The organism is Variovorax sp. GW822-FHT04E09 (assembly GCF_058800845.1).
Genome location: NZ_JBXAMR010000009.1, coordinates 111,797 through 167,079, shown reverse-complemented (window position 1 = coordinate 167,079; position 55,283 = coordinate 111,797). Strand labels below are relative to the sequence as shown.

Here is a 55,283-nt window from a genome sequence, read left to right as displayed (position 1 = left end):
GGCCTTCTGCCAGAGCCTGGGCTGCTACGACCGCGTGGTGACCTACGACGCGCTGGACACCATCGCGGCCGACACCCCGTGCGTGTACATCGACTTCGCCGGCAACGGCGAGCTGCGCACCGCGATCCACGAACGCTTCACGAACCTCAAGTACAGCAGCTCGATCGGCGGCACGCACGTGGAGCAGCTCGCCGCCAAGGGCGCGGGCAAGAGCCTGACCGGCCCGCGCGCCACGCTGTTCTTTGCGCCGGCGCAGATAAAAAAGCGCACCACCGAATGGGGCGCTGACGAGTTCGGCCGGCGCATGGTGGCCGCGTGGCACCGCTTCCTGGCCACGGTGACCGACGCCAGCAACCCCTGGCTGCACACCGAGCACCACCACGGCGGCGAGGCGGTGCAGGCCGCCTACGCGCAGGTGCTGGCGGGCAAGGGCGACCCGCGCACCGGCCATATCCTTTCGCTTTACAAACAAGCGGGCGCTCGCTGACCCGCACGGGGCCCATGTGGCGACAATCGCCGCATGACCCCTTCTTCTGTCGCGCCCGCGAACACCCATCCTTACGAGAGCCTCACGCCCGACGTGGTGCTCGACGCGCTCGCGACACTCGGCCTGCACGGCGACGGCCGCCTCACCGGCCTGAACTCCTATGAAAACCGGGTCTACCAGGTCTACCTGGAAGACCCGAATCCCCATCCCGCGGTGGTGCTCAAGTTCTACCGCCCCGGCCGCTGGAGCGAGGCCGAGATCCTCGAAGAGCACGCCTTCTCGCTCGAACTGGCCGCTGGCGAGGTGCCGGCCGTGCCGCCGCTGGCCTTCGACGGCAAGACGCTGCACCACCACGCCGGCTTTGCCTTCAGCGTGAGCCCCTACCGCGGCGGGCGCGCGCCCGAGCTGGACAACTTCGAGGTGCTCGAATGGGTGGGCCGCTTCCTGGCGCGCATCCACACGGTGGGCAGCGCCAAGCCCTTCGAGGCCCGCCCCGCGCTCGACCTGCAGACCTTCGGGCTGGACTCGCGCGACTGGCTGCTCGAGAACGACAAGATCCCGCTCGACATGCAGCGCGACTGGGAAAAAATCTGCAACGAGGCGCTGGACATGGTTCGCGCCACCGCCCTGGCGCTGCAGCCGCCGGCCTCCGACTTCAAGCCCCGCAAGCTGCGCCTGCACGGCGACGTGCACCCCGGCAACATCCTGTGGACGCCCACCGACCGCCCCGGCGGCGGCCCGCACTTCGTCGACCTGGACGACGCGCGCACGGGCTTCGCGGTGCAAGACCTGTGGATGCTGCTGTCGGGCGACCGCGCGCAGCGCACGGCGCAGCTGTCGGGCCTGCTCGACGGCTACGAGCAGTTCCGCGAATTCGACCGCCGCGAGCTGGCGCTCATCGAGCCGCTGCGCACGCTGCGGCTCATCCACTACAGCGCCTGGCTGGCACGCCGCTGGGAAGACCCGATCTTCCCGATCAACTTCCCGTGGTTCGGCTCCAGCGACTACTGGAAGGGCCAGATCCTCGTGCTGGAAGACCAGTGCGAGCAGATGGCGGAAGAGCCCCTCTACGCGTGATCACTGAGCGGCGTTCGCGGCCAGGCTCTGCGCCACGCCTTCGAGCAGCCGCTCGACCAGCACATTGACCGGCCCGGCGCGCCACACGCCATAGGCCTCCGACTGCACCACCGCGCGGTCGAGCGGGCGGAACACCGCCCCGCGCAGCGCCGAGTGCCGCATCGCCTGCGGCACCAGCGCCACGCCCATGCCCTGCGACACCAGCGACACCACGGCCAGCCAGTGCCGCACCTCGTGGCGCACCTCGGGCAGGAAGCCCGCGTCGGCGCAGATCGACAGGATGCGCTCGTGGTAATCGGGTGAAGCCTCGCGCGAGAACAGCACGAAGGGCTGGTCGCGCAGGTCGGCCGGCGCCAGCACGCGCTTGCGCGCCAGCGCATGGCCCGCGGGCAGGCAGGCCACGAAGGGCTCCGACAGCAGCAGCCGGTGCTGCAGCTCGGCCGGCATGCGGCTGGTGTGGACAAAGCCCAGGTCGAGCCGATCGTGCAGCAGCTCGGCGATCTGCACGCCGGAGTTGAGTTCGCTCAGCGTGATGCGCACCGCTGGATGCCGCGCCTGGAACGCACGCAGCGCGGGCGGCAGGCCGCGGTAGAGCATGGCGCCCACGAAGCCGATGCGCAGCCGGCCCGCCGAGCCGGTGGCCACGTCGCGCGCCTCCAGCGCCGCTTCTTCAGCCTGCAGCAGCACGCGCCGCGCCGACACGCGCAGCGCCTCGCCCGCGGGCGTGAGCCGCACTTCCTTGCTGTTGCGCTCGAACAGGCGCGCGCCCACCGAGTCTTCGAGCTGGCGGATCGCCACCGACAGCGGCGGCTGCGAAATGGCCAGCCGCCGCGCGGCGCGCCCGAAGTGCAGCTCTTCGGCGAGCACGGAGAAGTAGCGCAGGTGCCGCAGTTCCATGAATAGCTAAATCAAATCGTACAAGACCAAATCAATATTAGACACGGATCATTGCCAACTCAACAATGCGGCGAACCAGGAGACGCCCGCATGCCCACACCCGCTGCTTCCGCTGCCACAGCCGCCGCGCACCCGATCCCCGATCGCCACGGCCAGAACCTCTTCACCACCGACACCGAGCTGCACACGCTGCTCGCGCTGTACCTGCCCGAGGCCCTGCGCACCCACATGCGCCCGCACTTCGAGCGCCTGGGCGGCCTGGCGGGCGGCCTGCTGGACGACCTGGCCGGCACCGCCGACCGCAACCCGCCCACGCTGAAGCAGCGCACGCGCACCGGCATCGACGAGCAGAAGGTCATCAAGCACCCGGCCTATGTCGAGATGGAGCGCCTGGCGCTCAGCGAATTCGGCCTGGCCGCCATCTCGCACCGCGACGAGACGCTGGGCTGGGCCGGCAAGATGCCGCCGCTGGTCAAGTACGTGCTGACCTACCTCTTCGTGCAGGCCGAGTTCGGCCTGTGCTGCCCGGTCTCGATGACCGACTCGCTCACGCGCACGCTGAAGAAGTTCGGCGCGCCCGAGCTGGTCGCCAAGTACCTGCCGCGCCTGACCTCGCTCGACTTCGACGAGCTCGCGCAGGGCGCGATGTTCATGACCGAGCAGGCCGCCGGCTCCGACATCGCCGCCACCGCCACCACCGCGCAGCGCCAGGCCGACGGCAGCTGGCGCCTGGCCGGCGACAAGTGGTTCTGCTCCAACCCCGACGCCGGCTTTGCGATGGTGCTGGCGCGCGCCGACGACGCGCCCGCGGGCATGAAGGGCGTGTCGCTGTTCCTGCTCCCGCGCGAACTCGACGACGGCAGCCTCAACCATTACCGCATCATCCGGCTCAAGGACAAGCTGGGCACGCGCTCGATGGCCAGCGGCGAGATCCGCCTCGAAGGCGCGGTGGCCTACCTCGTGGGCGAGGAAGGCCGCGGCTTCCAGCAGATGGCCGACATGGTCAACAACTCGCGCCTGTCCAACGGCGTGCGTTCCGCCGGCCTGATGCGCCGCGCGGTGGCCGAGGCCGAGTACATCGCCTCCGAGCGCCGCGCCTTCGGCCGCGCGCTCGAGCAGATGCCGCTGATGCAGCGCCAGCTCGACAAGCTGCGCGTGCCGTCCGAGCAGGCCCGCACCATGGTCTGCCAGACCGCGCAGGCGCTGGCGCGCTCCGACGCCGGCGAGCCCGATGCGTACGCGCTGCTGCGCATCCTCACGCCGCTCATCAAGTTCCGCGCCTGCCGCGATGCGCGCCAGGTCACGGGCGATGCGATGGAAGTGCGCGGCGGCTGCGGCTACATCGAGGAGTGGAGCGATCCGCGCCTCGTGCGCGACGCGCACCTGGGATCGATCTGGGAAGGCACCAGCAACATCGTGGCGCTGGACGTGATCCGCGCCGTGAAGCGCGAAGGCTCGCTGCCCGTGCTGCGCGCGCACGTCGAGAAGCTCATCAGCGACGCCACCACGCTCACACCGGCCTTTGCCGCCGCGCTGCGCGACACCATGGCGCGCGCCTGCGCCCTGGCCGAGACCGCCGCGCGCGAAGGCGGTGACGTGCTCGCGCGCCAGGCCGCCTCAGCCCTGTACCACTGCACCAGCGCCGCCGCGATGGCCTGGGAGGCCTCGGCCGGCGGCTCCGCCGCGCGCCTGCGCTGGGCCCAGCTGGTGCTGCTGCACCGCGTGCTGCCGCGCGATCCGCTGGCACCCGACGCGCTGCCCGCCGACTGGCACGCCGCGCTCGTGCGCACGGCCGCCTGAGCCCCTTTTTCGAGAACAACGGAGACAAGACCCCATGCGACAACGACTCAGCCTCATCCTCGGCACCGCCTGCGCCGCGCTGCTGCTGGCAGCCACGCCCGCCGCGCACGCCCAGCCCGGCGCCTTCCCGACCAAGCCGATGACGCTGGTCGTGCCCTTCCCGCCCGGCGGCCCGACCGACGCGATGGCGCGCACGCTGGCCGCCGAGCTGCGCGACAAGCTCGGCCAGCCCATGATCGTGGAGAACCGCGCGGGCGCGGGCGGCAACATCGGTGCCGACTACGTGGCGCGCGCCGAGGCCGACGGCCACACGCTGCTGTTCGGCACCTCGGGCCCGCTGGCCATCAACGTGAGCCTGTACCGCAAGATCAGCTACGACCCGACCAGGAGCTTCGCGCCCGTGATCCAGGTCGGCTACCTGCCGAACATCCTGGTGGTGAACCCGGCCCTGCCGGTGAAGAACGTGGCCGAGCTGGTCGCCTACGCCAAGGCCAACCCGGGCAAGCTCAGCTACGCCTCGTCGGGCAACGGCGCCTCGTCGCACCTGGCGGGCGTGCTGTTCAACTCGGTGGCCGGCACCGACCTGCTGCACGTGCCCTACAAGGGCACGGGCCCGGCGCTCAACGACCTGCTGGGCAACCAGGTCAGCATGACCTTCACCGACATCCTCACCGCGCTGCCCTACGTCAAGGCCGGCAAGCTGCGCGCACTCGGCGTGGCCACCTCGGCCCGCTCGCAGGCGCTGCCCGAGGTGCCGACCATCACCGAGCAGCTGCACAAGCCCTACGACGTGAGCGTGTTCTTCGGCATCGTCGCGCCGGCCGGCACGCCGGCCGACCGCGTGACCAAGCTCAACCACGCGTTCGCCGAGGTGCTCAACTCGCCGAAGGTCAAGCAGATGTTCGCCGCGCAGGGCCTGGAAGCCACGGCGGACACCTCGCCGCAGAAGCTCGCGCAGTTCATCGGCAGCGAAACGGCCAAGTGGAAGGACGTGGTGAAGAAGTCCGGCGCGCAGCTCGACTGACCGCCGCGACGCACAAGAAAAACAAGGAGACAAGAAAATGAAAACGCAACGGCTGTCACGCCTGCTCGCCCTCGCCGCGCTGTTCACCGCAGCCGGCGCCGCCACCGCAGAGACCTACCCGCAACGCCCCGTCACGCTGATCGTTCCGTATGCCGCGGGCGGCCCCACCGACCAGCACCTGCGCGCCGTCGCCGACGAGGCCGGCAAGGCCCTGGGCCAGCCCGTGGTGCTCGACAACCGCCCCGGTGCGAGCGGCACCAACGGCGCCGCCGCGCTGGTGCGCGCCGCGCCCGACGGCTACACGCTGGCCGTGCTGCCGGCCTCGGTGTACCGCGAGCCCTTCATCAACAAGGTAGCCTTCGACCCCGCGCGCAGCTTCTCATACGTGGTGATGCTGTCCGACTACACCTTCGGCCTCGCCGTGAAGGCCGACGCACCGTGGAAGACCTGGCAGGACTTCGCGGCCGATGCCGCGCGCCGCCCCGGCAAGCTCAACGTGGGCGCCACCGGCGCGGTGGGAACGCCGCGCATCGTGATAGACGAAGCCGCCGAGATGGCGAAGGTCCAGCTCAACATGGTGCCCTTCAAGGGCGACGCCGAAGTCACCAACGCCATCCTCGGCGGCCACATCGACGCCGCGCCGCTCTCGGGCGTGGCCGTGCCGCACATCGACGCCGGCAAGATGCGCTACCTCGTGATGCTCACGCCGCAGCGCGTCAAGCGCTACCCGCAGGTGCCCACGCTGCGCGAACAGGGCGTGGACGCGGTCATCGATTCGCCCTACGGCATCGCCGGCCCCGCCGGCATGGACCCGGCGCGCGTGAAGACCGTGCACGACGCCTTCCGCAAGGCACTGGCATCGCCCGCCGGCCTGCGCGTGCTGGAGCAGCTGAACCAGCAGGCCAACGCGATGGACCCCGAGCAGTACCGCCGCTACGCGCTGGCGACCACCGCGCGCGAGAAGGAACGCGTGGCGCGCCTGCGCCAACGCGGCCTGCTCGACTGACCACGGAGTGCGCCGCATGCAGGACCCCGCTTTCATCGACGAGCCCGCCGGCGTGCTGTTCGGCCTGCCCATGCCGATGGCCCGCGCCTTCGCGCTGCGCGGCGAGGCCATCGGCGACGAGCGCGCGCGCGTGCGCATGCCCTACAGCGCGGACCACACCAACAGCCGCGGCGACGTGCACGGCGGCGCGATCGCCGTGCTGTTCGACTGCGCGCTCTCCAGCGCCGTGCGTTCGCACGCGCCCACGGCCTTCGGCGTGGTCACCGTCGACATCACGGTGCACTACACCGCGCCCTGCGCCGGCGACGTGATCGCCACCGCCGTGTGCGAGCGGCGCGGGCGCGCGATGTGCTTCGCGCGCGGCGAGGCGCGCAACGCCGACGGCGAGCTGCTCGCGCTGGCCACGGGCACCTTCAAGCTGGTGCCGCGCACCGCTTCTCCTTCTTCCGAATCCACCCCATGACCACCGCCCCTTCTTCGACCGGCGCCCTCGCGGGCATCCGCGTGCTCGACATCTCGCGCATCCTCGGCGGCCCCTACTGCGGCCAGATCCTCGGCGACCACGGCGCCGACGTGCTCAAGGTCGAGCCGCCGCAGGGCGACGACACGCGCACCTGGGGCCCGCCCTTCAAGGAAGGCGTGGCCTCGTACTACCACGGCCTGAACCGCAACAAGCGCGTGCAGCACCTGGACTTCTCGACCGAGGAAGGCCGCGAGGCGCTGCTGGCGCTCGTGGCCGAGGCCGACGTGCTGATCGAGAACTTCAAGACCGGCACGATGGAGCGCTGGGGCATCGGCTACGAGACGCTGTCGCAGCGCTTTCCGCGCCTGGTGTGGTGCCGCGTGTCGGGCTTCGGCGCCGACGGCCCGCTGGGCGCGCTGCCGGGCTACGACGCCGCCGTGCAGGCCATGACCGGCATCATGAGCATCAACGGCGAGGCCGACGGCGGCCCGCTGCGCGTGGGCCTGCCGGTGGTCGACATGGTGACGGGACTCAACGCGGTGATCGGCGTGCTGCTCGCGCTGCAGGAGCGCAACCGCAGCGGACGCGGCCAGTTCGTGGAGGCGGCGCTGTACGACAGCGGCCTCTCGCTGCTGCACCCGCACGCGGCCAACTGGTTCATGGACGGCACGGCGCCGCGCCGCACCGGCAACGCGCACCCCAACATCTACCCCTACGACGCGCTGGCCACGGGCACCGACCCGATCTTCGTGGCCGTGGGCAACGACCGCCAGTTCGCGAGCTTCTGCCGCTGCATCGGCCTGCCCGCGCTGGCCGACGACCCGCTGTACCGCACCGCCGGCGCGCGCTCGGTGAACCGCGAGGGCCTCAAGCAGCAGCTCGAAGCCGCGCTCGCCGCCTTCGACGGCCGCACGCTGGTCGACCAGCTGATGGCCGCCGGCGTGCCCGCCGCGCCCGTACTGCCGGTGGCGGCCGCGCTGCAGCACCCGCACACGCTGCACCGCGAGATGGTGGTGGAGATGGAAGGCGGTTACCGCGGCATCGGCGCGCCCGTGAAGCTCAGCCGCACGCCGGCCAGCTACCGCCATGCGCCGCTGACGCCGGGCGACGCGTTCCTGCCCAACGACGACAACGCCGCGCGCTGACCTGTCGCGCGCTCAGTCGAGCGAGAGCTTGAGCGCGCGGATCAGCGGATGCCAGCGCGCCGACTCGCGCGCCAGCAGCGTTTCGAACTCGGCCGGCGTGCCGCCCACCGGCTCGACGCCGGCCTCGGCGAGGCGGCGCTGCACCACCGGGTTGTGCAGCGCGCTGGCCACCGCACGCTGCAGCCGCGCCACCACCTCGGGCGGCGTGCCCGCCGGCGCCACGAGGCCGTGGAAGATCGCGGCCTCGACCTTCGGCAAACCCAGCTCCGCGAAGGTCGGCACGCCCGGCAGTTGGGCCAGGCGCGCGGGGTTCGCCACCGCGAGCACGCGCAGCCGGCCGCCCTGGATGAAGCGGCGCGCCGTGGCGAGCTCGCCCATCGCGAACGGCAACTGCCCGCCCGCCACCTCGACCAGCGCCGGCCCGGCGCTGCGGTACGGCACATGCACCATCTCCAGCCCGGCCTCGCGCGCCAGCAACGCCATCGCGAGGTGCTGCGCGCTGCCGTTGCCGGCCGACGCAAAACTGAAGCGGCCCGGGAAGGCGCGCGCGTCCTCGATGAAGGCACGCGCATCGCGCACGCCGCTGGCCGGGCCGACCAGCAGCACCATCGGCAGCCGCACCAGCTGCGTGACGGGCGTGAAATCGCGCGACGGGCTGTAGCTCAGGCTGCGGTACAGCGCCGGGTTGAACACCCACATGCCGTTGTCGGCCGACAGCACGGTGTGGCCGTCGGCCGGCGCGCGCGCGGCCTCGAGGGCGGCGAGCGCGGTGTTGCCGCCGGGGCGGTTCTCGATCTGCACCGGCTGGCCCGTGTCGATGGCGAGCTGGGCACCGATGGCGCGCGCGACGACGTCGGCGATCGCGCCCGTCGGGAAGGGCACGATCCAGCGGATCGGCCGCGCGGTGTCGTCGGGCTGCTGCGCCCACGCCGTGCCCGCCATCAGACCCAGCAGCGCGGCCAGCCGCCGCCGTGTCAGGTCCGGCGGGCGCTGCATCACGGGGCGGCCCGGCTGGTCTTCAGGCCCTGCCCCGCGGCCCAGGTCGACACGTCCTCGCGCTTGATGGCCGCGGCCATGAGGCCGGGGAACGCATCGGGCGTGCACGCGAACGAGGGCACGCCCAGCGCCGCGAGCTTGGCGGCCAGGTCGCGGTCGTACGAGGGCGCGCCCTCGTCGCTGAGCGCCAGCAGCGCGATGAACTGCACGCCGGCCTCCACCAGCTGGTGGGCGCGGCGCAGCAGGCCGTCTTCCACGCCGCCTTCGTACAGGTCGGAGATGAGGATCAGGATGGTGTTGCGCGGCTCGCGCACCAGCGTCTGGCAGTAGCCCACGGCGCCGTTGATGTCGGTGCCGCCGCCCAGCTGCACGCCGAACAGCAGGTCGACCGGGTCCTGCAGCTGCTCGGTCATGTCGACCACGGCGGTGTCGAACACCACGAGCTTGGTCGACACCGCCGGCAGGCTCGCCATCACTGCGCCGAAGATGCTCGAGTAGACGACCGACGCGGCCATGGAGCCGCTCTGGTCGATGCACAGGATCACTTCGCGCTGCGGCTGGCGCGCCTTGCGCCCGTAGCCCACCAGCGTCTGCGGCACCACGGTGCGGTACTCGGGCTGCCAATGGCGCAGGTTGGCGCGGATGGTGCGGTGCCAGTCGATCTCCGAATGGCGCGGGCGGCGGTTGCGCTGGCTGCGGTTGAGCGCGCCGCTCACGGCGCTGCGCATCGGCTCCTCGAGCTTCTTCATGAGCTCGTCGACCACCTTGCGCACCACGGCGCGCGCCGTGTCCTTGGTGCCGGCCGGGATCACGCTCGCCAGCGCGACGAGGTTGGCGACCAGGTGCACGTCGGGCTGCGCGTTCTCGAGCATCTCGGGCTGCAGCAGCATCTGGCGCAGGTTGAGCCGCTCCATCGCGTCGCGCTGCATCACCTGCACCACCTGGCTCGGGAAGTACTTGCGGATGTCGCCGAGCCAACGGGCCACGCTGGGCGCCGAATCGCCCCGGCCGCCGCGCTGCCCGCCCTGGCCCAGGCCGCGCCGGCCGTCGGCTTCGTAGAGCGCGGCCAGCGCCTGGTCGATCTCGCGCACGCGGCCTTCGATGGCGCCGCAGCTGGCGTTGGCCTCGCTGCCGAGCACGAGGCGCCAGCGTTGCAGGCGGTCGGTGGGCGGCAGGGTTTGTTCTTCGTCGATGGGTGTTGGATTCGCGCTCATGCCTTCACTCCCAGCAGTTCCCGCAGCAGCGGCAGCGCGAGCACCGCGCGTGATTCGTCCCAGTCGGTGGCGGCCACGGCGGACGGCAAGGTGCCGCCGACGGCGCCGCGCTTGGCGCGTTCGCCGAGCGCGCGCCGGTCGGCGCCCGAGAAGTCCGCGAAGCTGCGCCGCACCAGCGGCAGCACCTGCACGAAGTGCTCCTCGCCGAGCCCCGCGAGCCAGCCATCGACCAGCGACCACACGGCATCGTCGTGCAGCAGCACCATCGCGTTGCGGTTGAGAAAGCCTTCGAGCCAGGCCGCCGCATCGGTCGGCGGTGCGCCGGCCGAGAGGTTGCGCGCGAGTTGCTGCGAAGCGCCGTCGCTGTCGATCTGCGCGTCGTCGAGCAGCAGCCGGCAGCTCACGCCGCGCAGCAGCGGCGCGCCGGTTTCGCCGAAGGCGATGGCACGCAGCGCGTTGCGCCAGGCGGTGGTCGTTTCTTCGCCGTCGCGCAGGCGCACCGCGTCGTGCGCGCCGATGAGGCGGGTGCGCAGCGACTCGGCGGCCTCGGCGTCGAGCGCGCCGCAGGCGATCGGCAGGCCGATGGCGCCGCGCACGATGAGGCTGTCGAGCACGTGCGAGAGCAGCGCGCTGTCGGTCTGGCGCACGCTGCCGTAGCGGAACACGTTGGCCAGCGGCGGCACGGCGCCGATGAGCTGCACGGCGTCGCCGGTGAGCGCGGCGCGGTCTTCGAGCGCGCGGGTCACGGCCTGCACGGCCACGGGCAGGTCGGCCAGCAGCACGGTGTCGACCTGCTCGGCCAGTGCGGTGAGCGAGGTCTCGGCCGCGAGCCCTTCCATCACGCGCGCGCTGGCGGCATGCGCCACGGTGGCGCCGAAGCGGCTGGCCTCGATGACGCGCAGCGCGAACTCGGGCTGCCACTGCAGCTGCCACACCTCGTGGAAGGTGCCGCGGCTCGCACGCTGGCCGGCCGTGACCTCGCCCCACGGCAGGCCGAGCAGGCGCAGGCGGTGCAGCAGGTGGCTGCGCGCCAGGTCGTTGGGCTGGCGCAGGTCGAGGTCGAGCGTCTTCGCGGTGGCCTCGGGCTTGAGGCGCAGGCTTTTCTGCGCCTGTTCGAGGTCGCGCTGCAGCGGCACGGTGGGCACGTCGGCCGGCACCTGGCCCATGCGGTCGCCGACTGTGAGGCGCTCGCGGATGAGCGTGAGCGGCGCCTGCTCGCCCATGCAGATCACGCTGCGCACGGCCTCGTCGAGCTCGGGCAGGCCGGGCGCGGGACGCTCGCGCAGCGCGGCCAGCGTGTCGGCCAGGCGCGTGGCTTCGATGAGGTGGGCGGAAGAACAGTCGAGGTCGTGCTCGCGCAGCAGGCGCGCGACGCGTGCGAGCCAGCCGGTGCTGCGCCCCGCCACCTCGTGCCCCTGCTGCCACAGGTGTTCGTACCAGCCCGGCGAATCGATGCCGGCGCCGTAGCCGCTGGCGCTCGTGAGGTGGCGATAGGTCCACGGCACCCAGGTCGCGAGCACCTTGAGCTTGGGCAGGCCCTTGAGCAGCGCCGCATCGGCCTTGGCGGTGGCCGCGCCCTGCAGCGCGGGCACGTGCCAGGCGCCGCACACGACGGCGATGCGCTGGTGGCCGGCCTTGACGGCCTCGCGGATCGATTGCCGCATGAAGGCTTCGCGCCGCTGCTCGCGTTCCATCGCGCGCACGCCGCGCCGGTCTTCGGGCGTTTCGGCGCGCACGGCCGTCATGGCTTCGGCGATGGCACCGAACAGGTCTTCGCCGTCGCCGCGCTCCTCGACCATGTGGTTCCACCAGCTCTCGCCGTCGGCATAGCCGGCGGCATGGGCGAGCCAGTCGAAGGGGTCGTCGGGCAGCGTGTTGGCGGCCTGTTCTTCCTCGGGGGCTTCGACCGTTTCGGCGACGGGCACCGTGTCGGTCTCGTCATCGCCCAACGGTGTTTCTTCAGGCGCTCGCGCCTTCGCCTCGTCGGCCGCGCGTGCGGCCTGCTCGATCGCCATGCGGTGCGCCTGCGGCAGGTCGATGAAGCGCGTGGGCACGCCGCGCGCGGCGCCCCACTGCAGCGCCTGCCACTCGGGCGAGAAGGTGGCGAAGGGATAGAACGCGGCCAGGCCGGTGTCCTCGCTCGCGTGGATCAGCACCGCGACCGGCGGTTGCAGGTCGGCGTGCGCCAGGAAGGACAGCAGCGGCTCGGCCTCGGGCGGGCCCTCGACGAGGATGCAGTCGGGCTGCAGCGACTCGAAGGCGCGCAACAGGCTGCGCGCACAGCCGGGGCCGTGGTGGCGGATGCCGAAGTAGTGCAGCGGCGAAGGCGCCGCGCTCGTGCTCATGCGCCGGCTCGCGTCAAAGCTGTTCTCGGCAGGCGCGGTACAGGTCCTTCCAGTCGGCCCGTTCCTTCACCACGGTCTCCAGGTATTCCTTCCACACCACCTGGTCCTGCACCGGGTCCTTGATGACCGCGCCGATCAGGCCCGAGGCCACGTCGGCCGAGCGCAACACGCCGTCGCCGAAGTGGCCGGCCAGCGCCATGCCGCTGTTGATGACCGAGATGGCCTCGGCGGTCGAGAGCGTGGAGGTGGGCGACTTGATGCGCGTCTTGCCGTCTTCGGTCTGGCCGTTGCGCAGCTCGCGGAAGATCTGCACCACGCGGCGCACTTCCTGCAGCGCGGGCGGCTCGGCCGGCAGCGCGAGCGCGCGGCCCAGCTCGCCGACGCGCTTGACGACGATCTGCACTTCTTCTGCTTCGCTCGACGGCACGGGCAGCACCACGGTGTTGAAGCGGCGCTTGAGCGCGCTCGACAGTTCGTTCACGCCCTTGTCGCGGTTGTTGGCGGTGGCAATCACCGAGAAGCCGCGCGTGGCCTGCACCTCGGTGCCCAGCTCGGGCACGGGCAGCGTCTTTTCCGACAGCACGGTGATCAGCGAATCCTGCACGTCGGCCGGGATGCGCGTGAGTTCTTCGACGCGCGCGATCTTGCCCAGGCGCATGGCGTGCACCAGCGGACTCGGCACCAGCGCCTTCTCGGACGGGCCGTGGGCCAGCAGCTCGGCGTAGTTCCAGCCGTAGCGCAGCTGCTCTTCGCTGGTGCCGGCCGTGCCCTGGATCAGCATCGTCGAGTCGCCGCTCACTGCGGCGGCCAGGTGCTCCGACACCCACGACTTGGCCGTGCCCGGCACGCCGTACAGCAGCAGCGCGCGGTCGGTGGCGAGCGTGGACACGGCGATTTCCATCAGGCGCGAATTGCCGATGTACTTGGGGCTGACTTCGAAGCCGTTGGCCAACTTGCCGCCCATCAGGTAGGTGAGCACGGCCCAGGGCGAGAGCTTCCAGTTGGCCGGGCGCTGGCGGTCGTCGACCTTCTGGAGCGCTTCGAGTTCTTCGGCGAATTGCTGTTCGGCATGCTGGCGCAGGACATTGCTCATGGACGGCCTTGGGAAGAGGTTGAAAGTGAAGAAGAAGAGGAAGAAGAAGGAAGCGTGGCGACCAGCCGGCGCGCGCGCACGATGCGCGCGGTGTCGGCCAGTGCGTTGGCGAGGCCGGGGCTTTCCTCGGCCGCGCGCGGCAGGTCGGCCAGCAGCGGCAGTGCATCGAGGTGCAGCAGCGCGGCGGCGGTGCCGAGCACTTGGCGCAGCACGTAGTCGTTGACGAGGTCGCCGCGCTCAACGCGCATGCGCAGCGCCTGGGCGATGCGCAGCGACAGCGCGGCCGAGGGCGTGTCGCCGGGTGCGCAGGCCTGGTCGGCAAACGCGACGACGTCCTGCACGCCCTGCCCGGCATCGCCGAGCTGCGTTGCCCAGTGGCGCTCGCGGCGCTCGCGCGGCAGCAGCGCCAGCAGCGGGCCCACGCCGCCGCGGTGGCCGCGCGGGCGGTCGAGCAGCGCGTCGCACCAGTCGAAATCGGGCGCGGCCAGCACGGCCTCGTTCCAGCCGCGCAGCAGCGCGTCGTGCCAGTCGCCCTTGGCGGCCCAGTCGAGCAATGCAGCGGGCGTCAGGCCGGTGCGCGCGGTCCACCAGGCCAGCGGCATCTGGCGCACCAGCTGGTAGAGCCACCACGCGCGCTCGCCGAGGCTGTCGTGCGTGGGGCGCGCGGCGTCGATGGCGTCGTCCTTCCAGCGCGGGTCGGCGGCCTCGGGGGCGTTCAGTTGCCACGTCGCGCCTTGCGATGAGAGCAAGGGCGCGAGGAAGGCTTCGACGCGCCGCACGTGCGCGCTGGCCGGCAGGCGCTGCAGCAGCTCGACCACGGTCTGGCGCACATCGCGCGCGCGGTCTTTCAGCTGGGCTTCAAGCAGCGCTTCGTCGTCGGGGCCGAGGTTCTCGGCCAGTGCGCCGAGCAGCTCGGCGCGCTCCTTGGCGGGCAACTGCGGCAGTTCGGCGGCGAGGCGCTCGCGCGCACCGGCCGGGTCGTCGCGGCGTTGCTCGGCCAGCACGGCACGGCGCTGGTCGATGCTGCCTTCGTCCCAGCGGGTTTGGGTGTCGGCCTGTGCGCTGGCGCCGACGGCGTAGCGCCAGTCGTCGTTGCGCGCGGCCAGCCAGCGCCCGCGCTCGCCGAGCGCGAGGACGACGGCGGGACGCAGTGCGGTGTCGCGGCGGCCGGCATCGAGCGCGGCGGGCAGCAGGCTGGGCGGCAGGCGCCAACCGGCGGTGGCGAGCACGGCCAGCACTTCGTGCTGCAGGCGCTGCGGGCCAGAGGCGAGCGCATCGGCGATCACGGCGAGCAAGGCGGGGTCGCCGAGCGCGGGGCTGGTGTCGTTGGCGGCGGGCGGTGCGTCGTCGGCGGGCAGGCCCGGCGCGACGAAGCCCGCGCGGCGGCCCACGGCCACGGCGCCCGCGACGCGCAGCAGCACGCCCTGCGCAGCGTCGGTGGGTTGTTGCAGCGCCTGGAGCAGCGCGCCGAAATCGCCGGCCATGCCGTCGGCGGCCGGCACGGGTTGGCGTGCCGTGCCGACGAGGGCGGTCTGCAGCAAGGTGTTCCAGTGGCTCATGTGCGCGCTCCGCTCAAGGTCCAGACGGGTGTTCCACCCTCAGCCGCCCACGCGGTGAGTGGCGCGAACTGCTCGCCGTCCCATTCGCCGAAGACGCGCAGCGGCGCGCCGCCCGAATGCGCCAGCAGCTGCCAGGCTTCGGCCGCGGCCAGCTGCATCGGCAGGGCCTGCGACGCGGCGCCCAGGCGCAGCCACCACTGGTCGCCGTGCCGCGCGGGCACGGCATCGGCCCACACCAGAGGCAGCAGCGGCTGCCACGGGTTGGCCGCGATCTGCTGTGCCATGCGTTGCCATTCACCAGCTTCGTCGTCAGTGGCGACCGGCGCTGCGGTCGACGCGGCCTCGGCCGGCAATTCGGCCACCACCGCGCGCTGCGAGGCGTGGCCGGGATAGAAGCACAGCACGGCCGCGCGTTCGCTGCCGCTGACCCAGCCGGTCTCGAAGCCGCGTCCGCCGTGCGAGTAGTCGAGCAGCAGCGCGCGGCGTCCGCTCGCGCGGCCCTGCAGCCACACATGGCGCTCGATCAGTTTGGTGTCACGCTCGTCCAGGCACTGGCCCAGCACGAGCCAGTGGTCGCTCACGCGTTCGCCGTCGGCCAGCAGCGCCTCGCGGTCCTGCGGCCAGCCGAGGGCGGCGCGCAGATCGGCGCGCGTGGCGGGCGAGAGGCTGTCGCGGCGCGGCACCGCATCGACGATCAGTTGCAGCCGGCCCAGCCGGTCGAGCAGCCGCGCGGGCCAGCCTTCGCCGGCGCCGATCAGCTCGGCCGCCTGCGTGATGCGCTGGCCGAGCCCCGGCGCCTGCGCATCGACCATGCGCGCGGCCATGGCGGCCCAGCCCTCGGCCTGCTCGCTGCCGAGCGCGGCCAGGCCGCGCTGGGTCTGGTCGTCGAGCCAGCGCGCGAGCTCCTGCACGCCGGCCTCGATGCGCTTCCAGCGCTGCGCGTCGCGCTTGGCGGCCGCGGCGGGATCGGGTGCGGCGGCCGGTTCGGCGGCGCGGGCTTCTTTCTTCTCGGCCTTCTCGCGGCGCGAGGCGAGCCAGTCGGCCACCCAGGGCGGCGGCGCGCCGGCGGTGAAGCTGGCTTCGCTTTGCGCGCGCAGCAGCAAGAGCGCCAAGCCGTGCTTGCAAGGGAACTTGCGGCTCGGGCAGGAGCAGCGGAACACCGGGCCCGACAGGTCGACCTGCGTCTGGTAGGGCTTGCTGCCGCTGCCCTGGCATTCGCCCCAGACGGCGTCGTCGGAATGCCCGAGCGTGGGCCACTTGGCGGGCGCGAGCAGGCCTTTGGCGGCCTTCGCGGAGGCATCGTCCGGCGCGAGCGCGAGGACGGCTTCGGTACTGAGACTCATGGAAAGGGCAGCCTCGCGCCGGGCCGCGGCGCGGTCAGGGGTGGGAGGGGCGCGACCATCAGGGCGCGATGGGGTTGCCGGGCGTGCCTGCTTCGCCGGCCACGACCGCTGTTTTCGCAGCGGGGGCGCGGTAGGACACGCGTGCCGCCGGCACGGGTGTGGCGGCGATCGGTGGCGACGGCGACATGGGCCGCGTGACGCCGGCCTTGGTGACGCTGACAGGCGCGGTGGCCGTTGCCGAAGCAGGCACCACCACGCCAGGCGTCGCCTGCCCAGGCGCTGCCGGCGCCGTCTCGTACGGGTTGTGCAGCACCACGCTCTTGCCGACGCCCACGCCGGTGCCGATCGGCCCGACGCCGACCCCCACGCCGACGCTGGCCGAGCCGGTGACGGCGCCGTTGTCGTGCAGGGCCACGCCCGCGCCGAGCGGGCCCCAGCCGGTGTTCAGGCCGACGGAGAAATTGCCGTCCTTCGTGGCACCGAGCCCGAGCGAGAGCCCGGGCACCAGCGGAATGCCGATGTGATAGTGCGAACAGCCGCCCACCAGAAGCAACAGCAGCAGCGCCGACGTGGCAGCCGCTGCGCGACGAACGATGCGCGGCCGGGCGTTCACACCAGCAGCGCGTTGACGCGCCTCACGTAGGCCGCGGGGTCGGCCGGCAGACCACCTTCGGCCAGCAGCGCCTGGTCGAACAGGATGTTCGCCAGATCGTCGAAATGCGCAGAGCCTTCGAGCTTCTTCACCAGCGGGTGCTCGGCGTTGACTTCGAGCACGGGCTTGAGGTCGGGCGCGGGCTGGCCGGCCTGCTTGAGCATGCGCGCGAGCTGCGTGCTCATGCCGCCGTCTTCCACCACGAGGCAGGCGGGCGAGTCGACCAGGCGCGTGGTCACGCGCACGTCTTCGGCCTTGTCCTTGAGCGCCTCTTTCAGCTTCTCGAGCAGCGGCTTGAACGACTCGGCGGCTTCCTCGGCGGCCTTCTTCTCGGCTTCGTCCTGCAGCTTGCCCAGGTCGACCGCGCCCTTGGCCACGCTCTGCAGCGGCGTGCCGTCGAACTCGTTGAGGTAGTTCAGCGCCCACTCGTCGACACGGTCGGTCATGAGCAGCACCTCGATGCCCTTCTTCTTGAAGACTTCGAGCTGCGGGCTGTTCTTGGCGGCGGCGAGGTTGTCGGCCGTGATGTAGTAGATGGCGTCCTGGCCTTCCTTCATGCGCGCCTTGTAGTCGGCGAAGCTCACGCTCGCGACGTCGCTCGTGGTGGAGGCAAAGCGCAGCAGCTTGGCGATGCGGTCGCGGTTGCCCATGTCCTCGCCCAGGCCTTCCTTCAGCACCGCGCCGAACTCGGCGTAGAACTTGGCGAACTTGCCCGATTCGTCGGCGTACTCGGCGGCGGCTTCGGCGGCGGGGGTGGTGTTCTTGTCGACGACATCGGTCACGCCTTCGGTCGGCTCGGGGGCGGGCACCGATTCGCCCGAGCCCACGTCGACCTTGCCTTCACCGCTCTCGGGCGCAGTCTTCTGCTTCCTGGCCAGGTCTTCGAGCATCGACAACACGCGCTTGGTGCTGCCTTCGCGGATGGCCTTCACATCGCGGCTTTCCTGCAGCAGCTCGCGGCTCACGTTCAGCGGCAGGTCGGCCGAGTCGATCACGCCCTTCACGAAGCGCAGGTAGTTGGGCAGCAGCGCCTCGGCGTCGTCCATGATGAAGACGCGCTTGACGTACAGCTTGACGCCGGCGCTCTTGTCGCGGTTCCACAGGTCGAACGGGGCCTTGGACGGGATGTACAGCAGCTGCGTGTACTCGGTGCTGCCTTCGACGCGGTTGTGGCTCCAGGCCAGCGGCGCCTCGAAGTCGTGGCTGATGCTCTTGTAGAACTCTTCGTACTGCTCGGCGGTGATGTCCTTCTTGGGGCGGCTCCACAGGGCGTTGGCCTTGTTCACCGTTTCCCACTCGCCGGTTTTCACCATGTCGCCGGGCTGGTCGTTCTCGCCGTCTTTCCACTCTTCCTTTTCCATCAGGATGGGCAGGGAGATGTGGTCGGAGTACTTGCCGACGATCTGCTTGAGCTTCCAGGCATTGAGGTACTCGTCGGCATCGTCGCGCAGGTGCAGCGTGATGCTGGTGCCGCGCGCGGCGCGCGTGATGTCGGCCACCTCGAAGTCGCCGGCGCCGCCGCTCACCCAGCGCACGCCCTGGTCGGCGGGCAGGCCCGCGCGGCGCGACTCGACCGTGATCTTGTCGGCCACGATGAAGCCCGAATAGAAGCCCACGCCGAACTGGCCGATGAGTTGCGCGTCGGCCTTCTGGTCGCCGCTGAGGCGGCTCATGAAGTCTTTGGTACCACTCTTGGCGATGGTGCCCAGGTTGTCGATGGCTTCCTGGCGCGACAGGCCGATGCCCTTGTCGGTGATGGTGAGGGTGCGCGCGGCCTTGTCGAAGGTCAGGCGCACGTCCAGGTCGGGCTGGTCTTCGTACAGCGCGGGGTGGTCGAGCGCCTCGAAGCGCAGCTTGTCGCACGCGTCGGACGCGTTCGAGATCAGCTCGCGCAGGAAGATTTCCTTGTTGGAGTACAGCGCATGCGTGACGAGGTGCAGCAGTTGCGCGACTTCAGCCTGGAACGGGAGTTTGGTATTGGAGGAATCAGCCATGGGAAAGAAAGGGATCGAAGCCAAAAAATTCTAAGGCGAGCCGCCCATGGTGGGCGGCGGCCTTGCCAACTTTATGAACTGGGGTTGTCGCGCCAAAAAACAACGAGCGCAAGGCCGCGCGAACTTTGTCACACGGGTGTCGGCTCAGCGCCGCGCTTTCAGCGAGGTTGGGATTCCACCTCGCGCGTCCAGCGGTCGATGAGCCGCTTGCGCTCGGCCGCCTTGCCGTACTTCTCGAAGTCGTACTTGATGAGCTTCACGCTCTCCATCGACGGAATGCGCGGATCGGGCTTGAAGGTCTTGTTGGCCGGCGACTGCAGGCTGCCGGCCTTGGCGCCGATGGACTGGCCCGCGGGGCTCATGAGCCAGTCGTAGTAGCGCTTGGCGTTCTCCTTGTTGCGCGCGCCCTTCACGAGCGCGATGCCGCCGATCTCGAAGCCCGTGCCTTCGCAGGGCGCGGCGGTTTTCACCGGAAATTTGTCGTGGCGCCAGCGCTCGAAGCCGAAGATGAAGCTCACGCCGATCGCCACCTCGCCCTTGGCCACGTTGGGCGCCTGGGCCTGGCCGCTGCGCGTGTAGCTGGTGACGTTCCTGTGCAGCTTCTTCAGGTAGTCGAACGCGGGCTCCTCGCCCATCTGCTGCACCAGCCCCGCGATGACGGTGTAGGCCGTGCCGCTGGTGGCGGGGTGCGAAATTTCGATCTCGCCCTTGTACTCGGGCTTGATGAGGTCGGCCCAGCACTTGGGCTCGGCGAGCTTCTTTTTCTTCAGCAGCTCGGTGTTGAAGCCGAAGCCCATCGCGCTCGTGTAGAAGCCGCCCACCATGTTCTGCGACATGGCGTACTGGCGCACCGACCAGTCGTGCAGGTCGTTGATGTAGGCCGGGCGGTACGGCTCGAGCAGGCCCTGCTCAGCGGCCTGCAGGAACGGGTCGCCCGTGCCGCCCCACCAGAGGTCGGTCTTGGGGTTGGCGGCTTCGGCGCGCAGCTGCGCACCGATTTCGCCGGTGCCCTTGTGGGCCTGCTGCACCTTGATGCCGGTCTCGCGCGTGAAGGCCGTGGCGGCCGCTTCGCACCAGCCCGCGTCGGTGCTGCACAGCGCGTTGACGGTGCCCTGCGCGGCGGCCTGCGGCGCCCCGAGCAAGAGCGCCGTGCCCAGGCAGGCGGTGGCAAGGGCACGCACGGTGTGCCGGGGAGCGAATGAAGGCATGGGCAGGTCTCCTCGTTGTTCGACGTTGTATGACAGCGCAGGATAGCGCCGGCGTGGGTGCTTGAGGTCAGCGCGCCGCCAGCAGCGGCGGCAGGTGCGCCACCAGCCAGTCGATCACCACACGCGTCTTCAGCGGCAGATAGCGGCTCGGCGTGCGGATCACGTGCAGCGGAAAACCGAAAGGCTCGGGCTCCTCGAACACGCGCACCAGCGTGCCGGCCGCGAGCGCGTCGGCCGCCAGCCAGGCCGGCAGCCGCGCCAGGCCCATGCCGCCGATGGCGGCTTCCAGCAGCACCTCGGCGCTGTCGCAGCGCAGCCGCGAGGGCAGCGCGGCCTCCACCACCGCGTCGCCCTCGCGAAAGCGCCAGGGCGAGACCTGCCCGTCGCGGGCGTAGTACACGGCCTCGTGCGGCGCGACCAGTGCCGCGAGGTCGCGTGGATGGCCGTGCTCGGCCAGGTACGCGGGCGCGGCGCACAGCAGCATCCACTGCACGCCGACCGGCCGCGCCACGAGGCCCGCGCTGTCGTCGAGCTCGCCGCTGCGGATGGCCAGGTCGAGCCCCTCTTCCACGAGATCGACGCGCCGGTCGTTGAAGGCCAGCTCCAGCGACAGCTGCGGATGCTGGCGCGCCAATGCCAGCAGCAGCGGCCCGACCTTGAGCCGCCCCAGCATCGCCGGCATGCTCAGGCGCACGAGGCCGGCGGCCGTGTGGCGCGCGGCGTCGGTGAGCGCCTCGGCCGCCTCCAGCTCGGCCAGCGCGCGGCGGCAGCGCTCGTAGTAGCCGTGCCCTTCCTCGGTGAGGCTCTGGCTGCGCGTGGTGCGCAGGAACAGGCGCGTGTCCAGCCGCGCCTCGAGCCGCGCGATGCTCTTGGCGACGGCCGAACGGGTGACGTGCAGGCGCTGCGCGGCGAGCGCGAAGCTGCCCGCCTCCACCGCCGCGACGAACTCCTCGATGCCTTGCAGGCGTTGGCTCATTGGATACTTTCAAGCACCATTCTTCGGAAAATTATCCACCACCGGATCGTTTTCATCGTCAATAGCATCGAGGCCGATCTTTTCCGATGGAGCCTTTTCCGATGCAAGAACCCGACGTGCTGCGCCGCTGGCAGCTTCCCCGACTGGGCCGCGCCCACCTCGAACAAGCCGAGGCGCCGATGCCCTCGCCCGGCGCGGGCCAGATCCTCGTGCGCGTGGGCGCGGTGGCGCTCAACTACCGCGACCTGCTCATGGTGCGCGACGGCATGGGCATGGCGCTCGACCTGCCCTTCACGCTCGGCTCGGACATGGCAGGCACGGTGATGGCCGTGGGCCCCGGCGTGCGCCGCTTCGCCGTGGGCGACCGCGTGATCAACACCTTCTGGGGCGGCTGGACCGACAGCCACTGGCACGCCGACACCACGCTGCTCGGCGGCCCCGGGCCGGGCATGCTGGCCTCGCACGTGTGCATCGATGCGAACTGGGCCGTGGCCGCGCCCGCCACGCTGAGCCTCGAGGAAGCCAGCACGCTGCCGTGTGCCGGCCTCACGGCGTGGTTCGCGCTGGTGGAGACCGGCGCCCTGCGCGCGGGCGAGACGGTGCTGGTCCACGGCACCGGCGGCGTCGCGCTGTTCGGGCTGCAGCTTGCGCGGCTGCATGGCGCGCAGGCCATCGTGGTGACGGGCAGCGCCGACAAGCAGGCCGCGGCACGCGCGCTCGGCGCCACGCACGTGCTGGCGCGCGACAGCGACTGGCCCGCCGAGGTGCGCCGGCTCACGCACGGACGCGGCGCCGACCACGTGCTCGAACTCTCCAGCGGCCCCGACCTCGACCGCTCGCTGCAGGCCGTGAAGCAGGGCGGGCGCGTGTCGATCATCGGCATGCTCGGCGGCGACACGCTGAGCGCGTCGTTCTACGCGATGGTGCTCGGCCGCGTGACGGTGCAGGGCATCGGCGTCGGCCATCGTCGTGCGCTCGAAGAGCTGGTGCGCGCGGTCGATGCGAATGCTTTGAAGCCGGTGATCGCCGCGCGCTACAGCTTCGATGCGCTGCCCGCCGCGCTCGACCATCTGGAACGCGGCGCGTTCGGCAAGGTCGTCGTGACGATGGCATGACGACGATGTGACGCAGCCCCGCCCTCGCCCGCCCATTTGCAAATGACGCACTGCACAAATCCACAGCATTCGTGAACAGTTGCCGCTAAGCGCGCCGGTTTGCTCGACGCCTCCATTTCCCGTTCCTAGAATGCGGCCCGCGTTCGGCTCCCGCCGTGCGTGCTTTCTCAACTTCAGGATGGAGCGTTATGGAACACAGTACCTACAAAAAGTGGTCTGCAGAATTCATTGGTACTTTCTGGCTCACGCTCGGAGGCTGCGGAAGCGCAGTTCTGGCAGCGGCCTTTCCGGGCGTCGGCATCGGCCTGCTCGGCGTCTCGCTGGCCTTCGGTTTGACGGTGGTCACGGGCGCCTATGCGCTCGGTCCGATCTCGGGCGGCCACTTCAATCCGGCCGTGTCGATCGGCCTCGCAGCCGCGGGCCGCTTCAAGGCCGGGCAGCTGCCGGGCTACATCGTGTCGCAGGTGCTGGGCGCCATCGCGGCGGCCGGCGTGCTGTACCTGATCGCCACCGGCAAGCCGGGCGCGGACATCGGCGGCTTTGCCACCAACGGCTACGGCGAGCACTCGCCCGGCAAGTACGGCATGACGGCCGCACTCATCAGCGAAGTGGTAATGACCGCCGTGTTCCTGATCGTGATCCTGGGTGCCACCGCCAAGCGCGCGGCGGCCGGCTTCGCGGGCATGGCCATCGGCCTGTGCCTGACGCTGATCCACCTGGTGTCGATCCCCGTGACCAACACCTCGGTGAACCCGGCGCGCAGCACCGGCCCGGCGCTGTTCGGCCCGTCGTACGCGGTGTCGGAACTGTGGCTGTTCTGGGTCGCCCCGATCGTGGGCGCGATCATCGGCGCGGTGATCTACCGCGCACTGCTCAGCAGCAACGACGACTGAACTTGTAAGTCCCCGGCAGCGGAATCAGCTTCCGCTGCCCGACTTCACCATCGGCAGTGAAGTCGATTGCCCGATGGGCTCGGTGCCGGTCGGATGCGACGCCGCATAGGCGCCGGCCTGGATGTCGGACACCGGGGTCATCCCGTTGATCGCCGGCGCCGACGTCGACTGCCCAATGGGCTCCGTGCCGCTCGGACGTGCCGCCGCCATCGCGCCGGCCTGCACCTCCGGGTTCTCCGGCGAATTCAACTGCAGCGGGTGGAAGTCCGAACCGTCGGTGGTTTCGGCGGAGGCGTTGACCGTGCCCAGCGCCGCGAACGCGGTGAAGGAAGCAACGGCGAGAAGCTTGAACGAAGTGCGCATGGTGTGTTCTCCTGAGGGCAGGTTGTCTCCGGTCCGGTGCCGTCGCGCGGACCGCGCGCAGCAGGACCTGCAGCCACTCTAGGCAGCCTGACTGAGGCCAGCGTGAGCGAAGAATGAGCCCGGAGTGAGCACCACGCGATGACTACGTCGGCAGCAGCACCCGCGCCCTCAGCCCCGGCCCGTCGTCCCTGTTGCGCAGCTCGATGCGCAGGCCATGCCGCTCGGCCGCCGTGCGCGCGATCGCCAGACCCAGACCGCTGCCGCCCGCCGCCGCGCCGGGCACGCGGAAGAAGCGGTCGAACACGCGCTCCAGTTCGGCCGGCGGAATGCCCGGCCCGTTGTCGAGCACGTCGACCACCGCCTGCCCGTCGACCCGATGCAACCGCACATCGACCACGCCGCCTTCGGGCGCATAGCGCAGCGCGTTGTCGATCAGGTTGTCGAACACGCTGCGCAACTCGATCGCAGGCGCGGCCACCACCGCACCGGTCAAACCTTCGAAGCCCACGTCGATGCGCCGCGCATCGGCCAGCACCATGCGCTGGCCCAGGCTGTCGCGCAGCAGCGCCTCGATGTCGACCCGCTCGCCCGGCGCATCCGACGGCGGTGCGTCCTGCCGCGACAGCTGCAACAGCTGCTCGATGAGGTGCTGCGCGCGCGTCACGCCGGCCTCGAGCTGGTTGAAGCGCTCGGTGGCTTCGCCGGCCGGCACGTGCGCGCGCAGGTTCTCGATCTGCAGGCCGATGGCGGCCATCGGCGTGCGCAGCTCGTGCGCCGCGTCCTGCACGAAGCGCCGCTGCGTGGCGAAGGCGCTGCGCACGCGCGACAGCAGGTGGTTGAAGGCGCCCACCAGCGGCGTGATCTCGTCGGGCACGCGCGCCAGCGACAGCTCGGTGGGGCGGCGCTCGTCCTGCGAGGCCACGTCGCGCGCCACGCCGCGCAGCGAGCGCGAGGCGGCCGACACGATGAGCCACAGCACCAGCAGCGCCGCCGGCAGCAGCAGCGCGATCGGCAGGCCTTCGAGCAGGGCGCGGCGCAGCGCGCGGCGATGGCGGTAGTCCTCGTTCTGCAGCACCTGCACGCGCGGCGCGTCGGCATGCGGCGCGGGCTCGGCAGTGAACACGCGCCAGCGCGAATGCGCGGGACCTTCGGCGTGCACGTCACTGAAGCCGTTGCCCGGTTGCAGCGGCACCGACAGCGCGGGCCACGAGCTCGCGCGCAAGGTGGCGCCGTCGGCGCTCCAGATCTGCACCACGAAGGCGCCGCGCGAGAAGGCCGCCTCGCCGTCCATCGCGCGCGGGGTCTTGGGCGGGTCGTTGCCCGCGTACGACTCGGCCACCAGCCGCATCTGGTCGTCGAGTGCGTTGTGCACGAGGTTGCCGTAGGCCAGGAAAGAGAACCACGCCGTGAGCACCGCCGCCACCACATGCAGCGTGACCAGCCACAGCAGCAGCTGGGTGCGCAGCGAACGCGGGCGCCACCAGCGGCGGGCACCGGTCATGCGGCCACTCGCCAACCGAGCCCACGCACGTTGCGGATGGCGTCGGCGCCGAGCTTGCGGCGCATGCCGTGGATCAGCACGTCGATGGCGTTGCTGGTCACTTCGTCGCCCCAGCCGTAGATGCGGTTCTCGAGCTGCTCGCGCGAGAGGATGGCGCCGGGCCGCTCCAGCAGCGCATGCAGCAGCGCGAACTCGCGCGCGGTGAGCGCCTCGCGCACGCCGTTCACGGCCACCTCGCGGGTCGTGAGGTCCAGCTGCAGCGCGGCGGTGCCGATCAGCGAATGCGCGGCGCCGTCGCGGCGGCGCACCACGGCGCGCATGCGCGCGAGCAGCTCGCGGAACTCGAAGGGCTTGAGCAGGTAGTCGTCGGCGCCGAGGTCGAGGCTGTGGATGCGGTCGTCCAGGCCATCGCGCGCGGTGAGCACCAGCACGGGCGTCGCATCGCCGCGTTCGCGCGCGCGGCGCAGCACCTCGGTGCCGTCCTGGCGGGGCAGGCCCAGGTCGAGCAGCACGCAGGTGTAGCCGCCGTCGCCGAGCGCGCTGTGCGCCAGCTCGCCGTCGCGCACCCAGTCGGCCGACCAGCCCGCGCCCTCGAGCGCCTGCTTCAGGCTGCGCCCGATCATTTCGTCGTCTTCCACCAGCAGCACGCGCATCGCGGCGACTCCTTTGCGCGCAAGGTAGCACGCGACCGGGATGATCGTCAGGGGCCCTGCGCCTCGGCGCAGCGTAGGCGCGAAGACTTAGGCGGGGCTTAGGGCCGCAGGACGCGGACGGCGTGCCGCTCGTTCTCTGTGTCCGTGGCGAAGGCCAGCAGGCGCAGCGCCTCTTCCTCCACGCCGCGCCGGTCGGCCGCCGACCAGCGCGTGAAGGGTTCCAGAACGACGGTGGCCGCCTGCGTCGCGCGTTCGATCTTCCAGGTGCCCGCCACGAAGCCGTCGAGCAGCACCGTGCCGCGCACGATGCCATTGATGGTGAAGACGCGGGCGCGGTGCGCCTCGTCGAGCACGCGGCGGCGGTCGGCGTGCGAGAGCAGCAGGTTGTCCCACTCGGCGACCAGGCGCGGCGGCGCGGGCGTGTCGGGGTCGGGGCGCGGCGCGCGTGGCAGGTCGAAGAGTTCCTGGCCCTGCTCGCCAATGAACACGCGCAGCCGCGGCCTCAATCGATCGGCCACGGCCTTCCAGCCCGTGAGGCCCGACCACGCGCCGGCATCGGCCAGCGTCGCGGGGCCGAAGGCGGCGAGGTAGCGCAGCAGCAGGTCGTCTTGCGTGGCGGCGGCGATCTCGGCGGTGGCATCGCCGAGCCAATCACCGAGCGGCTGCAGCAGCGCGTTCTGGTGCGAATTCCAGCTGCCCGCCGGCGGCAGGTGGACCAGCGGCACGTTGTTGCGGATGAGCGCGGCGAGCGAGGCCGGCGCGTGGTCTTTCCAGCGCATCGCGAGCGCCTGGCCGAGGGCGGTGCCGGTGAGCGGCCCGTCGCCCAGCAGCGCGCGGCCCGCCTTCACCACGGCCGCGCGGTCGATGCCTTCGAGGGCCCGCGCATGCAGGCCCGACAGGCCGCGCTGGTGCACGGGCTCGAGCAACGGCCGCCAGGCCCACGCGTCCGAAGCGGTCATCAGGTGCAGGGTGGCGCGCAGCGTCGACATGCGCACGATGCGGCGGTTCTTCAGCGCGTCGGTCAGCTGCGCGCGGTGAAAGCCTTCGAGCCGACTCCACAGGCCGACGTAGGGCGGGTTGGGCGCCTGCGCCTGCAGCCCGGCCAGCTTTTCGATGGCCTGCGCGACGCTCGCCTTGCGCCGCGCCAGCAGCATCTGCCGCGCGAGCGTGGCCCGGTTCAGCGCGCGACGGCTCAGCACCGCGGCCATGGCCAGGTCGTCAGAATTTTTCGTGCGGCGCCAGGTAGCGCCACTGGCCCACCGGCAGGTTGCCCAGCATCACCTTGCCGATGCGCACGCGCTTCAGGCCCACCACCTTGAGGCCGACCAGCTCGCACATGCGGCGAATCTGACGCTTCTTGCCTTCGGTGAGCACGAAGCGCAACTGCTCGGGGTTCTGCCACTCCACGCGCGCCGGCTTGAGCGCCTGGCCGTCCAGGCTCAGGCCGTGCCGCAGCCGGGCCAGCATGGCGGGCGGAAACACCGCCTGCACGTTGGTGGTGACCGGGTCGTCGTCGTCCAGGCGCACCAGCTGGCCGGTGGGCGCGGGCTGGTCCAGGCCGTGGTAGGCCACGCGCACGAGGTATTCCTTGTCCATCGTCGAGTCTTCGCCGATGAGCTGGCGCGCGATGCGGCCGTCCTGCGTCATCACGAGCAGGCCGGTGGAGTCGATGTCCAGCCGCCCGCACGGCGCCAGGCCGCGCAGCTGCTGCGGGCCGAAGAAGAAGCGCGCGTTGTCTTCCGACCAGCGGTTCTGCGGCGTGAACAGCGTGACCGCCGGCTCGTGGCCGTCCTCGGCCTGCCCGCTGACGTAGCCGATGGGCTTGTTGATGAGGATCGTGACCTGGTTCGCCTGCTGCCCCTTGGCGGCCTTGTCGACCTCGATGCGGTCGTTGGGCGTGACCTTCACGCCCATCTCGGCGGGCTTGCCGTTGACGCGCACCCAGCCCTGCGCGATCCAGTCGTCCGCCTCGCGGCGCGAGCACAGGCCGAGTTCGGCCATGCGTTTGTTGAGGCGCACGGGCGCGTGGGGGGAGGTGGAGGGCTCGGTCATGGGGGGGCGAATCCTAGCAAATGCGCCCTGCGAGTATCTGGCCGTTTGCCATCGGCCGCCTGCCCCGTGGGGCCAAGAACACTTGATCGATGCGTCGCACCGGTGCTATCCTGAATCTAGGCGCAAGTTGATTGCGCCCTTTTTGGGGGATTCCCAAGTGAGCATGCCAAACACACGCAAGTTTCAGTACGCCATCGTCATCGGGCGTTTCCAGCCCGTTCATTTCGGCCACCAGCGACTCATCGAAGAAGGCCTTCGCGCCGCCGATCGGGTCATCGTGGTGGTCGGCTCCGACCGCAAGCCCCGCAGCGTCAAAGACCCCTTCACCTTCGATGAACGCGAGCGCATGGTGCGCGCGTGCCTGCGCGGCAGCGAGCAGATGCGCGTGAGCGTCGTCGGCGTCGGCGACTCGCCCTACAACGACCAGATCTGGATCGCGTCGATCCAGTCTGCCGTCGAGCGGCTGATCCAGCAGGATGGCCTCGTGCCCGCGGCGCGGGCCAAGGTCGCGCTGGTGGGACACCTGAAGGACAGCTCCAGCTACTACCTCAAGCTCTTCCCGCACTGGGAGTTCGTGGGCCAGCACAGCGTGGAAAGCCTCAACGCCACCGACGTGCGCAACCTCTACTTCGACCCCGAGAACCGCGGCCAGCTCGCACGCGCCGACCTGCCCGACGGCACCGCCGCCTTCCTCGACAAGTTCACCGGCACCGCCGACTATGCCGAGCTCTGCGACGAGCGCGCCTTCCTCGTCGACTACCGCGACAAGTACCGCTACGCAGGCAGCGACTTTCCGCCGATCTACACCACGGTCGATGCCATCGTGGTCGAGGCCGGCCACATCCTCCTGGTGCAGCGCAAGTTCCATCCCGGCAAGGGCACGTGGGCGCTGCCCGGCGGCTTCGTCGGACAGCACGAGCGGCTGCAGGACGCGGCCATCCGCGAGCTGAAGGAAGAAACCCGCCTCAAGGTGCCCGTGCCCGTGCTCAACGGCAGCATGAAGGCCAGCCATGTGTTCGATGCGCCCGACCGCTCGCAGCGCGGCCGCACGATCACGCACGGCTTCTTCTTCGAGCTGGCCCACAACCAGTGGACGGGCCTGTCGGACGTGCGTGCCGACGACGACGCGGCCGCCGTGCGGTGGGTGCCGATTGCCGAGTTCCTCGGGATGCCGGACCGCATCTACGAAGACCATTACTTCATCGCAAACCATTTTTTGGGTGGCCTGGGCAAGAACTGAACGACCAGGCTTTGTCAGCAAGAACGGGCTCCGGTTGACGGGGCCCACGTGAAAGGAGCTTTCACATGAACCGCAACCTCACCTCCTCGCCCCTGGGCAACAACCTGTTGCTGCGCACCGACTCCTACAAGGTGTCGCACTGGATGCAGTACCCGCCCGGTACGCAGACCGTGCACAGCTACATCGAATCGCGCGGCGGGCTCTTCAGCCATTCGCTGTTCTTCGGCCTGCAGGCGTACCTGCGCGAGTACCTGCAGACACCGGTGACGCGCAGCGACGTCGAGGAGGCCGCCGCGATGATGGCCGTGCACGGCGAACCCTTCAACCGCGAAGGGTGGCTGCGGCTGATCGAGAAGCACGACGGACTGATGCCCGTGCGCATCCGCGCGGTCCCCGAGGGCAGCGTGCTGCCGGTGCACAACGTGCTCGCGACCATCGAGAACACCGACCCCGAATTCTTCTGGGTCACGAGCTTTCTCGAAACCGAATTGCTGCGCGCCATCTGGTATCCGACCACGGTGGCCACGCTCTCGGCCGCTGCACGCACCACGCTGCTGCGCTACCTCGAAGCGACCTGCGACGACCCGCAAGGGCAGATCGCGTTCAGGCTGCACGACTTCGGCGCACGCGGCGTGTCGAGCCTGGAGTCGGCGGCGCTCGGCGGCATGGCCCACCTGGTCAACTTCATGGGCACCGACACGCTGGCCGCCTTGGTGGCGGCGCGGCGCTACTACGACTGCGACGTGGCGGGCTTCTCGATTCCCGCGGCCGAGCACAGCACCATCACGGGCTGGGGCCGCGACCATGAGTCCGACGCGTACAGCAACATGGTCGACCAGTTCGCCAAGCCCGGCACGACCTTCGCCGTGGTGAGCGACAGCTACGACATCTTCAACGCCTGCGCGCGCATCTGGGGCGACGAGCTCAAGGCGAAGGTGGTGGCCTCGGGCGCGACGCTGGTGGTGCGGCCCGACTCGGGCGACCCGGCCGAAACCACGCTCAAGGTGGCGCAGATCCTGGCCGAACGCTTCGGCACCACGACGAATGCCAAGGGGTTCCGCGTGCTGAACAACGTGCGCATCATCCAGGGCGACGGCGTCAACCTCGACTCGCTGCGGCTGTGCCTCTCGAACTTCTTCCACAACGGCTTCTCGACCGAAAACATCTCCTTCGGCATGGGCGGCGGATTGCTGCAGCAGGTCAACCGCGACACCATGCAATGGGCGATGAAGTGCTCGGCGATGCAGGTGAACAGCGAGTGGCGCGATGTCTACAAGTCGCCGGTGGGCGATGTGAACAAGGCCTCGAAGAAGGGGCGGCTCGCGCTGGTGCGCAATGCGCGCGGCGAAGTACAGACGCTGCGCGAGGAAGCGCTGGCGAGCGGCCAGGTCGATCTGCTGCAAACGGTGTTCGAGAACGGACGCATCGTCGCGAACACCACCTTCGAGGCGATTCGCGAGCGGGCGGCCGCAGGCGTGAATCAGCTCGTCACGTCGCGGGCGCCGCTCTGAGGCGGTGATCCTTCCAGCACGGCGCGTGTGCACCGGCCGTGCCACATGGCATGTCCATAATCCGGCGACCAGACCGCCGAATCCATGACCAAACTCCTGATCCTCAGTGTGAGCGCCGGCAACGGCCATGTGCGCGCCGCCCAGGCGCTTGAAGCCACCCTCGCCCAGTCGTTCGCGCCGCATACCGCGGTGCATGTCGACGCCATGGCCCATGTGCCGGCGGGCTTTCGCAAGGTGTACACCGACTGGTACCTGCAGCTGGTGAACCGCGCGCCTGAGCTGTGGTCGTACCTGCACCAGCGCACCGACGTCACGCCGCACCACGCGCCCTCGCAGCGGCTGCGCCGCGGCATCGAACGCCTGAGCACCGGGGCGCTGGTGCGCGAGATCCGCCGCGCCAAGCCCGACGCCGTGATCTGCACCCACTTCCTGCCGGCCGAGCTGCTGATGCGCGAACGCAACCGGGGCCGCATCGAGTGCCCCGTGTGGCTGCAGATCACCGACTACGACCTGCACAACATGTGGCTGGTGCCAGGCATGACGGGCTACCTCGCGGCCACGGAAGAAGTCGCCTTCCGGCTGCGCGCGCGCGGCATTCCGCCCGAGCGCGTGCACGTCACGGGCATTCCGGTGATGCCGGCCTTTTCCGAGCCCGATGCGCCGGAACTCGCGCACGCGGCCTGCGCCAGTGCGCTGGGCCTGGACCCTGCGCGCCCGGTGCTGCTGATGGCCTCGGGCGGTGCCGGCGTGGGCGACCTGCCGAGCATGGTGGAGCGCGTGCTGGCGCTGGGCGGCGACACGCCCTTTCAGGTCATCGCCGTGGCGGGCCGCAACGCTGAGGCCCACGCACGGCTCGAGGCGCTGTCGCAGCGCCATCCGGGCCGCGTGGTGGCCGTCGGCTTCACGAACGAGATGCACAAGATGATGGCCGCGGCCGACCTGGTCGTGACCAAGCCCGGCGGCCTCACGGTGTCGGAGTGCCTGGCGCTGGGCAAGCCGATGCTGCTGATCTCGCCGATTCCGGGGCAGGAAGAGCACAACGCCGGCTTCCTCATGGAAGAAAGCGCCGCCTGGCTGGCGTACGACGCCATCGGCCTGGACTACAAGGTGGCGCGCCTCATGGCCGACCCCGCCAAGCTCGCGGCCATGGCCGCGCGCAGCCGCGCGCTGGGCAAGCCGCAGGCCGCGCGCGCAGTGCTGCAGCGCGTGCTGGGCGTTGCCGAATGAGCGGCAACGCTACGGAGCCACGGCCGCACATAGGCCGCACGCTGGTCTACCTCGCGTGGGTCGTGACGATGGCGCTCTTCTTCGCCAACGCCGAGATCCAGATCGAAGGCGGCGCCGGCTGGGCCACCTCGCTGCCCACGTGGCGCATCGAGAACAACATCTGGCTCGACCTGTTCTGGGGCGGCCGCGCGATGACGGGGTACCACGCCTGGGTGTTCACCTTCATGATGCTGGTGTTCTTCTCGCCACTGGCCTTCCAGGGGCGCTGGACGCTGCGCGACTGGGGGCTGGCGCTCGCGGGGCTGATCGTGTTCTGGGTCTGCGAAGACTTTTTGTGGTTTCTCATCAACCCGGCCTTCGGCTTCGAGAACTTCAACCCCGTGAAGGCCTTCTGGCACAAGCACTGGCTGTGGGGCGCGCCGGTCGACTACTGGGGCGGGCTCGCGGTGGCGCTGCTGATCCTGGTGCGTCGCCACTGGCCGCGCCGCGCGCGATGAAGCAAGACACCGCCGACCTGCGCCCCGGCCACTGGGCCGATCCGCTCGACGCCCTGCAGGTCGAGAACCTGCACCGCATCACGCCCACGCTGTACCGCAGCGCGCAGCCGCGCCGCGCCAACGTGGCGGCGCTGCAGTCGCTGGGCATCCGCACCGTCGTGAGCCTGCGTTCCTTCAACGACGACCGGAAGGTGTTTGCCGGCAGCGGCATCCGGCTGGTGCGCGTGCCGATCAACACCTGGTCGATCGATGACGCCAAGGTGCTGCGCGCGCTGGTCGCGATGCGCGAGGCCGAAAAGCAGGGGCCGGTGCTCATCCACTGCATGCACGGCGCCGACCGCACGGGCGTGGTGGCGGCCGTCTACCGCATGGCCGTGCAGGACTGGGACAAGGACAGCGCGCGCCAGGAGATGCTGCGCGGCGGCTATGGGTACCACACGCTGTGGCGCAACATCCCGCGCTACATCGAGCGGCTCGATCCGCTGCGGATGCGCCATGCGCTGGCCCATGCCCCGGCGGTGCCCATGGTGTCTTGAAGGCGCCAGCAGCCGCGCGCACCCGCTCCTATACTGGCCGCCCCGTGGCCGATGGCCATCTCCGAACGACCTTTCACAGGGGCTTTCCCATGGCACTCCAACTGCGCTCCCTCGTCCGTTCCAACGGCGAACTCGAACTCTCCCTGCACGACGACCCGGTGCCCGAACCGCAGGCCCACGAGGTGGTGATCCGCGTCGAGGCCTCGCCGATGAACCCGTCGGACCTGGGCCTGCTCTTCGGCGCCGCCGACATGAGCACCGCCGTGGCCTCCGGCACCGCCGATCGCCCCGTCGTCACCGCCACCGTGCCCGAACGCGCGCGCGCCTCGATGGCGGCGCGGCTCGACCAGTCGATGCCGGTGGGCAACGAAGGCGCAGGCGTGGTGGTCAAGGCCGGTTCGTCGCCGGCCGCGCAGGCGCTGCTGGGCAAGACCGTGGCGGCCATCGGCGGCGCGATGTACTCGCAGTACCGCGCAGTGCCCGTGGCGATGTGCCTCGAGCTGCCGGCGGGCACCACGCCGGCCGAGGGCGCGTCGTGCTTCGTGAACCCGCTGACCTCGCTGGGCATGGTCGAGACCATGAAGCGCGAAGGCCACAAGGCGCTGGTGCACACCGCGGCCGCGTCCAACCTGGGCCAGATGCTCAACAAGATCTGCCAGAAGGACGGCATCGACCTCGTCAACATCGTGCGCAAGCCCGAGCAGGAAGCGCTGCTGCGCGGCATCGGCGCGAAGTACGTCTGCAACGCCAGTTCGCCGGACTTCCTCGAACAACTGACCGACGCCCTAGTCGCCACCGGCGCCACGCTGGCCTTCGACGCCACCGGCGGCGGCAAGCTGGCCGGCCAGATCCTCGGCTGCATGGAAGCGGCGCTGAACCGCACGGCCAAGGAATACAGCCGCTACGGCTCGACCACGCACAAGCAGGTCTACATCTACGGCGGCCTGGACCGCAGCCCGACCGAGTTCGTGCGCAACTTCGGCATGGCCTGGGGCATGGGCGGCTGGCTGCTGTTCCCGTTCCTGCAGAAGCTGGGCGATGAAGGCACGCAGCGGCTGCGTTCGCGCGTGATCGCAGAGTTGAAGACGACGTTTGCGAGCCACTACACGCGGGAGGTGTCGCTGGTCGAGGCGCTGCAGCTCGATGCGATCGGGGTGTATGGGAAGCAGGCTACCGGGGAGAAATTCCTGCTGAATCCGAACAAGGGGTGATTGGGTTCGCGCTCTCTCGGGAGCGCGCCCGACAGGCGGTGCGGCGCGGTCGGCCCCACTGTGCCGGCCGCTTCGCGGCTGCCCTGCGGTGCTCGCGTTTCGCGGGGTCTCGCAGAACTCGCTTCGCTCAAACAGCTGCGAGCCCTGATCCGCGAAACACTGCGCTCCTCGGCGGCACAGAGGGGCCGCCCACACCGCACCGCCTCCTGCCGGGCGCTTGTCGTGGCGTGAAGGCTGTCTTGCTTTCGCTCATCTTTGTAGGCGCGAAAAAGAAAAGGGCGATCCGTTTGGACCGCCCTTTCAAGGCCGACTAGCTCTGAACGAGCTGGGCCATTTCATCTGCAGGCGCCACCTGGTAGTGATCGAACTGCATCGAGTACTGCGCGCGGCCCGAAGACAACGCACGCAGGCTGCCGATGTAGCCGAACATCTCCTTCAGTGGCACATGCGCCTCGACGACGGCCGCGTTGCCACGCATCGTCTGGCCGCGCACCGTGCCGCGGCGTCGGTGAAGATCGCCGATGCAATCGCCCAAGTGGTCAGCCGGCGTGATGACTTCCACGGCCATCACCGGCTCGAGCACCTGCGGTCTTGCCCTGCCAGCCGCCTCGCGGAATGCCGCGGCGGCTGCCAGCTCGAAGACCATGGCCGACGAGTCACGCTCATGATGGCTGCCATCCACCAGCGTGGCCACGAAGTCCACACAGGGATAGCCGGCGACCACGCCCGATTGCGCGGCGCGGCGGATGCCGGCTTCCACAGCGGGAATGAACTCGCGCGGAATGACACCCCCCACCACCTGACTCTCGAACGCAATGCCCTCGCCCCGCGCCTTGGGCGCGAGGCGAAGCCTCAGCTCTGCAAACTGACCGGGGCCTCCGGTCTGCTTCTTGTGAACATGGTTCACCTCCACTTCCTGTGTGATCGTTTCCCGGTAGGCCACCTGAGGCCGCCCCACCGACACTTCGACGCCGTACTTCGCTCGCAACTTCTCGACGGACACTTCGAGCTGCAACTCGCCCATGCCCGACAGGATCGTCTGCCCCGACTCGGCATCCTGGCGAAGCTGCAGACTCGGATCCTCGCGCAGCATGGCCTGCAACGCCTTCGACAACCCCGCCTGATCGGCTTTCGCCTTCGGCTCGATCGCGACATGGATCACAGGCTCCGGCACGCTGATCTCTTCCAGATGCACCGGATGGTTCCGGTCGCACAGCGTGTGACCGGTCAGCGTGTCCTTCAGCCCGACGATGGCTGCGATGTCGCCAGCCACGAGTTCGTCGCGCTCGATGCGGTCGTCCGCCTGCACTTCGTACAGCCGTGCCGCACGCTCGCTTCGCCCGGTGCTCGCATTGAGCATCGTGTCGCCGCGCCGCAGCCGGCCGCCATAGACCCGCACGAACACCATCGCGCCGTGGTCGTCGGTGACGACCTTGAACGCAAGGGCCGCAAAGGGCGCTGCGGGGTCGCATGGCATCTCCACCTCGCCGGGTTTCGGCAGCCAGTCCACGACGGCGTCAAGCAGGGGCTCCACGCCACGGTTGCGGAACGCCGAACCGGCGAGCACGGGCACGAAGGCACCCGACAGCACACCCTTGCGGATGCACATGCGCAGCACGTCGGGCGTCGGCTCTTCGCCAGCCAGGTAGGCGTGCATCAATGCCTCGTCCTGCTCGACCGCCAGTTCCACGAGCCGTGCGCGATGGTGCAGCGCCGAGGCCAAGGCATCGGCCGGCACGTCCGTCACGCGGTACGGCTGACTGGCATCGTCCTTGTCCCAGACGAGCGCACGCATGCCGATCAGGTCGATCACGCCGCGGAAGTCGCCTTCCGCGCCGATGGGCAGTTGCACCGCCACGGCTTTCACGCCGAGGCGTTCTTCCATCATCGCGACCACGCGCAGGAAATCCGCGCCGAGCCGGTCGAGCTTGTTGACGAAGGCGATGCGCGGCACGCGGTACTTGTCCGCGAGGCGCCAATTCGTCTCGGTCTGTGGCTCCACGCCTGCAACGCCGTCGAAAACGACCACGGCACCATCGAGCACACGCAGCGAACGGTTCACTTCGATGTTGAAGTCGATGTGGCCGGGCGTGTCGATCAGGTTGATCTGCGTTGCGTTCCAGCGGACCGTGATGGCCGCGCTGCTGATGGTGATGCCGCGCTTCTGCTCCTGCGGCTCGAAGTCCATGCGGGCCGTGCCACGGCTCACGTCGCCGATGCGATGGCTCTCGCCGGCATAGAACAGGATGCGTTCGGTGGTGGTGGTCTTGCCCGCATCGACGTGGGCAATGATGCCGATGTTGCGGATGTTTCTGAGTTTCGGGTTCATGACGAATCTTTCTGACCGAAGCGCTCGTTGCGCTTCGGAAGCCTGGGTGACGACGCGCCAGCCCCAGGCAGGATTCGCCTGAAGGCTAGCGACGAGAGATGTGCAATCTGCTGATGCGGCGGCCGGAGCCCGGGCGCACGGAATCCACGCTCCGGCGCAGGGGAATCGTGGCGATCAGCTTGTCGTAGGTACGCATGACGTGAAGTGAACTCTGAAAAAACAAAACCCCGGAGGGACGAACCTGCCGGGGTTGGAGACCGGAAGGCGCAACGCCTTCCGAACGCGATCGAGGGCGATGTCAGGTGGCGATGCTCGCCTCGATGGCTTGGATGAATTTCATGGTGGGCCGGATTGTGGTGGTCTCGATGCGCAAAGGCAAGCACGACCTTGCGCTCTGTTGTCACGGAAAGACATGGCGTTCGCCGCCGGCCTCGCGGTTCTAGACGACCAGCCGGTACCCCACCGCCGTCTCCGTCAACAGATGCTTCGGCTGCGCCGGATCGGCCTCCAGCTTCTGCCGCAGATGCCCCATGTAGATGCGCAGGTAGTGGCTCTGGTCCGTGTGCGACGGGCCCCACACCTCGCGCAGCAGCTGCCGCTGCGTCAGCACGCGTCCGGCGTTGGCCACCAGCACGGAGAGCAGCCGGTACTCGGTCGGCGTGAGGTGCACCTCGGCGCCGGCGCGGCGCACGATGCGTGCGGCGCGGTCCAGTTCGATCTCGCCGAAGCGGAACACGGCCTCGGCGGCCGGTTCGTCGCCGTTGCCACCGGCGGCGCGCGGTCGGCGCAGGTTGGCGCGCACGCGGGCGAGCAGTTCGCCGGTGCCGAAGGGCTTGGTGAGGTAGTCGTCGGCGCCGGCGTCGAGCGCGGCGATCTTGTCGGCTTCGTCGGTGCGGGCCGAGAGCACGATGATCGGCACCTGCGACCAGCCGCGCACATCGCGGATCAGCGACACGCCGTCGCCGTCGGGCAGGCCCAGGTCGAGCACCAGCAGATCGGGTTGGCGCGTACCGGCGGCGGCAAGGCCGTCGCGCAGCGTGCCGGCCTCGTGCACCTGCCAGCCTTCGGCCTCGAGCGCGCCGCGCACGAAGCGGCGGATCTGCGGCTCGTCTTCGATCACGATGGCGGTGGGGGATGGCATGGCGGGTTTCAGAGCTGGGCTTCAGCGGGTTCGGGTGGCTCGCGGCGCGGCAAGGTGACGGTGAATTCTGCACCGCCGTCGCGCGCATTCGCCGCGCTGATCTCGCCGCCGTGCGCGCTCACCACGGCGCGGCAGATGGCCAGGCCGAGGCCGACGCCGGGCGTGGCGGACTCGGCCTCGCCGCGCGTGAACTTGTCGAACAGGGTCTGCTCACGGCCGTGCAGCGCTGCGGGGAGGCCGGGGCCGTGGTCGCGCACGGTGAGCACCAGCGCGGCAGGCTCGGCGCGCGCGCCGACCTCGATGGGCGCGGCGCCGTACTTGGCGGCGTTCTCCAGCAGGTTGACGAGCACGCGCTCGATGAGCACGGCGTCGAACTCGACCAGCGGCAGCTCGGGGTCCCACGCGGTCTGCACGGTCATGCCGCGCAGCGCGGGGCGGGCGGCGCGGATGGCGGCGCCCACCACCTCTTCGACCGACTGCCAGTCGCGCCGCAGGTTGACCGCACCGCCGGCCACGCCGCTTTCGAGGCGCGCCATGTCGAGCAGGTTGCTGACCAGCGCATGCAAGGCATGGGCCTGCGCGACGATGGCGCGCGCGGCCTCGCCGTGTTCTTCGGGCGGCAGGGTCTGCAGCGACTCGGCCAATGCGATGAGCGCGGTGAGCGGCGTGCGCACGTCGTGCGAGATGGCACCGAGCAGCGCGTTGCGCAGGCGCTCCGATTCCATCTCGACCACGGCGCGCTGCGCGACTTCGACGTAGTGCACGCGCTCCAGCGCGATGGCGATCTGGCGTGCCAGCGTGTCCAGCTGCTGCGCCTGCTCGGGAATCAGCAGCCAGCGCGGGCGGGCCGGGCACAGCGCGAGCACGCCGCGCACGCGCATGGGCGCGCGCAGCGGCACGTAGTGCCAGGGCTGGGCGGCGAGCGTGGCGGTGGCCAGGCCGGCGGGCTGGCCGTGGCGGAAGGCCCAGTCGGCCACCTGCGCGTCGAAGCCGGGCGGCGGGTCGGCGGGGGGCACGAGCTGGTCGGCCGCGTCGGTGACCAGCACGCGCGCATGGCCGCCGAAATGGGCCTGCACGGCGGCGGCGCCGAGCGCGACGACCTGGGTGCTTTCGAGCGCGGCCGAGAGTTCGCGCGTGAGCTCGAACAGCGAGCGCGCGCGGCGCTCGCGGCTGGTCGACACGCCGGCCGCGAAGCGCAGCCCGGCCGTGAGCTGGCCCACCAGCAGGCCCACACCGAGCATCACCGCGAAGGTCAGCAGGTACTGCACGTCGCTGACCGCGAAGGACAGGCGCGGCGCGACGAAGAAGTAGTCGAAGGCCGCCACGTTGAGCATCGCCGCGAGCGCCGAAGGCCCGCGCCCGAAGCGCATCGCCACGCCCACCACGCCGAGCAGGAACAGCATGACGATGTTGGACAGCTCCAGCACGCCCGTGAGCGGCGTGCACAGCAGCGTGAGCGCAATGCTGGTGGCTGCGGCCCAGGCGTAACCGGGCCAGCGCGACTGCGCGCGTTCGTCGTCGTCGTCGGCCTGCGTGGCGACCAGCGACGCCTGCGACAGGCGGCGCGCGCTGTCGGCGCGGCCCACTTCGAGGATGTCGAGCGCCGGCGCCCGCTGCGCCAGCGCGCGCGCCAGCGGCACCGCGGACGCACCCCACCAGCGCCGCCAGCCGCGCACGGGCTCCGCGCGCCCGATGACCAGCGTCGCGCAGTTCAGGCGCCGCGCCTGCTCGGACAGTTGCTCCGCCACGTCGGCGCCGGTGAGCACGGCCGTGGCCGCGCCCAGCTCTTCCGCCAGCTTGAGCACGGCGAGGATGCGGTCGCGCTGCGCGGCATCGAGGCGCTGCAGCCGCGGCGTCTCGACGTACGCGGCATGCCAGCGCACGTTGAGCTGGCCCGCGAGCCGCGCGGCGGTGCGCACGGTCTGCGCTGCGCCCTCATGCGGGCCGACGCAGGCCAGGATCGCGCCCGAGGTGTTCCAGGCCTGCAGCGCCGCGCCGCCCTGCCCATTGCCGCCGGGACCCGACTGCTCGACGCGCCAGCCGCGCACGTCGTCCTCGACGTGCTCGGCGGTGCGGCGCAGGGCGATCTCGCGCAGCGCGATCAGGTTGCCTTTGCGGAAGAAATTCTGTGCGGCGCGCTCGGCCTGCTGCGGCAGGTAGACCTTGCCGGCCGCGAGCCGCGCCGTGAGTTCGTCGGGCGTGACGTCGACCAGCACCACCTCGTCGGCCTCGTCGAGCACGGTGTCGGGCACGGTCTCGTGCACGCGCACGCCGGTGATGGCGCCGACGGTGCCGTTGAGGCTTTCCAGGTGCTGCACGTTGAGTGCCGACCACACCTCGATGCCGGCGGCCAGCAGCTCCTGCACGTCCTGCCAGCGCTTGGCGTGGCGCGAGCCGGGCGCGTTGGTGTGGGCGAGTTCGTCGACCAGCAGCACGGCGGGCTTGCGCGCCAGGGCGGCGTCCAAATCGAACTCGGCGAGCGTGCGACCGCGGTAGGGCAGCTCGCGCAGCGGCAGCGTGTCGAGCCCCGCGAGCAGCGCGGCGGTCTCGCTGCGGCCGTGGGTTTCGACCACGCCGATGAGCACGTCGCGCCCGGCCTCGCGCTCGCGCCGGGCGGCGCTGAGCATGGCCCAGGTCTTGCCCACGCCGGCACTGGCACCGAAGTAGATGCGCAGCTTGCCGCGCAGCGCGCGCGCCTCGTCGCTGCGCAGTTGCGCGAGCAGGGCGTCGGGGTCGGGGCGGGTCTCGGGCATGGGGGAGTGCAGATTAGCGCATCGGCCCGTTCTTGCGCCGCCGTTCATGCCGGCGCGCGGTGCGCGACAGCACCCACCAGGCGAAGCCCAGCGGCACGAACAGCGCCGCCATGGCCAGCAGCGCGTGCAGCAGGTCAGTGACCATGGCGCAGGCCGCAGCGCGCGAGGTGATCGCGCCAGCTCATGAGCCGGCCGATCTCGCCCGAAGGCACGCATTCGATGAGGCGGTGCAGCACCTCGGCATAGCGCGTGGTCGGAAAACGGATCATCAGGCGCACGCAGGGCGCGTCGCTTTCCTGCGAGCTGCAGGCATGCAGCAGCGGCTCGCAGCGCACCACGCCGGCCTCGGCGCAGGCGGCGATGCTGCGGCGCACGCGCAGCGCGTCGGCGCAGCAGACGGTGACGTCGAGCACGTGGAACTGCGTCGTGCGCGGCGCGATCGGACTTCGCACGACGGCGACAGGATGTTCACGGTAGGCGGCATAGGCCATGGTTGTTTTCTCCTCAACGCACCGTCGAAGAAGCATCGAGCGCCAGGTTCAGCGCCAGCACGTTGACGCGCGATTCGCCCAGCACGCCCCACAGCGGCTTCTGGGTGTTCTGCACGATCAGCGCATTCACCTGGTCGGGCGCCATGCCGCGTTCGCGCGCCACGCGGGCGGCCTGGTAGTGCGCGGCGGCGGGGCTGATGTCGGGGTCGAGCCCGCTGGCCGAGGCCGTGACGAGGTCCACCGGCACCGGCGCGGTGTTGCCCGGGTCGGCCGCCCGCAGCGCCTCGACGCGCGCCTTCACGGCATCGGCCAGCGCGGGGTTCAGCGGGCCCTGGTTGGAACCGCCCGAGGCGCTCGCGTTGTAGGGCTGCGGCGCGGTGGCCGACGGGCGGCCCCAGAAGTGCTTCGGGTCGCTGAAGTTCTGGCCGATGAGCGCGGAGCCGACGGGCTTGCCGTCGCGCATCACCAGGCTGCCCGCCGCCTGCGCGGGGAACAGCGCCTGCGCGGCGCCGGTGACGGCCGCCGGATAGAGCAGGCCGGTGAATGCGCTCAGCAGTGCGAAGAGCACGAGCGCGGGGCGAACGATGCTGCCGTTGTTGTTTTTCATGATGAAGAACTCCTCAGACCAGATGGACTGCGACCAGCAGCCAGTCGATCAACTTGATGCCGATGAAAGGAACGAGCAAACCGCCCAGGCCGTAGATGGCGAGGTTGCGGCGCAGCAGTGCAGCGGCGCCCACCGGCCGGTAGCGCACGCCCTTGAGCGCCAGCGGAATCAGGAACACGATGACGAGCGCGTTGAAGATCACCGCCGACAGGATGGCCGACGACGGGCTGGCCAGGCGCATCACGTTGAGCGCGCCGAGCTGCGGGTAGGTCGACACGAAGATCGCCGGAATGATCGCGAAGTACTTCGCCACGTCGTTCGCGATCGAGAAGGTGGTCAGCGAGCCGCGCGTCATGAGCAGCGCCTTGCCGGTCTCCACCACCTCGAGCAGCTTGGTCGGGTTGGAGTCGAGGTCGACCATGTTGCCGGCCTCCTTCGCGGCCTGCGTGCCGCTGCCCATGGCCACGGCCACGTCGGCCTGCGCGAGCGCGGGGGCGTCGTTGGTGCCGTCGCCGGTCATCGCGACCAGACGGCCTTCGGCCTGGTACTTGCGGATCAGCGCGAGCTTGTCTTCAGGCGTGGCCTCGGCCAGGAAGTCGTCCACGCCGGCTTCGGCCGCAATGGCGGCGGCCGTGAGCTTGTTGTCGCCGGTGATCATCACGGTCTTGATGCCCATGCGGCGCAGCTCGGCAAAGCGGTCGCGAATGCCGGTCTTGACGATGTCCTTGAGCTCGACCACGCCGAGCACGCGGTTGCCTTCGGCCACGGCCAGCGGCGTGCTGCCGCGGCGTGCCGTTTCTTCGGCGGCGCGCAGCATCTCGGCCGGCACGCTGCCGCCCAGCGATTCGACGTGGCGGCGCACCGCATCGACCGCGCCCTTGCGCAGCACGATGGCGTCGACGTCCAGGCTGTTCGGCGCGGCCGGCAGGTCGACACCGCTCATGCGGGTCTGCGCGGTGAAGGGCACGAAGCGCGCGCCTTCGACCGACGCCGCTTCGAGGCCGTCGCGGCGCGCCAGCTCGACGATGCTGCGGCCCTCGGGCGTTTCATCGGCCAGCGAGGCGAGCATGGCGGCGCGCGCGAGGCGGCCCTTCGGCACGCCGGGCGCGGGCAGGAAGGCGCTGGCCTGGCGGTTGCCGTGCGTGATGGTGCCGGTCTTGTCCAGCAGCAGCACGTCGACGTCGCCGGCGGCTTCCACCGCGCGGCCCGAGGTGGCGATCACGTTGGCCTGCATCATGCGGCTCATGCCGGCCACGCCGACAGCCGAGAGCAGGCCGCCGATGGTGGTCGGGATCAGGCACACGAGCAGCGCGACCAGCGCGGTGAGCGACACCACGGTGCCCGCCCCTGCGGCCTCGACGCTGAACACCGAGAACGGCAGCAGCGTGACGGTGACCATGAGGAACACGATCGTCAGTGCCACCAGCAGGATGGTCAGCGCGATCTCGTTCGGCGTCTTGTGGCGCTTGGCCGCCTCGACCATGCCGATCATGCGGTCCAGGAAGGACTCGCCGGGGTTCACCGAGATGCGCACCACCAGCCAGTCGGACAGCACGCGGGTGCCGCCGGTGACGGCCGAGAAGTCGCCGCCCGATTCGCGCACCACGGGCGCCGATTCGCCGGTGATGGCGCTTTCGTCCACCGAGGCCACGCCTTCGATGACCTCGCCGTCGAGCGGGATCACGTCGCCGGCTTCGACCAGCACGACGTCGCCCTTGCGCAGGTTGGGCGCCTGCTCGGGCAGCCACTGCGCACCATGGTGCGGCTGCTGCTGGTCCTTCAGCTTCTTGGCCCAGGTGTCCTTGCGCAGGCCGCGCAGCGAGGCCGCCTGCGCCTTGCTGCGGCCTTCGGCCAATGCTTCGGCGAAGTTGGCGAACAGCACGGTGAACCACAGCCACACGGTCACGGCCAGCACGAAGGCGGGCTGCATGCCGGTGTCGCCGGGAAAGCTCAGCGCATGCACCCAGAGCAGCGTCGTGAGGATGCTCCCGATGTAGACGATGAACATCACCGGGTTGCGCCACTGGGTGCGCGGGTTCAGCTTGGCGAAGGCGCCCCACAGCGCGGGCTTCACGAGCGCTGCATCGAACAGCGAAAGAGAGGTTTTGGTTTTGGCAGTCATGGTGCGCTCCTTCTTATTTCCAGAGCACGAGGTGTTCGACGATCGGCCCGAGGGCCAGTGCCGGCACATAGTTGAGCAGGCCGACCAGCAGCACGGTGCCGATCAGCAGGAAGACGAACAGCGGGCCGTGCGTGGGCAGCGTGCCGCTGGTGACGGGCAGGCGCTTCTTGGCGGCCAGCGCGCCGGCAATGGCGAGCACCGGCACGATCATCGCGAAGCGCCCGAGCCACATCGCCAGGCCGAGCAGGCCGTTGTAGAACGGTGTGTTGGCCGACAGGCCCGCGAAGGCGCTGCCGTTGTTGTTGGCGGCCGAGGTGAGTGCATACAGCACCTCGGAGAAGCCGTGCGCGCCGGGGTTGGCGATGCCGACCTTGCCCGCACCCGCGCTCACCGCCAGCGCCGTGCCCGCCAGCACCAGCACCGGCGTGACCAGGATGGCGATGGAGATCAGCTTCATCTCGCGCACCTCGATCTTCTTGCCGAGGTACTCGGGCGTGCGCCCGATCATCAGGCCCGCGATGAACACCGCGAGCATGGCGAACACCAGCATGCCGTACAGGCCGCTGCCGACGCCGCCGAAGACGACCTCGCCCAGCTGCATCAGCACCATGGGGACCATGCCGCCGATGGGCGTGAGCGAGTCGTGCATGGCGTTCACCGCGCCGCACGAGGCGGCGGTGGTCACGGCGGCGAAGAGGGCCGAGGCGTCGATGCCGAAGCGCACTTCCTTGCCTTCCATGTTGCCGCCGCTTTGCAATGCGCTCGCCATCTGGTCCACGCCCAGCGGGCCCAACAGCGGGTTGCCGGCCTGCTCGGCGGGCGTGGCGACCAGCACCGCCACCACGAACAGCACCGTCATCGCCGCGAGCACGGCCCAGCCCTGGCGCAGGTCGCCGACCACGCGGCCGAAGGCGAAGCACAGCGCCGCCGGGATCAGGAAGATCGCCAGCATCTCCAGCAGGTTGCTGAACGCGGTCGGGTTCTCGTAGGGGTGCGCCGAGTTGGCGTTGAAGAAGCCGCCGCCGTTGGTGCCGAGCATCTTGATCGCCTCTTGCGAAGCGACCGGGCCCATGGCGAGCGTCTGCGTTTGGGTGGTGGCGTCTTCCATCACGGGGGCGCCCTTGTCGTCCTTCAGCGGCTGGCCGTCGGGGCCGTTCTTCGGTTGCTGGAAGGCCGTGGCTTCGAGCGTCTGCACGCTCTTGTAGGCGTCGAAGTTCTGGATCACGCCCTGCCCTGCCAGGCACAGCGCGAGCACGAACGAGATCGGCAACAGCACCCACAGCGTGACGCGCGTCACGTCGGCCCAGAAGTTGCCGACCAGGCCCTTGCCGTCACCCCGGCGCGCAAAGCCGCGCACCAGTGCGAAGGCGACCGCGATGCCGGTGGCGGCGGACAGGAAGTTCTGCACCGCGAGGCCGAGCATCTGCGTGAGGTAGCTCATGGTCGACTCACCGGCGTAGCCCTGCCAGTTGGTGTTGGCGACGAAGCTCACTGCCGTGTTGAAGGCCGAGTCGGGCGACACCGCGCCCATGCCGGCCGGGTTGAACGGCAGCCCGCCCTGCAGGCGCTGCAGGGCATAGAGAAAGATCGCGCCGATGGCGTTGAACGCGAGCAGCGCCAGCGCGTAGCGCAGCCAGTGCATCGACTGCTCGGGCTGCGTGCCCGCGAGGCGGTACAGCGGCGCTTCGACGCGCTGCATCCAGCGCGGCACGCGCTCGCTGCACAGCGCGGCCAGCAGCTTGCCCAGCGGCCAGGCCAGCACGAGCAGCGCGCCGAGAAAAAGGGCCAGCAGGACCCAGGCCGAGGTTTCCATGTCAGAACTCCTCGGCGCAGATCAGCGCGAACACCAGGTACGCGAACAGGACCACGGCGACCAACGCGCCGAAGCCGTACAGGACTTCGAGGCCGATCACGATGCATCTCCCGGCGTGCGCGTTGTCTCAACGCCCGCGTGCGGCTTTTGCGGCCCTTCGAGCCGGTTCAGCCCGACGACCATGGCCGCCACCACGACCCACAGCGCCAGCAAGGCGCCCATCCAGACGATGTCCATTCATCACTCCTGCAAACAAGATGAAAGGAGTCTCGGCAGGCGTGCGTAAAACCGGGGGAAAGAGTGAGTGGGGGGCCGTAAAGAAAGCGTAAAAACGCGGCCCAATGGGGGACTTTGCGAGCCGCACGCGCCCACGCGAAACAAAAGAATGACAAGGCGATGTGAGCTATTCCGATGCTCCGGCGAAGGCCATCGCCGAAAACAAGTAAACCGCTTCTGACATTCCCTCCTACCGATTTCCGTAGGGATGCTTAGCCTCTCGACACGCCGCAAGCACCGTTGCGAGCGCATCGATCCACAAGCAACCCAAGGGAAATGAAATGGCCGATGTCCTGAACATTGACGACTACCGCGTCGACATCGACGGGGAGCAGTTCTCCCTGATCGAAACACCCAGGTCCGGAACACGGATGGTGATTGCGCAGAAGGCACAGGTTCTCAAGACGCTTCGTCTGGACGACCTCGTGAGCAAGCTGCAGCGCACCGGCGATTTCATCAACCTGGCCTACAACAGCACCCCGGCCAAGTACGGAGAAATCCGCGCGCCGATCGGACGCATCCACGACCGCTTCGGCGTGCTGTGCGGGAAGTGCATGCAGGAGATGGGCGCCATCGAAAGTGCTACGCAGGAACTTCTACCGACCTTCAACCGCGTCTTCAAGTTCCTGGTCAACGGACAGGACAGCCTCGCACTGGTTTTTCTCGCGCGGGCGTCGTCGGTGGCGCAGAAACTTGGGGCGAGCATGGACGTGCTGGCCAGGGAATTCGAGAGCCTTGCGAACGACTCCAGCGATGTGCTGCAGACGACGGAGAAGGCGCGCGGCACCGAGCTGAAGAACGCGGAAGAACTCAGGGTCCGCGCGCAGGATCTGGAAGCCAGGATCGCGGAGGCGGAGGAGTTGAGCAGGCGCCTGGAGCAAAGCCGCAAGGAGCTCGAGAAGCTGTATGAAGAAGCCAAGCGCAAGACGGAGAAGGCAGAGGACCGCTCGTTCGCGCTCAGCATGGTCGGAGCCGTTCTTGCGCCGATCGCGCAGGCCGCCGGTGCGTTCGCAGGCGCATTCGCCGGATCGAAGACACCGGCGAACCCGCAGATTCCACCCGACGCACCGCGCAAGACGGCAGGCGCCGACGCCGGCGCAAAGCAGGACGATGACGCCCTCAAGCAAGAAAAGGAAAAGGCCGCCAAGGCGGCCGATGCCGCACGCCTGAAGAAAAGCGACGCCGAGGCGGCGCTGGCCGCCGCGCAAAAAAAGCAGACCCAGGCCAGCGCCGCGCTTCTCCAGGCGCAAGCCGCGGTCGATGAGGCCAAGGACGCCGAGAAAAAGAAGGCGGCGGAGAAAGACCTGTCGTCGGCGAAGCTCAAGGACACCGAAGCGACGCAGGCGGCCACACGGGCCAAGGACGCGATGACCCAGGCCGACAAGACGCTCAGCGACGCCGACGCACGCCTGGCCACCGCCAGCAAGGCCTTGAGCGACTACCTGCAGAACGTGGCCAACGGCCTCAAGACCGAAGGCGATGGGTATGCAGCGGTCGCCGAGGGGTACCGCCAGGAGAAGCTCAAGTACCTCGACCTGCTGATGCAGAAGAAGGACAAGGAAATCGAGGTCTCGGCCAACCTGCAGAAGTACGCGGTCGAGATGAAGAACGCCCATGCACAGGAGATGACGGCGGAGCTGACCGCCAAGGCCCTGTTCAATGTGATTGCGGCACTGCGGCAGGTGGTCGGCGTGCTTCGCGACATGACGTTCTTCTGGTCGGGCATGTCCGCCCACTGCGGCAGGCTGGCCGATCCGGGCTTCGCGGCACAGGTCAAGGCGATGCAGTCGGAGTCGGTCGAACTCAAGCGCGAGCTCTACGCCGATCCCGATTTCAAGAAGGACGTGGTGCGCTACGTGGCGGGCTGGGTCGCACTCGGCGATATCGCCAACGAGTACATGCGGGCCACGTCCGGCATCCGGGACCAGGTGAAGAAGGACTACGAGACCTACCTGGACGACGATGGCGCGCGCCGGGTGGCGTCTTCGCTCGGCGCCCGGCTGCTGGGCGACATTCAGGCGGACATGGATGCGGCCAACGACGACAAGCAGGCGCTCGCCGCGGAGAAGACGGCGACGCAAAAAGCTCTCGAGACGAACAAGAAGGCGGCCTGACAGCGAAGCCGCCTTCGGGCCTGAAAAGAGGAAGCAGAAGGAGGAGCCATGGCCATTCTTTCAAGACCTGTCGCTGCGGTGCTGCAGCGTGCGCTGGCCTACGTCGTGCTCGCCGCGGGGCTTCACGCGGCGGCATCGGCACAAGCGCCGGCGCAGGTGCCCGCGCCCCGGCTGCTCGGCGAACTCACCACCGAAGTGCTTCGGGGCCTGGATGCCGCGCAGCAGATGGGAGAACGTGGAGACGTCGCAGGCGCGGACGCGCAACTCAAGACCATCGAATCCTTGACGGGCGAGATCACACGAAGAACCCGGCAGTACCTCGGCAACGCCGAAGCAGCGCATCGCACCTGCGCGGCCCGCTCGGCCCGGCTGGAAAAGGAACTCGGCGAGATCCTCCTGGCGCAGGAAGACCTGGGCCGGAAGATCGCGGATGTCGAAGCGCAGATCGCGGCGGCCAGCGCGCGCGAGCGCGCAAGCAGCGACGAGATCCGCCAGCTCAACGATCGCGTGCGTCAACTGGAACGCAGTCTCGCGGAACGCCGCAAGAAGCTGCGGGAACTCGAGAAGTGGTGGTGGGTTCCCGGCTACGGCACCTATCTGTCGATTCGAACGCTCGCGCAGAAGGACATCCAGACGCAGGACCACCTGTTCTCCGCGCTGCAGGACGCCGATCGCATGCACGCTTCCTTGCGCAATTCCCTGGAAGCGGCCAATCGGCTCAGAAGCACGCTGGCAAGCAGCCGGGACCAGTTCCGCGCCAACGACGCGGCGTTGCATGGCATCCAGCAGCAGATCGTCGAGAAGATCGCCAAGGCGCGCGCGGCGGTCGCCTTTCTCTCGGACGCGGAGGCTTTCTGGATGCGTGTGCAGCGCCTTGGCGTTGCGCGTACCGCCGACGACATGCAGTTCGTCGCGCGGCAACTGGCGCAGCAGGTGTCGCCCTTGTTGGCGCAGGAGTTCAGCGGGTCGGCGCGGAACTTCAGGGAAGCGCTGATTGCCTTCGGCGATGCCGTGAGCACGAGCCGCTACACCGGACCCGGAAGTGAGTTCCAGTCGTGCGGCCCGACCTAGCCACGCCTTGACCGGCGTGTTCTTTTCACTTTTTTTGAATGGCGAACGACATGGGCGACAAAGAAGAACTGATGGAAGAAGCCGGATCACTCGACTTCCTGCCGAACGAAATGCTGGTGGAGATCCTGAAGAACCTGGGGGACGACGATCTGCGGCGCGTGGCGAGAACCAACAGGCGCCTGCGCATCTGGGCGAAGGATGTCCTGGCCACGCGCGAAAGGCAGCGCGCCCGGCTGTTCTGGGGCCATGTGAATGACTTCATCGAACGCGCCCGCCAGAACCACCCCGACGATTCCGAGGACGACGGCCCAGACGATGGCGAGTGGGACTGACGCGCCGGGTGACCGGCTGCGCGGCGCAGGCGCAGGCTCAGTGCGCCATCCACCGCCCGTCGTCACGCCGGCTGAGGAAGTAGCCGGCGCGGGCGGCGCGCGGGTCGTCGGCTGATTTCTCGTTGACGATGTCCATCTCGGCGCGCGCGATCAGCCAGGTGCCTCCCTGCTTGCCGTTGGACCATTGGAAGCGGTGGAAGCGCGCGTCGGAGCCGATGTAGAAGGTGTGCTGCAGCGGCGACGCGCCGTAGTTGCGGAACGCGGTGACGGGAATCTGCTGCGTCTCGCGGGCGCTGCCACAGCCTGCCGCCGCGAGAAGCGCCGCGACCGCCAGGGCCGCGACGCTGCCGCGCGAAAGAACCCGCGCGGTGCCCATGGCCCGGGTCAGCGGCCGAAGCCGCGGTTGTACGAACCCACGGCGGAGTTGTAGTAGCTCACGATGTTCTTGTACGTCGACGGGAACTTGCTGTCCTTGAACGTGCGCCATTGGCCGATCATGTTCAGCAGGCTGCCGTGCAGCGACTCGTAGTTATAGTTGGGCGCCTTGCCTGCTTCCCCCTTGGCCTTGGCTGCGGCCTTGGCTTCTTCCAGCGCCTTGGAGAGTTCTTCCAGCGAGGCCTGCAACTCGCTGGCCGCCGCATCGACCTTGGCGACGGCGTCCTTGTTCTTCAGGCCGTCGATCTGGTCGAGACCGTTGACGAACTTCTTGGCCACCGCCATCGAGGCCAGCGTGTGGTAGTTGAGCATGTCGCCCTCGGCCTTGAGCTTGGCCATGCGTTCGGTGCGCGACGCCTCCTGCACGCGGTCCAGCTCGCCGCCCAGCGTGTCGATGCTGGCCAGCAGGCCCTTGAAGGCGGCGTTCATGTCGGCGTCGGCCGCGCGGCCCTTGACCCACTTGTCTTCGAGAAAACTCTTGGACCGGTAGTACGGATCCATCGGCGTCCAGACGGCGACGAGCTTCTCGCCCGTGGCCACCACGCCGTCGACGGCCGCATCGAGCGCCGCGTCGCCCGAGCCGTCGGCGCGGGCCTTCTTCAGGTCGTCCACGATGGACTGCACATCGGAAGGGCTGCCATAGAACGAGTTCCCGCTCGGCGACTTGCCGTTCACGTTCATCTGCACGTAGCTCTTGTACTTGGCACCCACGCTGCGGTTGTCGTCGATGAGCCGGTTGTAGCCCTGGCTGTAGGTGGTGCGGGCCGCGGCCTGCACGCGGGCCGGGTCCTTGGCGGGCTGGGTCTTGCCCGATGCGGACGGCGATGGCGAGGCTGCCGCCGGCGTCGGCTTGTTGTCTTCCTTGCAGGCCGCGAGCACGGCACAGAAGCAAAGGCTCAAGGCAAACAGGCGCGTGCGCGCCGATCGGTTGTTGTGCGCAGTCATGGCGCTCTCCCTCGGTTGTGGTTGTTCGGTGCCGCGCCCGTCGATGAAGGCCATCGTTCGCAGCGGCATCAGGTGCGGAAAATGATAGCCAGCACCACCGCGCCCGATCGTCGCGAACGCGCGAAAAACGCCCCGCGCACCGAACTAAATTGTGAGGATTCGCTTCAACGCACGGCGCTGGAAATCAGAGCGTGCGTTCGAGCTGCCAGCTTTGGTACTTCAGGCTTACCACCGCGCCGATGACGATGCCCGCGATGGCCGGCAGGCTCGCGATGCTCAGCGTCGACAGCGCGCTCAGGCCCTGCCCGATGGTGCAGCCCATGGCCGTGACGCCGCCGATGCCCATGAGCACGGCGCCCGTCGCGTGGTGCGCGAGGTCGCCGGTGCCGGCGAAGCCTTCCCAGCGGAATTCGCGCGACCACAGCGCATGCAGCGCGGCGCCCGCCACCACGCCGGCCACCGACACGATGCCCAGCGTGAGCCGCTTGTTGGCGTCGCTGTAGAACATGAGCCAGTCGAGCGCGTAGGCCACAGGCGTGACGAAGCTCAGCGCTTCGGCGCGGCCGGAGTTGGTGGCGAGGAACACGTGCTCGAGCGTGAGCGGATGCTCCTCGACCACCGCCCAGTGGCCGCTGAGCCACCACGCACCGACGACCAGCGCGCCGATCAGCATGCCGCCGACGAGGCTGCGCACGTCGCGCGTCTCGCGGCCCCACGCGGCCCACACGAGCAGCGCGCCGCCGAGCACGAGGCCGAGCGCGAGGCGCAGCGAGGCCGCGTTCAATTGGAAAGACGCGGCCAGCACATCGGGCAGCGAGGCATTCATCGCCAGATCCACATGCACCGCATCGACGGTCGCGACGCGCAGCACCGCGGTGATGCCCTTCAGCGTGGCGAAGGCCGACACGCCCATGAGCACCAGCACCACCAGCGCCTTGAGGTTGCCGCCGCCCAGGCGCACCAGCGTCTTGTTGCCGCAGCCCGAGGACAGCACCATGCCCACGCCGAACAGCAGGCCGCCGACCAGCGCGGCGAGCCAAAGGATCTGGTGCGAGGCGTAGAGCGTGCGGTCGGCATCGACGAGCCCCGCGAACACGAGCGCCGAGAAGCCGATGAGCGCCACGCCGCCGGCCGCGGCCCACTGCTTCACGCGGGTCCAGTCGCCCAGCGCCACCACGTCGCTGATCGCGCCCATGGTGCAAAAGCGCGTGGCGCGCGCGACGGCGCCGAACACCGCCGACAGCACGAAGGCCGCCACGAGCGCGAGCGTGGTGAGAAGGGAAAGCTGCGCGATGGACATGCCCCGATTCTAGGGAGCGACCCCGCGCGTGCGGGGGCCCATTCAGCCCAGGCCGGGGTTCGGCGCGATGTTCTTCAGCACGGGTTCGTCGAGCCGGCGCGTGGTCACCACCTTGCGCGACTTCAGCCACGGCTCGATGACTTCCCACACCGGCTTGTTGCCGGCGGTGCGCGCCTCTTCGCTCACGGGCGCCCAGCCCGCGACCTTGTAGCTGCGGCTGGCGTCGATGGGCTTGCCGCCCAGGCGCATGTCCTGGATGCGTTGGCCCATGGCGGCGGTCGGGTCGCAGGTGTACTGCAGCCCGCCCACGCGCACCATGTCGCCGCCCTGCTGGTAGTAGGGGTCGGGGTTGAAGAGGTTGTCGCAGACGTCTTCGAGCACGGTCTTGAGCGTCTCGCCGGTCATCTGCGTGACGGTGGCGTACGAGTAGGTGGTGGCCGTCATGTCCATCAGCCACTCGCGCGTGATCGCCTGGCCGGGCAGCAGCGAGGTGCCCCAGCGAAAGCCGGGCGAGAAGGCAATGGGCGCGTCTTGTACCTCCATGAGCGCGTCGAGCAGCAGCTGGTCGCCGGTGCCGTTGAAGTTGCCGCGCCGGTACAGCGCACCGTCGGTGTGGGCGAGGGTTTCGGACAGCTTGGCTTCGTAGGGCGCGCGCACGCGGGTGATGAGCGCGTCCATCTCCTTGTCGGCCGGAATGAGGTCGGAGAACACGGGCAGCAGGCGGTAGCGGAAGTCGCTCACCTTCTTGCCCTTGACGTCGAAGTCGATCACGCCGAGGAACTTGCCGTTGGAGCCGCCGTTGACCACGATGGTCTTGCCGCCCGCATTGCTCACGAGCGTGGGCATGGGCGTGCCGTCGTGCGTGTGGCCGCCCAGGATGGCGTCGATGCCGGTGACGCGGCTGGCCATCTTCAGGTCGACGTCCATGCCGTTGTGCGACAGCACCACCACCACCTGCGCGCCCTTGCCGCGCGCCTCGTTCACCACGCGCTGCAGGTTGTCGTCCTGGATGCCGAAGGTCCAGTCGGCCACCATGTAGCGCGGGTTGGCGATGGGCGTGTACGGAAAGGCCTGGCCGACGATGGCGCAGGGCACGCCGTTGATCTCGCGCATCACGTAGGACTTGAACACCGGGTCGCCGAAGTCGGCGGTCTTGACGTTCTGCGCCACGAACTCGACCTTGCCCGCAAAGTCCTTCTCGATGATCTGCTGCACTCGCGCCATGCCGTAGGTGAACTCCCAGTGCCCGGTCATCACGTCGACGCCGAGCAGCTTGCAGGCGTCGACCATGTCCTGCGCATCGGTCCACAGCGACGTGGCCGAGCCCTGCCAGGTGTCGCCGCCGTCGAGCAGCAGCGCGCCGGGGCGGCTGGCCTTGAGCTGCTTGACCAGCGTGGCCAGGTGCGCGAAGCCGCCGACCTTGCCGTAGCGCTGCGCGGCCTTGTCGAAGTCGAGGTAGGTGAGCGCATGCGCCATGCGCGTGCCGGGCTTCACGCCGGCGGCCTTCAGCAGGTGCTCGCCCACGAGGTGCGGCACCTTGCCGCGCATGTTGCCCACGCCGATGTTGACGCCCGGCTCGCGGAAGTACAGCGGCTTGAGCTGCGCATGGCAGTCGGTCATGTGCAGCATCGACACGTTGCCGAAGGCCGGCACGGTGTACATGCTGTCGAGGCCGGCGGCCATGCTGCTGCCGTGGCGGCCCAGGCCCAGGCCGGCGACAGCGCCGGCACCGAGCATCTGGACGAACTCGCGCTTGGAAAGGTTCATGAAGAGAGAAGCCGGGCGTTCAGCGGTTGACGGGAGACTGGGGGTCGAGCAGCAAGCCCATCACGTCGCGGATCTGCTTCTCGTTGAGGATGCCGGAGTGGCCGACGCGCGGCATGTTCGAGCAGGCGTTGTAGGCGCGCGCGTTCCACAGCTTGCCCCAGGTGTATTCGACGATGGGCTTGGACGCGGCGCTGGCCGGGTCGCTCACGCCGCGCAGCTTGCCGTAGTGGTACAGGCTCGGGCCGAGCGTGCCGAAGGAGATTTCTTCCTTCGACATCTGGTGGCAGTTGTAGCAATTGCCGCCGTTGGCGGCGTTGGCCGCGTCGGTCCAGGTGAGGCCGCGGCCGTTCTGCGCGATCTTCTCGCCCTCGCGCCAGTCGCCGACGAACTTGCCGTCGGACGGCCAGCGCACGGTCTTCATGTTGGCGGCCTCGATCTCCTTGGTGCGCTGCTCATCGAGTGGCTTGCCGCTGGCATCGGCTTCGCTGCACGCGAGGTTGGCCGGGTCTTGCACGAGGCGGTCGACCTTGGCGATGCCCTGGTCGCGGAAGGAGCGCTGCAGCGCGTCGGCGGTGAGCTTGTCGAGCTCGGCGGCGCTGTCGACGGACGCGCAGCCGAACACGGTGAGCGCGCAGGCCACGGCGGCCAGGCCGAAGAAATGATCAGACTTCATGGCGTGGCTCCTTCAGCGCTTGATGGCCGGTGCGGTGGTCTTGCCGCCCTTGCCGTTGACGCCCATGTACACGGCCAGTGCCACGGTCACGTCGCTGGCGTAGCCCGGGTACGGAAAGCGCTGCTGGCGGAAGCAGTCGTTCAGCCGACGTTGCATGCCCCACAGTTCGCCGGACGACACGCGGTACGCCGGCCAGGCGCCGAAGCCTTCGCCGGCGCCGGGGTTCTTCGTGAGGTTGGGCAGGTCTTGCAAACGGATGCGCTTGCCGTCGGCACCGTGGCAGGTGGCGCAGGCAAAGTCGTGCGGGCCGGCGCGCAGGAAGAACAGGCGCTTGCCCACTTCGTAGGCGCGGCGTTCGCTCGCATGCGACTGCGGCAGGTTCAGCGGCAGGCCTTTCGATTCGGCCGAGATCCACGCCACCAGCCCCTCGAGGTTCTTCTGCTCGCCCTGGCCGAACGGCGTCTTGGCGATGGCGGCGGCGTCGAAGCCCTGCAAGGTTTCCATGCAGGTGAGCAGGCGCGATTCCATGTCCTGCACGCGGCCGGTGTCGGGAAAGTAGCGCGGCAGTTCGGCGAACGCGCCCTTCACCACGCCCGGGCCCTTGCCGAGGTCGCACTTCTCCATCGACGCGGCCTTGGGGCCGCGCTTCTGTTTCCAGAGGTCTTCGCCCTTGGCCTCGAACAGTTCGGCGGGGTTGCCGTCCTGCAGCAGCGCGCGGTACTCGGCGATGCCTTCGGCCGTGGTCTTCTGCGCCGCGGCGGGCAGTGCGATGCTGCCGGCCAGCACCAGCAGGCTCAGGCATGTGGTTGTCCTCATGGGGCCGCCTTTTTTTCTCGTGGGGAACACAACACGCGAACGATCAATCGATCGCTCGCGTGGTCGAAGAAAGCGTCAGCTGACGGTGGCTTCGTCGGTGCGGGTGTCGCCGCGGTTGTCCTTCCAGGTCACGGCGATCTTGTCGCCGGCCTTCGCGCCCTTCAGCGTGAACTGCATGAAGGGGTTCTTCGACACCGCCGGGCCCCAGTCGGCCGTGAGC

51 protein-coding genes (2 of these 51 running past the window's edge) are annotated in these 55,283 nt (G+C 69.7%); 18 read left to right on the top strand and 33 right to left on the bottom strand.

The genetic code is table 11. The features are described 5' to 3' along the window. Both AC1RL8_RS28405 and AC1RL8_RS28400 read left to right on the top strand, forming a co-directional pair. Nucleotides 1–487, top strand: partial view of a DUF2855 family protein gene (locus AC1RL8_RS28405; protein ID WP_487847446.1) — the 3' end only. 632 nt of this gene lie to the left of the window's left edge; only the last 487 of its 1,119 coding nucleotides appear in the window; the start codon falls outside the window, past its left edge; it ends in the stop codon at nt 485–487. A 33-nt stretch (nt 488–520) separates the two neighbouring features. Next, complete coding sequence (locus AC1RL8_RS28400; protein WP_070063054.1) at nt 521–1,564, top strand: serine/threonine protein kinase; 1,044 nt, start codon at nt 521–523, stop codon at nt 1,562–1,564. Here AC1RL8_RS28400 and AC1RL8_RS28395 read toward each other — a convergent pair whose 3' ends face one another. Then, complete coding sequence (locus AC1RL8_RS28395) at nt 1,565–2,461, bottom strand: LysR family transcriptional regulator (RefSeq protein ID WP_492686955.1); 897 nt, start codon at nt 2,459–2,461, stop codon at nt 1,565–1,567. Nucleotides 2,462–2,551: 90 nt separating this feature from the next. Between AC1RL8_RS28395 and AC1RL8_RS28390 the strand changes: the two genes are divergently transcribed. Genes AC1RL8_RS28390 through AC1RL8_RS28370 form a run of 5 tightly spaced genes read left to right on the top strand, consistent with a single transcriptional unit; the run spans nt 2,552 to nt 7,899 of the window. Then, nucleotides 2,552–4,261 (top strand): acyl-CoA dehydrogenase family protein, encoded by a 1,710-nt coding sequence (locus tag AC1RL8_RS28390; protein WP_492686954.1) that lies wholly within the window; start codon nt 2,552–2,554, stop codon nt 4,259–4,261. A gap of 34 nt (nt 4,262–4,295) precedes the next feature. Further along, nucleotides 4,296–5,285, top strand: a complete 990-nt coding sequence (locus AC1RL8_RS28385; RefSeq protein ID WP_447747790.1) for a Bug family tripartite tricarboxylate transporter substrate binding protein — start codon at nt 4,296–4,298, stop codon at nt 5,283–5,285. 37 nt (nt 5,286–5,322) lie between these two features. Then, nucleotides 5,323–6,291, top strand: a complete 969-nt coding sequence (locus tag AC1RL8_RS28380; RefSeq protein WP_492686953.1) for a tripartite tricarboxylate transporter substrate binding protein — start codon at nt 5,323–5,325, stop codon at nt 6,289–6,291. Nucleotides 6,292–6,307: 16 nt separating this feature from the next. Beyond that, the gene (locus AC1RL8_RS28375; RefSeq protein WP_095950284.1) at nt 6,308–6,754 is read left to right on the top strand and encodes a PaaI family thioesterase; all 447 of its coding nucleotides are present in this window, start codon (nt 6,308–6,310) and stop codon (nt 6,752–6,754) included. Continuing rightward, nucleotides 6,751–7,899, top strand: a complete 1,149-nt coding sequence (locus tag AC1RL8_RS28370) for a CaiB/BaiF CoA transferase family protein (protein WP_492686952.1) — start codon at nt 6,751–6,753, stop codon at nt 7,897–7,899. Before AC1RL8_RS28375 ends, AC1RL8_RS28370 begins: the two co-directional genes overlap by 4 nt. 12 nt (nt 7,900–7,911) lie before the next feature. On the opposite strand, the gene AC1RL8_RS28365 is transcribed toward AC1RL8_RS28370, so the two are convergent. The 10 genes from AC1RL8_RS28365 to AC1RL8_RS28320 form a co-directional block, all read right to left on the bottom strand. Then, on the bottom strand, nt 7,912–8,895 hold the full coding sequence (locus AC1RL8_RS28365) for a Bug family tripartite tricarboxylate transporter substrate binding protein (protein ID WP_492686951.1): 984 nt from the start codon (nt 8,893–8,895) through the stop codon (nt 7,912–7,914). Next, entirely contained in the window at nt 8,895–10,109 is a 1,215-nt protein-coding gene (locus AC1RL8_RS28360) for a VWA domain-containing protein (RefSeq protein WP_070063047.1), read from the bottom strand. Before AC1RL8_RS28360 ends, AC1RL8_RS28365 begins: the two co-directional genes overlap by 1 nt. Next, nucleotides 10,106–12,454 carry a DUF5682 family protein gene (locus AC1RL8_RS28355; RefSeq protein ID WP_492686950.1) on the bottom strand — a complete coding sequence of 783 codons (2,349 nt, stop codon included), beginning with the start codon at nt 12,452–12,454 and terminating at the stop codon, nt 10,106–10,108. The genes AC1RL8_RS28360 and AC1RL8_RS28355 overlap by 4 nt, the downstream gene beginning before the upstream one ends. Nucleotides 12,455–12,467: 13 nt before the next feature. After that, entirely contained in the window at nt 12,468–13,547 is a 1,080-nt protein-coding gene (locus AC1RL8_RS28350) for an AAA family ATPase (protein ID WP_062482644.1), read from the bottom strand. Further along, on the bottom strand, nt 13,544–15,106 hold the full coding sequence (locus AC1RL8_RS28345; RefSeq protein ID WP_492686949.1) for a DUF5691 domain-containing protein: 1,563 nt from the start codon (nt 15,104–15,106) through the stop codon (nt 13,544–13,546). Before AC1RL8_RS28345 ends, AC1RL8_RS28350 begins: the two co-directional genes overlap by 4 nt. Continuing rightward, nucleotides 15,103–16,449: an SWIM zinc finger family protein gene (locus AC1RL8_RS28340; RefSeq protein ID WP_492686948.1), complete on the bottom strand. Its 1,347-nt coding sequence runs from the start codon at nt 16,447–16,449 to the stop codon at nt 15,103–15,105. The genes AC1RL8_RS28345 and AC1RL8_RS28340 overlap by 4 nt, the downstream gene beginning before the upstream one ends. A 58-nt stretch (nt 16,450–16,507) precedes the next feature. After that, nucleotides 16,508–17,062 (bottom strand): hypothetical protein, encoded by a 555-nt coding sequence (locus AC1RL8_RS28335; RefSeq protein ID WP_492686947.1) that lies wholly within the window; start codon nt 17,060–17,062, stop codon nt 16,508–16,510. Then, nucleotides 17,059–19,095 (bottom strand): molecular chaperone HtpG, encoded by a 2,037-nt coding sequence (htpG, locus tag AC1RL8_RS28330; RefSeq protein WP_492686946.1) that lies wholly within the window; start codon nt 19,093–19,095, stop codon nt 17,059–17,061. Before htpG ends, AC1RL8_RS28335 begins: the two co-directional genes overlap by 4 nt. A 158-nt stretch (nt 19,096–19,253) precedes the next feature. Next, nucleotides 19,254–20,303 (bottom strand): ABC transporter substrate-binding protein, encoded by a 1,050-nt coding sequence (locus AC1RL8_RS28325; RefSeq protein WP_492686945.1) that lies wholly within the window; start codon nt 20,301–20,303, stop codon nt 19,254–19,256. Between the two features lie 67 nt (nt 20,304–20,370). Continuing rightward, nucleotides 20,371–21,279, bottom strand: a complete 909-nt coding sequence (locus tag AC1RL8_RS28320) for a LysR substrate-binding domain-containing protein (protein WP_492686944.1) — start codon at nt 21,277–21,279, stop codon at nt 20,371–20,373. Nucleotides 21,280–21,380: 101 nt separating this feature from the next. Here AC1RL8_RS28320 and AC1RL8_RS28315 point away from each other — a divergent pair, with 101 nt between their 5' ends. Then, on the top strand, nt 21,381–22,394 hold the full coding sequence (locus AC1RL8_RS28315) for a zinc-dependent alcohol dehydrogenase family protein (protein ID WP_492686943.1): 1,014 nt from the start codon (nt 21,381–21,383) through the stop codon (nt 22,392–22,394). Nucleotides 22,395–22,582: 188 nt separating this feature from the next. Next, entirely contained in the window at nt 22,583–23,287 is a 705-nt protein-coding gene (gene aqpZ / locus AC1RL8_RS28310) for an aquaporin Z (RefSeq protein ID WP_095747097.1), read from the top strand. Between the two features lie 24 nt (nt 23,288–23,311). On the opposite strand, the gene AC1RL8_RS28305 is transcribed toward aqpZ, so the two are convergent. The 5 genes from AC1RL8_RS28305 to AC1RL8_RS28285 form a co-directional block, all read right to left on the bottom strand. Beyond that, complete coding sequence (locus tag AC1RL8_RS28305; protein WP_307637602.1) at nt 23,312–23,650, bottom strand: hypothetical protein; 339 nt, start codon at nt 23,648–23,650, stop codon at nt 23,312–23,314. Between the two features lie 142 nt (nt 23,651–23,792). Continuing rightward, nucleotides 23,793–25,151 (bottom strand): sensor histidine kinase, encoded by a 1,359-nt coding sequence (locus AC1RL8_RS28300; protein WP_492686942.1) that lies wholly within the window; start codon nt 25,149–25,151, stop codon nt 23,793–23,795. After that, a complete protein-coding gene (locus AC1RL8_RS28295; RefSeq protein WP_062480678.1) occupies nt 25,148–25,804 on the bottom strand; it encodes a response regulator in 657 nt (218 codons plus the stop codon). The genes AC1RL8_RS28300 and AC1RL8_RS28295 overlap by 4 nt, the downstream gene beginning before the upstream one ends. A 98-nt stretch (nt 25,805–25,902) precedes the next feature. Next, the gene (locus AC1RL8_RS28290) at nt 25,903–27,012 is read right to left on the bottom strand and encodes a winged helix DNA-binding domain-containing protein (protein WP_492686941.1); all 1,110 of its coding nucleotides are present in this window, start codon (nt 27,010–27,012) and stop codon (nt 25,903–25,905) included. 10 nt (nt 27,013–27,022) lie between these two features. After that, on the bottom strand, nt 27,023–27,856 hold the full coding sequence (locus tag AC1RL8_RS28285) for a pseudouridine synthase (RefSeq protein ID WP_062480682.1): 834 nt from the start codon (nt 27,854–27,856) through the stop codon (nt 27,023–27,025). Between the two features lie 163 nt (nt 27,857–28,019). Here AC1RL8_RS28285 and AC1RL8_RS28280 point away from each other — a divergent pair, with 163 nt between their 5' ends. The 6 genes from AC1RL8_RS28280 (at nt 28,020) to AC1RL8_RS28255 (ending at nt 34,078) form a co-directional block, all read left to right on the top strand. After that, the gene (locus tag AC1RL8_RS28280; RefSeq protein WP_492686940.1) at nt 28,020–29,096 is read left to right on the top strand and encodes a bifunctional nicotinamide-nucleotide adenylyltransferase/Nudix hydroxylase; all 1,077 of its coding nucleotides are present in this window, start codon (nt 28,020–28,022) and stop codon (nt 29,094–29,096) included. A gap of 65 nt (nt 29,097–29,161) precedes the next feature. Further along, nucleotides 29,162–30,607 (top strand): nicotinate phosphoribosyltransferase, encoded by a 1,446-nt coding sequence (locus tag AC1RL8_RS28275; protein ID WP_492686939.1) that lies wholly within the window; start codon nt 29,162–29,164, stop codon nt 30,605–30,607. A gap of 84 nt (nt 30,608–30,691) precedes the next feature. Further along, nucleotides 30,692–31,834 carry an MGDG synthase family glycosyltransferase gene (locus tag AC1RL8_RS28270; RefSeq protein WP_492686938.1) on the top strand — a complete coding sequence of 381 codons (1,143 nt, stop codon included), beginning with the start codon at nt 30,692–30,694 and terminating at the stop codon, nt 31,832–31,834. Further along, nucleotides 31,831–32,331, top strand: a complete 501-nt coding sequence (locus tag AC1RL8_RS28265; protein WP_492686937.1) for a hypothetical protein — start codon at nt 31,831–31,833, stop codon at nt 32,329–32,331. Before AC1RL8_RS28270 ends, AC1RL8_RS28265 begins: the two co-directional genes overlap by 4 nt. Continuing rightward, nucleotides 32,328–32,867 carry a dual specificity protein phosphatase family protein gene (locus AC1RL8_RS28260; RefSeq protein ID WP_492686936.1) on the top strand — a complete coding sequence of 180 codons (540 nt, stop codon included), beginning with the start codon at nt 32,328–32,330 and terminating at the stop codon, nt 32,865–32,867. The genes AC1RL8_RS28265 and AC1RL8_RS28260 overlap by 4 nt, the downstream gene beginning before the upstream one ends. Before the next feature lie 89 nt (nt 32,868–32,956). Continuing rightward, on the top strand, nt 32,957–34,078 hold the full coding sequence (locus AC1RL8_RS28255) for a zinc-binding dehydrogenase (RefSeq protein ID WP_492686935.1): 1,122 nt from the start codon (nt 32,957–32,959) through the stop codon (nt 34,076–34,078). A 310-nt stretch (nt 34,079–34,388) separates the two neighbouring features. On the opposite strand, the gene fusA is transcribed toward AC1RL8_RS28255, so the two are convergent. The 10 genes from fusA to AC1RL8_RS28205 all read right to left on the bottom strand — a co-directional run bounded on the left by fusA (nt 34,389) and on the right by AC1RL8_RS28205 (nt 45,571). Continuing rightward, nucleotides 34,389–36,407: an elongation factor G gene (fusA, locus tag AC1RL8_RS28250; protein ID WP_492686934.1), complete on the bottom strand. Its 2,019-nt coding sequence runs from the start codon at nt 36,405–36,407 to the stop codon at nt 34,389–34,391. A gap of 439 nt (nt 36,408–36,846) precedes the next feature. Continuing rightward, complete coding sequence (gene kdpE / locus AC1RL8_RS28245; RefSeq protein WP_062480698.1) at nt 36,847–37,548, bottom strand: two-component system response regulator KdpE; 702 nt, start codon at nt 37,546–37,548, stop codon at nt 36,847–36,849. An 8-nt stretch (nt 37,549–37,556) separates the two neighbouring features. Continuing rightward, on the bottom strand, nt 37,557–40,301 hold the full coding sequence (locus AC1RL8_RS28240) for a DUF4118 domain-containing protein (protein WP_492686933.1): 2,745 nt from the start codon (nt 40,299–40,301) through the stop codon (nt 37,557–37,559). Between the two features lie 13 nt (nt 40,302–40,314). After that, nucleotides 40,315–40,446, bottom strand: a complete 132-nt coding sequence (locus AC1RL8_RS28235; RefSeq protein WP_255221096.1) for a hypothetical protein — start codon at nt 40,444–40,446, stop codon at nt 40,315–40,317. Continuing rightward, nucleotides 40,436–40,792: a hypothetical protein gene (locus AC1RL8_RS28230; RefSeq protein ID WP_492686932.1), complete on the bottom strand. Its 357-nt coding sequence runs from the start codon at nt 40,790–40,792 to the stop codon at nt 40,436–40,438. The genes AC1RL8_RS28235 and AC1RL8_RS28230 overlap by 11 nt, the downstream gene beginning before the upstream one ends. A 13-nt stretch (nt 40,793–40,805) precedes the next feature. Continuing rightward, complete coding sequence (gene kdpC, locus AC1RL8_RS28225) at nt 40,806–41,399, bottom strand: potassium-transporting ATPase subunit KdpC (RefSeq protein ID WP_492686931.1); 594 nt, start codon at nt 41,397–41,399, stop codon at nt 40,806–40,808. A 13-nt stretch (nt 41,400–41,412) separates the two neighbouring features. Then, a complete protein-coding gene (gene kdpB, locus AC1RL8_RS28220) occupies nt 41,413–43,521 on the bottom strand; it encodes a potassium-transporting ATPase subunit KdpB (RefSeq protein ID WP_492686930.1) in 2,109 nt (702 codons plus the stop codon). 13 nt (nt 43,522–43,534) lie between these two features. After that, nucleotides 43,535–45,334, bottom strand: coding sequence for a potassium-transporting ATPase subunit KdpA (gene kdpA / locus AC1RL8_RS28215; protein ID WP_492686929.1), 1,800 nt, complete (start codon nt 45,332–45,334; stop codon nt 43,535–43,537). 1 nt (nt 45,335) lies between these two features. Further along, a complete protein-coding gene (gene kdpF / locus AC1RL8_RS28210; protein WP_056576794.1) occupies nt 45,336–45,434 on the bottom strand; it encodes a K(+)-transporting ATPase subunit F in 99 nt (32 codons plus the stop codon). Then, nucleotides 45,431–45,571, bottom strand: a complete 141-nt coding sequence (locus tag AC1RL8_RS28205) for a hypothetical protein (RefSeq protein WP_169805043.1) — start codon at nt 45,569–45,571, stop codon at nt 45,431–45,433. The genes kdpF and AC1RL8_RS28205 overlap by 4 nt, the downstream gene beginning before the upstream one ends. Nucleotides 45,572–45,891: 320 nt before the next feature. Here AC1RL8_RS28205 and AC1RL8_RS28200 point away from each other — a divergent pair, with 320 nt between their 5' ends. The 3 genes from AC1RL8_RS28200 to AC1RL8_RS28190 are packed head-to-tail and all read left to right on the top strand — an operon-like array spanning nt 45,892 to nt 49,127. Next, complete coding sequence (locus AC1RL8_RS28200; protein WP_492686928.1) at nt 45,892–47,724, top strand: hypothetical protein; 1,833 nt, start codon at nt 45,892–45,894, stop codon at nt 47,722–47,724. A gap of 48 nt (nt 47,725–47,772) precedes the next feature. Next, complete coding sequence (locus AC1RL8_RS28195) at nt 47,773–48,795, top strand: hypothetical protein (protein WP_492686927.1); 1,023 nt, start codon at nt 47,773–47,775, stop codon at nt 48,793–48,795. Nucleotides 48,796–48,833: 38 nt separating this feature from the next. After that, nucleotides 48,834–49,127: an F-box protein gene (locus AC1RL8_RS28190; RefSeq protein WP_492686926.1), complete on the top strand. Its 294-nt coding sequence runs from the start codon at nt 48,834–48,836 to the stop codon at nt 49,125–49,127. A gap of 37 nt (nt 49,128–49,164) precedes the next feature. Here the strand turns inward: AC1RL8_RS28190 and AC1RL8_RS28185 are convergent, their stop codons facing one another. The 7 genes from AC1RL8_RS28185 to soxZ form a co-directional block, all read right to left on the bottom strand. Beyond that, complete coding sequence (locus tag AC1RL8_RS28185; protein WP_369645511.1) at nt 49,165–49,503, bottom strand: hypothetical protein; 339 nt, start codon at nt 49,501–49,503, stop codon at nt 49,165–49,167. A gap of 8 nt (nt 49,504–49,511) precedes the next feature. Next, the gene (locus AC1RL8_RS28180; RefSeq protein WP_390348045.1) at nt 49,512–50,507 is read right to left on the bottom strand and encodes a DUF3829 domain-containing protein; all 996 of its coding nucleotides are present in this window, start codon (nt 50,505–50,507) and stop codon (nt 49,512–49,514) included. Nucleotides 50,508–50,691: 184 nt separating this feature from the next. Continuing rightward, nucleotides 50,692–51,807, bottom strand: a complete 1,116-nt coding sequence (locus AC1RL8_RS28175; RefSeq protein ID WP_492686925.1) for a YeeE/YedE family protein — start codon at nt 51,805–51,807, stop codon at nt 50,692–50,694. Between the two features lie 42 nt (nt 51,808–51,849). Further along, nucleotides 51,850–53,574, bottom strand: a complete 1,725-nt coding sequence (gene soxB / locus AC1RL8_RS28170; RefSeq protein ID WP_492686924.1) for a thiosulfohydrolase SoxB — start codon at nt 53,572–53,574, stop codon at nt 51,850–51,852. Between the two features lie 19 nt (nt 53,575–53,593). Beyond that, nucleotides 53,594–54,247, bottom strand: coding sequence for a sulfur oxidation c-type cytochrome SoxX (soxX, locus tag AC1RL8_RS28165; protein ID WP_492686923.1), 654 nt, complete (start codon nt 54,245–54,247; stop codon nt 53,594–53,596). Between the two features lie 12 nt (nt 54,248–54,259). Beyond that, entirely contained in the window at nt 54,260–55,063 is an 804-nt protein-coding gene (gene soxA / locus AC1RL8_RS28160) for a sulfur oxidation c-type cytochrome SoxA (protein WP_062473848.1), read from the bottom strand. Nucleotides 55,064–55,138: 75 nt separating this feature from the next. Next, a protein-coding gene (gene soxZ / locus AC1RL8_RS28155; protein ID WP_172438442.1) for a thiosulfate oxidation carrier complex protein SoxZ crosses the window boundary here: on the bottom strand, nt 55,139–55,283 show its final stretch. 167 nt of this gene lie beyond the right edge of the window; the window shows 145 of its 312 coding nt (coding positions 168–312); the start codon falls outside the window, past its right edge; it ends in the stop codon at nt 55,139–55,141.

What these genes read in the sequence shown, in the direction of transcription:
- AC1RL8_RS28385 (WP_447747790.1), top strand. Translation starts at nt 4,296, where the DNA reads ATGCGACAACGACTCAGCCTCATCCTCGGCACCGCCTGCGCCGCGCTG.
- AC1RL8_RS28390 (WP_492686954.1), top strand. Translation starts at nt 2,552, where the DNA reads ATGCCCACACCCGCTGCTTCCGCTGCCACAGCCGCCGCGCACCCGATC.
- AC1RL8_RS28265 (WP_492686937.1), top strand. Translation starts at nt 31,831, where the DNA reads ATGAGCGGCAACGCTACGGAGCCACGGCCGCACATAGGCCGCACGCTG.
- soxX (WP_492686923.1), bottom strand. Translation starts at nt 54,247, where the DNA reads ATGAAGTCTGATCATTTCTTCGGCCTGGCCGCCGTGGCCTGCGCGCTC.
- kdpA (WP_492686929.1), bottom strand. Translation starts at nt 45,334, where the DNA reads ATGGAAACCTCGGCCTGGGTCCTGCTGGCCCTTTTTCTCGGCGCGCTG.
- AC1RL8_RS28315 (WP_492686943.1), top strand. Translation starts at nt 21,381, where the DNA reads ATGCAAGAACCCGACGTGCTGCGCCGCTGGCAGCTTCCCCGACTGGGC.
- AC1RL8_RS28205 (WP_169805043.1), bottom strand. Translation starts at nt 45,571, where the DNA reads ATGGACATCGTCTGGATGGGCGCCTTGCTGGCGCTGTGGGTCGTGGTG.
- AC1RL8_RS28370 (WP_492686952.1), top strand. Translation starts at nt 6,751, where the DNA reads ATGACCACCGCCCCTTCTTCGACCGGCGCCCTCGCGGGCATCCGCGTG.
- AC1RL8_RS28200 (WP_492686928.1), top strand. Translation starts at nt 45,892, where the DNA reads ATGGCCGATGTCCTGAACATTGACGACTACCGCGTCGACATCGACGGG.
- htpG (WP_492686946.1), bottom strand. Translation starts at nt 19,095, where the DNA reads ATGGCTGATTCCTCCAATACCAAACTCCCGTTCCAGGCTGAAGTCGCG.
- AC1RL8_RS28290 (WP_492686941.1), bottom strand. Translation starts at nt 27,012, where the DNA reads ATGGCCGCGGTGCTGAGCCGTCGCGCGCTGAACCGGGCCACGCTCGCG.
- kdpE (WP_062480698.1), bottom strand. Translation starts at nt 37,548, where the DNA reads ATGCCATCCCCCACCGCCATCGTGATCGAAGACGAGCCGCAGATCCGC.
- kdpC (WP_492686931.1), bottom strand. Translation starts at nt 41,399, where the DNA reads ATGAAAAACAACAACGGCAGCATCGTTCGCCCCGCGCTCGTGCTCTTC.
- soxB (WP_492686924.1), bottom strand. Translation starts at nt 53,574, where the DNA reads ATGAACCTTTCCAAGCGCGAGTTCGTCCAGATGCTCGGTGCCGGCGCT.
- AC1RL8_RS28285 (WP_062480682.1), bottom strand. Translation starts at nt 27,856, where the DNA reads ATGACCGAGCCCTCCACCTCCCCCCACGCGCCCGTGCGCCTCAACAAA.
- AC1RL8_RS28300 (WP_492686942.1), bottom strand. Translation starts at nt 25,151, where the DNA reads ATGACCGGTGCCCGCCGCTGGTGGCGCCCGCGTTCGCTGCGCACCCAG.
- AC1RL8_RS28325 (WP_492686945.1), bottom strand. Translation starts at nt 20,303, where the DNA reads ATGCCTTCATTCGCTCCCCGGCACACCGTGCGTGCCCTTGCCACCGCC.
- AC1RL8_RS28270 (WP_492686938.1), top strand. Translation starts at nt 30,692, where the DNA reads ATGACCAAACTCCTGATCCTCAGTGTGAGCGCCGGCAACGGCCATGTG.
- AC1RL8_RS28320 (WP_492686944.1), bottom strand. Translation starts at nt 21,279, where the DNA reads ATGAGCCAACGCCTGCAAGGCATCGAGGAGTTCGTCGCGGCGGTGGAG.
- AC1RL8_RS28240 (WP_492686933.1), bottom strand. Translation starts at nt 40,301, where the DNA reads ATGCCCGAGACCCGCCCCGACCCCGACGCCCTGCTCGCGCAACTGCGC.
- aqpZ (WP_095747097.1), top strand. Translation starts at nt 22,583, where the DNA reads ATGGAACACAGTACCTACAAAAAGTGGTCTGCAGAATTCATTGGTACT.
- AC1RL8_RS28180 (WP_390348045.1), bottom strand. Translation starts at nt 50,507, where the DNA reads ATGACTGCGCACAACAACCGATCGGCGCGCACGCGCCTGTTTGCCTTG.
- AC1RL8_RS28260 (WP_492686936.1), top strand. Translation starts at nt 32,328, where the DNA reads ATGAAGCAAGACACCGCCGACCTGCGCCCCGGCCACTGGGCCGATCCG.
- AC1RL8_RS28340 (WP_492686948.1), bottom strand. Translation starts at nt 16,449, where the DNA reads ATGAGTCTCAGTACCGAAGCCGTCCTCGCGCTCGCGCCGGACGATGCC.
- AC1RL8_RS28235 (WP_255221096.1), bottom strand. Translation starts at nt 40,446, where the DNA reads ATGGTCACTGACCTGCTGCACGCGCTGCTGGCCATGGCGGCGCTGTTC.
- AC1RL8_RS28395 (WP_492686955.1), bottom strand. Translation starts at nt 2,461, where the DNA reads ATGGAACTGCGGCACCTGCGCTACTTCTCCGTGCTCGCCGAAGAGCTG.
- AC1RL8_RS28275 (WP_492686939.1), top strand. Translation starts at nt 29,162, where the DNA reads ATGAACCGCAACCTCACCTCCTCGCCCCTGGGCAACAACCTGTTGCTG.
- AC1RL8_RS28175 (WP_492686925.1), bottom strand. Translation starts at nt 51,807, where the DNA reads ATGTCCATCGCGCAGCTTTCCCTTCTCACCACGCTCGCGCTCGTGGCG.
- AC1RL8_RS28365 (WP_492686951.1), bottom strand. Translation starts at nt 8,895, where the DNA reads ATGCAGCGCCCGCCGGACCTGACACGGCGGCGGCTGGCCGCGCTGCTG.
- AC1RL8_RS28185 (WP_369645511.1), bottom strand. Translation starts at nt 49,503, where the DNA reads ATGGGCACCGCGCGGGTTCTTTCGCGCGGCAGCGTCGCGGCCCTGGCG.
- AC1RL8_RS28190 (WP_492686926.1), top strand. Translation starts at nt 48,834, where the DNA reads ATGGCGAACGACATGGGCGACAAAGAAGAACTGATGGAAGAAGCCGGA.
- AC1RL8_RS28360 (WP_070063047.1), bottom strand. Translation starts at nt 10,109, where the DNA reads ATGAGCGCGAATCCAACACCCATCGACGAAGAACAAACCCTGCCGCCC.
- AC1RL8_RS28230 (WP_492686932.1), bottom strand. Translation starts at nt 40,792, where the DNA reads ATGGCCTATGCCGCCTACCGTGAACATCCTGTCGCCGTCGTGCGAAGT.
- AC1RL8_RS28305 (WP_307637602.1), bottom strand. Translation starts at nt 23,650, where the DNA reads ATGCGCACTTCGTTCAAGCTTCTCGCCGTTGCTTCCTTCACCGCGTTC.
- AC1RL8_RS28350 (WP_062482644.1), bottom strand. Translation starts at nt 13,547, where the DNA reads ATGAGCAATGTCCTGCGCCAGCATGCCGAACAGCAATTCGCCGAAGAA.
- AC1RL8_RS28400 (WP_070063054.1), top strand. Translation starts at nt 521, where the DNA reads ATGACCCCTTCTTCTGTCGCGCCCGCGAACACCCATCCTTACGAGAGC.
- kdpB (WP_492686930.1), bottom strand. Translation starts at nt 43,521, where the DNA reads ATGACTGCCAAAACCAAAACCTCTCTTTCGCTGTTCGATGCAGCGCTC.
- AC1RL8_RS28295 (WP_062480678.1), bottom strand. Translation starts at nt 25,804, where the DNA reads ATGCGCGTGCTGCTGGTGGAAGACGACGAAATGATCGGGCGCAGCCTG.
- AC1RL8_RS28380 (WP_492686953.1), top strand. Translation starts at nt 5,323, where the DNA reads ATGAAAACGCAACGGCTGTCACGCCTGCTCGCCCTCGCCGCGCTGTTC.
- fusA (WP_492686934.1), bottom strand. Translation starts at nt 36,407, where the DNA reads ATGAACCCGAAACTCAGAAACATCCGCAACATCGGCATCATTGCCCAC.
- AC1RL8_RS28280 (WP_492686940.1), top strand. Translation starts at nt 28,020, where the DNA reads ATGCCAAACACACGCAAGTTTCAGTACGCCATCGTCATCGGGCGTTTC.
- AC1RL8_RS28375 (WP_095950284.1), top strand. Translation starts at nt 6,308, where the DNA reads ATGCAGGACCCCGCTTTCATCGACGAGCCCGCCGGCGTGCTGTTCGGC.
- AC1RL8_RS28345 (WP_492686949.1), bottom strand. Translation starts at nt 15,106, where the DNA reads ATGAGCCACTGGAACACCTTGCTGCAGACCGCCCTCGTCGGCACGGCA.
- AC1RL8_RS28255 (WP_492686935.1), top strand. Translation starts at nt 32,957, where the DNA reads ATGGCACTCCAACTGCGCTCCCTCGTCCGTTCCAACGGCGAACTCGAA.
- AC1RL8_RS28355 (WP_492686950.1), bottom strand. Translation starts at nt 12,454, where the DNA reads ATGAGCACGAGCGCGGCGCCTTCGCCGCTGCACTACTTCGGCATCCGC.
- AC1RL8_RS28195 (WP_492686927.1), top strand. Translation starts at nt 47,773, where the DNA reads ATGGCCATTCTTTCAAGACCTGTCGCTGCGGTGCTGCAGCGTGCGCTG.
- soxA (WP_062473848.1), bottom strand. Translation starts at nt 55,063, where the DNA reads ATGAGGACAACCACATGCCTGAGCCTGCTGGTGCTGGCCGGCAGCATC.